This window comes from Vibrio sabulosilitoris (assembly GCF_055391395.1).
The window spans coordinates 1607347-1665017 of sequence record NZ_AP029599.1; the positions used below are offsets into that span (position 1 = coordinate 1607347).

Genomic DNA, 57671 nt, shown 5'->3' on the forward strand with positions numbered 1-57671 from the left:
GGCTATGTTCACTGCAGCTAACCCCATCGGCGATGCAGGCAACAACGCCCTTGTGTACAAGCTCGTGGTGTTTGCTCGGAACATTGACCGTAAACGCATCCTGATTTTCCTTGCGACGACCGGTTAGTGAGTGCCCGCCGTAGTCAAGTTGTAGCTTGGAAAGTAAAAAAGCATTGTTCGAGTTCATCGCAATCCTTGCTCTAGTTCATGGCCTTATTAAGAGCCGTCTTTCATCGTTTGGGGATTAGGCGAGCAAACCCAGCTCAAATAGGGCTGGGTCTACTCTTGCCAAACGAGGGCGATCAGTTGGAGACATCAATCAGCGTAACGCTGCCATCTTCATTGACCTCGGCAATCTTACCGTTGGGCTCTTCCATAAACAGTAGCGCACCAAAACCGACCACCGCAGTGGCAGCGATCACGTAGAAGAAGGTTTGGTAGTCGACAAACGACAGCACTGTCAGGTAGGTTACCGCGCCCACGTTACCATACGCTCCGGTCATACCCGCAATTTGTCCGGTCATACGGCGTTTGATCAGCGGCACAGTAGCAAACACCGCACCCTCACCTGCTTGAACAAAGAATGAGCACACCATGGCGCAGACAACAGCCAGCCAAACCGGCCAATCACTGCCCACTTGGCCCATCATAAAGTAACCCACAGCTAGGCCAGCGGTTAAAAATAGCAGGGTCGATTTACGACCAAACTTATCTGAAATCCAGCCGCCGCCAGGGCGCGACATCAGGTTCATAAAGGCGTACGCCGAGGCGACCATACCGGCCAATACCGCTGACAGGCCAAAGGTTTCTGAGAAGAACAAGGGTAGCATGGAGACCACGGCGAGCTCAGAGCCAAAGGTGGCAAAGTACAGTACATTCAGCACCGCAACTTGCTTGAACTTGTATTGATGAATTTCTTCAACTGGTTTGGTAAAGATGCCCTTGTTGACCTTCCAGACTTGCGATGCCTCGATAAGGTAGAGCACCACTAGACCAACGTAGATAGAGTAAACCATGGTATCGGTAAGCATGCCGATGCCCGATGGTGACAGTTTCCATGCCAGTAGACCTAGCACGGCGTACATAGGAATTTTCATGCCAAGCAGGAAGTAAAAGTCACCTTTTGAGGTCACTTCCATTGCGGTGAGATGCTTAGGCTTGAAGTAGGTTGAGCCTTTAGGTGTATCAGAAACGTTGCGATAAAAAACAAAAGAGAACACCAAACTCATTACACCAGTCACCGCAATCGCGTAGCGCCAGCCTTCATCACCACCAAACAGCAGTGCAACGGTTGGCAGGGTGAACGCCGCTGCCGCTGAGCCAAAGTTACCCCAGCCACCATAGATGCCCTCAGCCGTACCCAGCTCGTTGTGTGGGAACCACTCCGAGACTAGGCGAATACCAATCACGAAACCAGCGCCAATAAAGCCAAGCAGGAAGCGCGCGATGGCAGCTTGCATAAAGGAGTCGGCAAACGCGAACATAAAACACGGAATCGAACAGACGGCCAGCAGTGCGGAATAGACTAAGCGCGGACCAAACCTGTCGGTGAACATGCCTATCAGTACCCGAGCTGGGATGGTCAGGGCAACGTTGAGAATGAGTAGGGTTTTGATCTCCTGAGTAGTAAGGCCAAGGGTCTCTTTGACCATTTGCAATAGCGGTGCGAAGTTAAACCAGACGACAAAAGTAATAAAAAACGCCATCCAGCTGAGGTGGAGTATCTTCATCTTACCCGTGAACGAGAAGATTGAAAATTTGCTGTTTTCCATAAAATTTTCCTCTTGAGTATTTCCGTATAAATAACTGACTTAAATAAAATTATTATGTTTGGTTATGCTTGAACTTGAACCTCTCCCTCAATTGTTCTGATTGAGTAAGTGGGTATCTGGATCTCTGGCTCCTCGAGGCAGGCGCCGGTACGCAGGTGAAAATGCTGTTTATACAGTGGCGAGGCGACATAGGGCTCACCCTCTATTGAGCCGATGATCCCGCGTGAGAGAATATTGGCCTTGCCGAGTGGGTCGAAATTGTCGATGGCATACAGGTTGCCCGAGCGCTGGCAGTGAAAAATTGCCACCTGCTTGCCGTTGACCAGCGCGCAAACACCGGTATTGGGCGTCAGGTCACTGGCTTTGCACACCGAGACCCAGGTCAGCTCTGGCTTGATGGTCATCGTGTTCATGGCGGTCTCCTTAAGAATTCACTTCAACGACATCAATGTCGCCAACGGTCTGTTGCGGGGCAGGTGCGGGCAGTTTCTGCTCACGAACCGAGATAAAATTCAGTCGCTCATCGCGTTCATCACTGTTGATAAAGTGCTGGAAGCGTTTGAGTTTCTCTGGCGACTCGAGGGTGGTCTTCCACTCACACTGGTACTTGGCGATATTGTCAGCCATCTGCTGCTCAAGCTCTTCACCCAGGCCAAGCTTGTCGTCAATCACGACTTGTTTGAGGTAATCAATGCCGCCCTCAAGGTTCTCAAGCCACACTGAGGTGCGCTGCAAGCGATCGGCGGTGCGGATATAGAACATCAACACTCGGTCGATGTATTTGATCAGGGTTTCTCGGTCTAGGTCACTAGCAAACAGGTCGGCGTGGCGGGGGCGCATGCCGCCGTTACCACACACATACAAGTTCCAGCCGTTGTCGGTGGCGATGACGCCGATGTCTTTCGATTGGGCTTCGGCGCACTCACGTGTACAGCCCGACACGGCAAATTTCAGCTTGTGCGGTGCACGTAGGCCCTTATAGCGATTCTCGATATCGATGGCAAAGCCCACACTGTCATCGACGCCATAGCGACACCAGGTACTGCCGACACACGATTTCACCGTGCGCACCGCTTTGCCGTAGGCGTGGCCGGTTTCAAAGCCAGCATCGACCAGTTTGCGCCAGATGGTCGGCAGATCATTGAGCTGAGCGCCAAACAAATCGACTCGCTGGCCACCAGTGATCTTGGTGTAAAGGTCGAACTCTTTGGCGACTTCGCCAAGCGCGATGAGTTTATCGGGTGTGATCTCTCCCCCTGCGACACGTGGCACCACCGAATAGGTGCCATCTTTTTGCATATTGCCAAGGTAGATATCATTGGTATCCTGCAACTCCATATGTTGGTTATCGAGGATATAGTCATTCCAGAAGGAGGCGAGGATTGAGCCGACAGCGGGTTTACATATCTCACAGCCCAGGCCTTTACCGTATTGGTCTAACAGTTGATCAAAGGTTTTGATTTGATTAATCCGCACGATATCGGTCAGCTCTTGGCGGGTGTAAGCAAAGTGCTCACACAGGTCGTTATTGACCTCAACGCCCAATGCAAGCAGTTCGCTGTCTAACACCTGTTTGGCAAGCGCACTACACCCACCACAACCGGTTGAGGCATTGGTGGTCTGCTTGAGGTCCGCCATACTCGCGCAGCCGCCAGCGACGGCTTGTTTGATATCGCCCTTGGTAACGTCAAAACATGAACAGATCACGGCACTATCGGGCAGGGCTTCGACGCCCATGGTCGCGCCGGTGTCATCCGCCGCATTAGGTAGGATGAGTACGGAGGGGTTACTCGGCAGCGGCATATCGTTTTGCTTGTATTGCAGCAGTGTGCCGTACGCCTCGGCATCGCCAACCAATACCGCGCCGACAATCTTGCTGCCATCGGCTGAGATGATCAGGCGCTTATACACTTGCTCAATTTCATCGTTGTAGGTGTAGGACTGTGCACCCTCGGTTTTGCCGTGCACCTCTCCAATACTTGCCACATCAACGCCAAGCAGTTTGAGCTTGGTGCTCATATCGGCGCCAGTAAACTCACTGTCGCCTTCTGGATTAAGGATCTGCTCAGCTACGACCTTCGCCATCTGATAGCCAGGGGCTACCAGACCAAAGATCCGCTGTTGCCATAGGGCGCACTCACCAATCGCGTATACATCTTCAAGGTTGGTTTGGCAGTGATTGTTGACCACGATGCCACCGCGCTCACCTAGGGTGATGTCCGTCCCTTTCGCCAGCTCGTCTTGTGGACGGATCCCGGCAGAGAAGACAATCATATCGGTTTCGATATGAGTGCCATCAGCAAAGTTCATTCGATAGCGAGCGCTCTCACCCGCGACAATCTCTTGAGTGGCTTTTTCGGTGTGTACCTGAACATCGAGCGCCTCAATCTTGCGCTTAAGCAGTGCGCCGCCGCCGTCATCAAGCTGAACCGCCATCAAGCGCGGAGCAAATTCCACCACATGGGTCTCAAGGCCAAGGTTTTTGATCGCGTTCGCTGCCTCAAGGCCAAGCAGCCCGCCACCAATCACCACACCTGAGCGACTGGTCTCACTCGATAAGGCAATTGCATCCAAGTCTTCGATAGTACGATAGACGTGACAATGGGGCTGATCATTACCAGGAATAGGGGGCACAAAGGGGTATGAGCCGGTGGCTAGGATCAATTTATCGTAGGCTTCAATCCGTCCGGACTGAGTGATCACTTGCTTGGCATCGGTATCGATTTGGCTCACCTTGTCATTAATCACAAAGCGCACGCCGTTGTCCTGATAGTAAGCTTCACTGGTCAGGGACAGGTCGTCAGCGGTTTTACCAGTAAAATAGGCGGTCAGTTGTACGCGGTCATAGGCAAGCCTTGGCTCTTCGCTAAAGGTGATGATCTCGATATCACTGCGCTTGGCGGCGATCAGGTGGTCGATAAACTTGTGTCCGACCATTCCATTGCCGACCACGACAATTTTCTGTTTACTCATGGCTTAATTCCTTAGCTCTCAGATTTTGCGATTTTTTTCTATAGACATAGTTTGATTTTCTTGGGTCAATTATTTGAATCAGGCGCTCAGCGGGATAGATTCTTGTTGGAGGGCGTTGGCATTGAGCGCTGTTAGCCACTCCATTTGCTGAGCGATGGAAACCACTTGACCTATCACAATCAGCGCGGGCGATTGGATCTGATGCTGCTCTCGAAGTTGGTCAAGTTGACTCAACTTACCAGTCACCACGCGCTGCTCGGCGGTGCAGCCTTTTTCAATCAGCGCCGCTGGAGTCGTGGGGCACAGCCCGTGTTGGGTCAATTGCTCTGTCAACCAACGCGACTTAGACAGGCCCATATAGATAACTAGGGTGTGCTCAAGGTTGGCAAGGGCATGCCAATTGAGTTTGAGGTCTTTATCAGCATGCGCCGTGATGAAGGTGCACCCTTGGGTCAGACCGCGATGAGTGAGCGGGATATTGGCATACGAGGTACACCCAGAGGCAGCAGTGATGCCCGGCACCACATCAACCTCGATATGATGCTTTGTGAGGTACAGCATCTCTTCTGCACCACGGCCAAAAACGAAGCTATCGCCCCCTTTGACACGGCATACACTCAGTCCTTGCTGGGCACAGTCGAGCAGGATTTGATTTATCTCCTCCTGACTTGCACTGTGGTGATGCTTGGCTTTACCGACATAGATATGTTGTGCACTGCTAGGAAACAGCTGACGGATCGGTTTGCTCACTAGGTTGTCATAAACAATGCAGTCGGCGTGTTGGATCGCCTTGAGGGCTTTGACGGTCAATAGGTCAGGGTCTCCGGGGCCAGCACCGACCAATACCACACTGCCTTTATTTGGGATATCTTTACTCATCATGGTCATTACCTAATTCCTTGAGTAATTAATTCTTGCTGATTGAGCTCAAGCAATCTTGGTGCCAGTATGTAACTGGAATGTTAAGTAAATACAAATAAATGCATTTAATACAATTGGTTGGGTGTGAATAATGATGTTAATTATATGGGTTGGTGAGAGGGGTGCTTGATGAAATGACTAAGAAAGTGATTCTTTGTGGTGCAATTCTAATCAATCTGGTGCAGAAGTTGGTTAAATTGGGCTTAACTGGCCAAATGCCACCTGCCACTTTAGGGTTAGTTTGATTTTAAGTTGTTGAATATGCTCAATTAAAAATAGACAAGTGTTGTGGGGTTGTATTTGGTTTAAATATTGCTTGTATCCATACAAAATAAATATGTCTATATATGCAAGGTGGTACGCGTGACACAAAAAGAACCAGGATGGGTCAAGACAACTTGTGCGTATTGTGGGGTTGGCTGTGGCGTTGAAGCCCGCCCAACACTCTCTGGACAATTGGAGGTCAGGGGGGATAAATCTCACCCTGCCAACTACGGCAAGCTTTGCACCAAAGGGGCAGCACTGGGTGAGACGGTTATCCAAGATGGACGCTTGCTAACGCCAACTCTCACCAGTCAATCACCCCTCAATAGTAAAAATAGCAGACAATCAGTGTCTTGGCCTGAGGCGACCAGTCTGGTTGCCGAGCAATTTACTAAGGCGATAGCTCAGTACGGTCCTGAGTCAGTGGCCTTTTATGTCTCGGGTCAGCTATTGACTGAAGACTATTACGTGGCGAATAAGCTCCTCAAAGGCTTTATCGGCAGCGCGAATATCGACAGTAACTCTCGATTGTGTATGGCCTCATCTGTGGTTGGGCACAAGCGCGCCTTTGGCTCTGACACCGTACCCGGTTGCTATGAGGATTTGGAGCTGGCTGATCTGGTCGTGCTGGTGGGCTCGAACCTGGCGTGGTGTCATCCTGTGCTGTATCAGCGCCTTCGCGCGGCAAAACAAGCCAACTCAAAGCTTAAGATAGTGGTGATTGACCCGCGAAGAACTGCTACCTGTGAGCTGGCGGATGTTCACTTGCCGATCAACTCAGGCAGCGATGTGGCGTTGTTTAATGGATTGCTGGCCTATCTTTATCAGCACGATTACCTCGACAATGAGTTTCTGCGCCAACACACACAGCAGGCCGAAGCGGCGCTTGAGACCGCTTTAGATGAAGATAAGGTGGATCAGGTTACGGGTATCACTCCCGAGCAGCTTGAAGCCTTTTACCAACTGTTTGCCACTCACGATAAAGTGGTGACGGTGTACTCGCAAGGCGTCAATCAATCCACCAGCGGGGTGGATAAGGTAAACAGTATTATTAACTGCCACCTAGCGACTGGCCGGATCGGTCAGCCGGGGAGTGGGCCATTTTCGGTCACCGGTCAGCCCAATGCTATGGGCGGGCGTGAGGTCGGCGCGCTAGCAACTATGCTGTGTGGCCACCTTGAGTTTGATCAACCCGAGCACTTGGCCATGCTCAGTGACTATTGGGCCACCGATAACCTTGCCACTCGCCCAGGCCTTAAAGCCGTGGATATGTTTGATGCGATGACAGAGGGTAAAATCAAAGCGGTTTGGATCATGGCGACCAATCCGGCAGTGAGCTTGCCAGACTCGGACAAAGTGCGCGCAGCGCTCAAGGCTTGCCCCTTTGTGGTGGTCTCGGATTGCATTGAGGAGACAGAGACCACTGAGTTTGCTGATCTACTGCTGCCGGTACAAGGCTGGAGTGAGAAGTCGGGCACGGTGACGAACTCGGAACGCCGCATCTCGCGTCAGCGGCGCATACTGCCAAGCCCTGGCGAGGCCAAGCCTGATTGGTGGGTCATCAGCCAAGTCGGGCAAAAGCTCGGTTTTGAGCAGGCGTTTGATTATCTCCACGAGGGGGAGATCTTTGCAGAATACGCCAAGCTTACCACGCTCGGAAACCAACACTTTGAGCGTGATTTGTCACTGATTGGTTTAACCACGCTTGATGATCAGGGATACAGTGCGTTGACGCCCCAGCAGTGGCCGGTCAAAGCGTGGCAATCTGAGCCTGTTCAGCAAAGAATGTTCAGCGATGGTCGCTTTTATACCCCAAGCGGCAAAGCTCACTTGATCCCTGTGCGTTACCGCGCTCCTGTCAGCGTGGTTGATGACGAGTATCCGCTGCTGCTTAATACCGGCCGAACGCGTGACCAATGGCATACCATGACGCGCACCGGCCTGTCAGCCCAATTAGGGTCGTTTGATCCCGAGCCTTATGTTGCGATTCACCCCCAAACGGCGCGCGATTATCAGCTCAAAGCCGAAGGACTTGTGAGAGTGACCAGCCGCTACGGCAGCTGCCTTGCGCGGGCCAGGCTCACCACAGACCAAAATCTTGGCGAGATTTATGTGCCTATCCACTGGAATGGGGCAACGGCCAGCCAAGCAAAGCCGTGTAACTTGATTGCGCCGCATCACGATAGCCTGTCTGGTCAGCCTGAGTTTAAGCATACACCAGTGAGGGTGACTGGCTGCGTCTCACGTTGTCAGGCCTTGCTGTTATCACGACACACCGTAGCGCTGGATAAAGAGCACTATTGGGCAAGACAAAAGGTCGAGCGAGGCTATGCGTATCACATAGACTGCGCCGAGAACATTGAGGTGCTTGAGGGCTGGCTTAGTCAGGTGAAGCAGGGTGATGGTAAGGAGATCCGTTTCGACATGACGGCCGATGACGGGATGATTCGCTACGCGTTCATTCAAGCGGAGGAGATTCAGCAGCTCTTGGTTATCCAGCGTAAGCTGACTGCCTCGCAGCGCGAGCGCTACATCACTCTATTTAATAGTGTCTTTGATGCCACGGGTGAGCGGCAGTTCATGACCGAGGACTCTGCTTTAGACAATGGCGACCCTGCGCCGGATAAATAGTCGCCAAGCTCTCATTCCGTGATTTTCAAGTTGTAAAAAGAAGTGCATCACTGGGCGGTTGGCTGCTATGATGGGTGCCAGATAGTCGGGGGGCCAGAGTTTTAGTTTGGCTGAGATCGAAATTCGAGACCCGTAGAACCTGATTCAGTTAACACTGACGTAGGGAACTATTCGTACTTTGCCAACCTGCCAGCGATCTATTCTGGCTTGTTATCGAGCTCCGTTACTCAGGCGGTGCTGGTGTGCCAAGGTTCGTTTCCTGCGGTCAGTAATCACCTACGCCGTATTAGGAGTAACGATGGCACATTCTCAAGTGACACCCAAGCAAACCACACCTATTGTCCTTACCATTGCAGGCTCAGATAGCGGCGGCGGTGCCGGCATTCAAGCGGATATTAAAGCCATCTCGGCGACGGGCAGTTTTGCCTGCACGGCGATCACGGCGATCACTTCGCAAAACACCCAAGGCGTATCCGCCATTCTGCCTATTTCACTTGAGCATGTTGAGAGTCAGCTCGACGCCGTGTTTAGCGATCTGCATGTCGTGGCGGTGAAAATCGGTATGCTCGCCGACTCCAGTATCATCGAAACTGTGGCCCGAAAGCTTGAGCAGTATAAACCTCAATTCCTAGTTGTTGATCCTGTGATGGTGGCGACCAGTGGCGATCTACTGCTTGAGCAGTCAGCGATTAGCACGCTCAAACAAAAGCTCATTCCTATGGCGGATATTATCACGCCAAACTTGCCAGAGGGCGCGGCACTAACGGGTAAGCCAGTCCCTGAATCTGAAGATGACATGAATGCGATGATCACCGACTTGCGCGCACTTGGCGCAAAAGCGGTGCTGCTAAAGGGCGGTCACCTAGAGCAAGACGAGAACAGTAATGATCTACTGATCACCGCGGACAGCCATGAGTTGATTAGTGCCAAGCGCAGTGCAACCCAAAACACCCACGGCACTGGCTGTACCCTCTCTTCTGCCATTGCATCGTACTTGGCGCAGGGTAATAACCTTCGTAAGGCAGTAGGGCTGGGTAAGCAGTATATCTCTGAGGCGATTGCTCATGCCGATGAGCTCACTATCGGTCAGGGACACGGACCTGTGCACCACTTCTATCAAGGACATGCCGATGTGCGCTAATGCGCTTGGTATTGAGCTGAAAAACGCCGGTCTACGATATCGAGATAGCAGCAGTGCAACGCTTGCGCAGCTCGACATTGCCTTTCCTGCCGGTCAGTGGAGTGTGGTGCTAGGGCGCAGTGGCAGCGGCAAGACTACCATCTTGCGCTATCTTGCGGGCCTGCTTGATGACAAGGTTGATTGGCAAGGTGAGTTGCTCACCAGTGATACCCAATCACTCGACGGGCGTATTGCCTATATGGCCCAGCAAGACCTATTGCTGCCGTGGCTGAGTGTTATCGATAATGTGTGTTTGAGTCAGCGCTTTAGCCCGCCAATGAGCGGTAACCATGACCAAGAGCAAGCATTGTCACTGCTAGAAGCGGTGGGGTTGGCTGATTACGCCAACAGTATGCCTAACCAACTGTCTGGCGGGATGCGCCAGCGTGTGGCGTTGGCGAGAACACTGATGCAAGACCGACCTGTGGTGTTGATGGATGAGCCGTTCTCTGCACTCGATGCGGTCACTCGGCATAAACTGCAAACCTTGGCGGCGATGCTGCTAAAAGGTAAGACGGTGGTGTTGATCACCCACGATCCCCAAGAAGCGGTGCGCCTAGCCGAGCAACTGTACGTGCTTCAGGGCACACCCGCCAACGCTCAATCACTTGAGGTACCAACCAGCGCTATTCCACGCGACCTAGATGCGCAGTGCGCGGCGCTGCAACAGGCGATTTTAAATCAATTGGAGCGTGATTATGAGTGATATGTCCCAATACGACACGATTTCGCGTCATGTTGAACGCAGCGAATCCCGCAGTCACCCGATTTTTCGTCTGCTGGTAAGTACCGCAGTGATACTGGGGCTATGGCAAGCTTTAGTAGTGATATTTGAGCTGCCAAGCTTTATTCTGCCCGCGCCGATGCAGGTACTGAGTAAACTCATCGAGCGTTACGATGTGCTGCTGATGCACTCGTGGGTGACAGGGCAGGAGATTATACTGGGTCTATTGCTTGGTTTAACCATGGGCTTGCTATTTGCCCTGCAGATGCTGCTGTTTGAGCCAGTTAAGCGCTGGCTGTTGCCAGTCTTAATCGCTAGCCAAGCGGTACCAGTGTTTGCGATTGCACCCATCTTAATGCTGTGGCTTGGCTATGGGATCGCTTCTAAGGTCGTGATGGCCGCGATCATCATCTTCTTTCCGGTGACTACCTGCTGCTACGACGGGCTGCGTAATACCCCAACCGGTTACCTCGATTTGGCCAAAACCATGGATGCCTCGAAATGGCAGTTACTGCGTCATATCCAACTTCCCGCCGCGCTGCCAACACTCGCCTCTGGTGTGCGAGTCGCGGTAGTGATCGCGCCGATTGGTGCGGTCGTCGGCGAGTGGGTGGGCTCAAGCGCAGGCCTTGGTTATCTGATGCTGCAAGCCAACGCTCGCATGATCATTGATGAAATGTTTGCCGCGCTGTTTATCCTCGCGCTGCTCTCGATCAGTCTTTATTTCTTAACCGATAAACTCCTCAAAAAACTTATTCCCTGGGAAAACCAGTAAAGGATTCGACCTCAAAGGATACGCATAATGACTACGAAGAAACTACTTAGCGCGACGGCTCTGCTCACGACACTTTTATCGAGTGGCGCTATGGCAGCAGAGAAAAAACTGACACTGATGCTGGACTGGTTTGTAAACCCCAATCACGGACCTATCGTCATTGCTCAAGAGCGCGGCTACTTTAAACAGCAGGGACTAGAGATTGAGATTCAAGAGCCAGCAGATCCAAGCACACCAGCAAAACTAGTGGCAGCAGGCCGCGTCGATCTAGCGGTGTCTTATCAGCCGAGCTTGACGATTGATGTCGCCGCTGGCCTGCCACTAGTTCGTGCTGCGACATTGATAGCTACGCCGCTGAATACCCTTACCGTGCTAGATAATGGCAAACACGATACGATTGGCGATCTCAAGGGCAAAAAGATTGGTATCGCGATTGCCGGTAATGAGGATGCCACGATTGGTAAAATGCTCGCGCAAAGTGGGGTCAAATTCTCTGAAGTCGAGATCATCAATGTCGGTTGGGCGCTATCTTCTTCTCTCGCTTCAGGCAAAGTGGATGCCATCTGGGGCGGCCTGCGTAACTTTGAGATGAATCAGCTTGAGCTTGAAGGCTTTAAAGCCAAGGCCTTTTTCCCAGAAGAGCACGGCGTTCCAACCTACGATGAGCTAATTTTTGTGGCTAATGCCAAGCGCTATGACGCTGAGACCATCAAGGCTTTTGCCAAGGCGCTCGAGCAAGCCACCACCTATATCGTTAATCACCCAGAGGCCTCTTGGAATGAGTTTGTTGCTTACTCACCAGATACGCTAGATAACGAACTTAACCTGCGTGCTTGGAATGATACGCTAACCCGTTTTGCTCTGCGCCCGGCGGCAGTCGACCCACAGCGTTATAGCGACTACGCCGCGTTTCTGTATCAGCGTGGCATCATCAAGTCACAGCCAACCGCCGCCGATCTTCTTCCAAGCGTTAACTAGGTAAACAGCCCATGAAATATCAAGATTTAATCGATGCCTGCGAACAAGATTGGCACGCGTATATTGAGCACAGTTTTGTTCGCCAGTTGGCAAAAGGGACCTTAGCGCAGTCGTGTTTTCTTCACTATCTCAAGCAAGATTTTCTGTTTCTAAAGCAGTACGCTCGCGCTTATGCCCTCGCGATGTACAAGGCACGCACGCTAGCGGATATGCGCAGAGCGCTACCAAGCGTACAAGCCCTAGTAGATACTGAAATCACTCATCACGTGACCTATTGCGCTCAGTGGGGATTGAGTGAGTCAGATCTAGAAAATGAGCCAGAGGACTTTGGCACAGTGGCGTATACCCGCTATGTGCTCGATACTGGAATGGCTGGGGATCTAGTAGACCTCTACGCGGCGCTTGCGCCATGCTCAATTGGTTATGCGGTAATCGGTAAGATGCTCACGGATGACCCGGAGACGGTAATAGAGGGCAATCCGTACGCGAGTTGGATAACCCTGTATGGCAGTGATGAGTTTCAATCGGGCGTGGCGCATGGGGCCGAGTATTTTGATCAATTGCTGGCTGATATTGACATCGAGAGCCAGCGGGGAAAAAACCTGATCGAGATTTTTAAGACCGCGACCCGCATGGAGGTGGCATTTTGGCAGCAAGGGCTAAATATTCAATCGGCATAGGAGAGACATAATGCAGACGGAGCAGATAGTACAGACACTTTATGCTGTGCGTGAACAAAAACCCTTAGTCGTTAACATTACTAACTATGTGGTGATGAATAACACCGCTAATGCCTTGTTGGCAATTGGAGCATCGCCAATCATGGCCCACTCTCAGCAAGAGATGGCGGAAATGATGTCGTTTGCGGGGGCACTGGTGATTAATATTGGTACCCTCGACAGCGTTTGGACACCGCGTATGTTGTTTGCCGTTGAGCTAGCTAATGGCCACGATAAGGTAGTGGTGCTTGACCCTGTTGGCTGCGGTGCCAGTCAACTGCGCACTGAGACCTCGCGCCAAATCGCGCGCATGGCGAATCGATTGATCATTCGTGGCAATGCCTCGGAGATCATCGCCTTAGCCGGTGAGAAGGCAAAGAGTAAGGGGGTCGACGCGCTTGACAGCAGCGATGCTGCGCTAGAAGCCGGACAAGCACTTGCTGACGAATATGATGCGAGTGTGGTCATTTCAGGTGCGGTCGATTACGTGATCACTAAAGAGCAGGTCGTTAAGCTTGGTAATGGTGATGCGATGATGCCTTATGTTACCGGTATGGGCTGCACACTTACGGCTTTGACCGGGGCTTTTGCCGCAGTAGGTGACGAAACCGGTTTAGCCGCGGCCGCAGTGCTTGGGCTTGCCGGTGAAATCGCGGCACAAAAATCGCGCGGACCGGGCAGCCTACAAGTTAATCTGCTCGATGAGTTGTATGCACTAGATGAGGTAACACTCAAAAGTCAGCTTAAACTTCTCTAATTGGACCGGTAGCCGTATTCCCGAGCGGCTACCGCGAAATTAAACAATGAATCTTTATACCCTCTATTTGGTCACCGATGACCAGCAAGACTTAACCACGCTTAAGCAGGTGGTAAAACAAGCGGTCGCCGGTGGCGTTACCATGGTCCAAGTGCGCGAAAAGCATGGCGATGTCAGAGCATTTATTGCCAGAGCCCAAGCGGTGAAAGAGATCCTTGTCGGAACTGGGGTGCCATTAATTATCAATGATCGCGTTGATGTGGCTTTGGCAGTCGATGCCGATGGTGTGCACCTCGGTCAGTCGGATATGCCAGCCGGTTTGGCAAGACAATTGATCGGCGAAGATAAGCTCCTAGGCCTTTCAATTGAAGACGACGTGCAACTCGCTCAGGCCGACTCACTGCCGATTGATTACATCGGCTTGAGCGCAATCTACGCCACCCCCACCAAAACCAACACCAAGCACCACTGGGGTATTGATGGCCTCTCGCGTGCACTTAAATCCACCAAGCTCCCAATCGTTGCCATCGGCGGCATCAACCACGACACCATCCCAGAGCTTGCCAAAACCGGTGTTCACGGGCTAGCTCTTGTTTCGGCGATTTGTCACGCGACCGATCCCAAGTTGGCCAGTGAGGAGTTGTTGGGTTTGATCGAACGGAGTCGCTAGCCAGAGGCGAGAATCGAGAGGCGAGAAGCGAGGGAGTTCGGTGCGCGAGGTTAAGTTATGTGCTACTCAAACTAAATTAACTTGCTATTGAGCCATTTGGTGTAGGTCTTAACGAGTTGCCCCAACAAAGAGGCGAATTGATACAAGAGTAATTACCACGATCGCCTCTCGCCTCTCGCAGCGCAGCGGTCTCGCCTCCCGCCTCTTCCACTAGGAACATTTCTGGTAGCTCGAACTTGCCTTGGTAAACCTCTGGCTTTGGCTCGTACATGCGGATTTGGAGCATGAAGCCGTCTTTTGGTGCTGGTAGCCAGTTAGCCAGGCGTTTTTCATCGCTTGGCTTTTCGCTTGCGATGTAGACCGTTAGTGAACCGTCTTGGTTGTAGATCAGGTGGTCACTTAGCGAGCCAACCTTGAAACGGTCGATTTCATTCTCAACCATAAAGCGGTCTTGTGCGTCGTACATCGTCACGGTCCAGAAACCACCAAGCTCTTCGTTGATCGCCATATCCGCTGGGAAGGTGATCTCATAAGCGTGCTCGCCGGTCAGCATCTCGCCTTGGCTGTCAACGTAACGCTTTGGATACATAGCGCGCTCGGGTGAGTTAAGGCCGATAGAGTTCATGTTAACCGCAGCGCGAAGTAGGTAGTCTGTGCCGTAGCGACCTGCGTCGTATTCCCAGTTCCAGCCATTGACTGGCACGCCTGTGTGGACAGCAGCATCACGAACAATCGCAAAACCATCTGCAAAAGCTTGGTTTAGTGCCGCTTTACGTACGTCGCTTAGCGATTCAGTACCGCCGTTGTTGATACCGATGAACTTGAAGCTATCAACGAGCTCACGATCAGACTCAAGTGGGTTTTCTGCCAACACTTTATCGAGTGTGTCAAACCATTTCAGACCTTGTGGGAAGTTCACGGTTGGTGCCCCTTCAGAGACTAGTGGCTCAGGTTGAGGCTGGCTCTCTGGGTACTGATCGAGTGGTGTAAGGCGGAACTGTTTTTGTAGCTCACGTGCGATCGCTTGATCTTCAATATTAGTCACGCCCAAGCGGCCTGCCATCCAGATGTAACGGGTATCTGAGTAGAAGACTGGTACGCCTTGTGGCAGTTCACCATCGAAGCCTTTTTTAGCCAAGATGAAGTCGCCTCCATCGTTACCGACTGTCGCGTTACTCAAGTCCACAACAGATTCGGTGTACATATCAACAATCTGTGCCATCCAGTAGCGGTTTTCTACCTCAGGTACGGTTAGCACCATAGGTTGCGCCTCTAAATCGCCCCACATTTGTAGGTACAGGGTATCGTTGTTTGGCGTGGTGTATGAACGGTCGCGGTAATCCCACAGACGAGTGATTGGGCCAAGTTGGTTCAATGGTGCTTGGCCATTGTCAGTCGGCGCTGCCACGTCGGTTTGCAGGTTAAGTGCCACTTCCATCATCACCGGTGCCCAACCATATACAGTCGCTTGGACGCCCAGTGAGTAGGCATAGTTATACTCTACCTGTTCACGTGGGGTGTACTCGGTCTCGGTTTGAGCTTGTGAGTCATGGATTGAGAGTGCGCCGATAGCAATGACACCTGCAAGCAATGCAGTTGTGCCTGCGTGCTTGAATATCTTGTTCATCATAGTTCCACCTTATTTCTCGGGTAAGATTCGATGGACCTATTTCACGGTAAAAGCATCGAAGGAACAATGAGGTGTCTTTATTCAAGCCATAAGCAAGCCTTATGACTGGTTTGTTAGGGCAGGCTTAGTGTGGTTTTCAAGCGTTCTCGAAGTAATTTGTGTTCCGCGTCATGCTCAAGTCGTCGGTGATAAAGCATATGTATTGGCACCGACTGAAAGTCCATCGGCATTGGATAGATACCCAACCCCAACTTTGGTGCCCACTTTTCTGCAAAAGAGCGGAAGACAATGCCAAGGTAGTCCGAGTCAGAAACCAGCATTGCCATGGAGGCTTGATTGTAGACTTCTCGTGATAGTTTGCGTTTTTTCAGTGGCTTAGAGGCCAAAAGCTCGACAAACTGATGACCGCCTCGAGTGGCTTTATAGTAGGCGTGGCGCTCACGGTAGAAGTCTTCCTCAGTGAGAACCCCGTTGCTAATGCGAGGGTGACCACGGCGACAAATAAGGGTGACTTCCTCATGACGAATTTGCTCGATAATGAAGGCTTTGTCTTGAGTGGTGATAATGTCGATGGCGAGATCGATCTGCTGCGATCGGATTTTTTCCAGTAACTGGCCCTGCTCAAACGGCGGCACTTTAATGTCGATATTGTCCTCATCGCTGAGCAGGTCACTCACACCCTCAAGGCAGTAGATATTATAGGTATGCTCCTCGGCAAGGGCGCTATCAATAATCTGCATGCCATGTTGAAGCTTCTCTGCAAGTTCAATGGCTTTTCCTGTTGGGGCGATGCTACGACCGTCTTTAACAAACAGCGTAGTGCCAATGCTAGCCTCTAGGCGACGAATCGACATCGACACGGCTGGTTGGCTGACATCAAGAATATCAGCAGCGCGAGTAAACGAGTTTTGTTGATACACGGTCACAAAGGTGCGAACCAGGTTCATATCCAAGAGATCACCCTCCAAAAGGAATACATAACTGACTCTTATCAGTTTAGGACGAATTTGCTTGCTGCAAGGACATAACACCAAAGAAAAAGCGCGCACCAATCACGGTACGCGCTTTGTCCCATAGGTTGCAGTTCTCACTTTACCAGGAGAGGCTTGAAAGTGATGAGATGAAAAGTAAGCCAAGGACTATCGGACTCTGTAAGCGTATGCTGCTTGACGCTAAAACGGATTGAAAAACAAGAAGCTTATTGGTTCACACAAAGTAGTGATAGGCGGTTAGCTAAATAAACAATGGAGCCAAATTGGGGTAATGATCGGACTCTTGCTTACCTCGACATGCAGATTTTTATCTGTGTCCAACAGATAAATCACCGCAAATCACTCGTCTACTCGCGTAGTAAACGTTTTCACAAGCTCATGCTTCTGAAGCGCAGAATAGTGGATTTCAGCATGACGTATCGCACCACAAGTGCGAAACGCCAAACAAAATAAAATAATGCACTAGTAAATGTAACTAGCCGTTTCGGTTGGAGGTGTTTTAAATCGTGCTGCACTTTGGGTGCAAAATGGAATTTTTCTCTATGTTAGTGTGCCGACATCTAATTCAATACACCTACATAATAGAGTTATTAGCATGAATAAATTAATGACCTCTGCTGCAGCATTAACGCTACTGGCATTTAATACTGTTGCCAGTGAAACAGAAGAAGTTCAAGACATGTCAGATCCTCTGGCAGTATTTACTCAGGTTGGTGCAGGTTACACCGACAAGGGTTTAAATATTAAGATTGGTCAGACGTTTGACACCGGTGATGTGAATACGGGCGGTATGTACGTATTTGAATTAAAAGGTGCAATAGGCGACTCACTGGGTTACCGTGATGAAGCCACAGATAGCGTAGATAGCCTGCGTTTTCGTCGTTTTGGCGTAGACTTTAGCAACGGTCGTGGTAGTCAAATCGACTTCAACTACAGCTTTGCGAGCGACTCGGGTACAGCGTCTTACAGCTTTATTCAAGCACTTCCTGCAATGGGACCATTCCAACTGTTCCCTCTTGGTGGTGCGGGTGTCGCTTTTGCTAACGATGTAGAAGTCGGTTACCAAATACCAGGTACATTTGCGGTAGTGGGTACCTACGGTAAGCTGACCATTAACGATAAAATCTGGCTGAACTACAACCCAATGTGGATGACCACTCTATCTGGTTCAGACGCATTTAAAGATGGCGGTATGGAAGGTGACTCAGCTGTGCTGATACACGAGTTTGCAGCTTCGTACCAGTTTAACCCACGCTTTAACGTGCGTTACTTCGCCAACTGGTCTGAAAACACAGACCTAAAAGATGGTGAGCACCGCATCGAATTTAACTACCAACTGTAGTCGATATCACAAACATATTGATTGGGGCTATTGTAGCCCCTTTTTTTTTCTAGTAACGTGGGCATAGCCGTTCCACCTATTATCCAGCGATATATTGTGAGGAGAGTGGAGCTGTTTTTAGAGAATTTACTAGAACAAATAGATGTACACAGTATGAAAAAGGATTTTTTACTCGTCACAGCAGCACTTATCAGTGGTACTGCGACGGCGGGTGGTTTGCTTCATCACGAGGTTGCCACCTTTGATAGCGTATCGACTGCTGGTGTCGGCAATGCCACCAATCGTCATGATGCCAGTGCGATCATTACTAGCCCGGCAGGACTAACGGGTATAGAAGATGCCAGTTGGTCTTTTGGTGTGCAGTGGATGGATGTTGGCAATCGTCAGCAGGGAACATTGAACAATACGGACTTTGTGCTCAAAGGCTCCAATTCGACCGTGTTACCAAGTATTGCTTATGCCAAGCGGATCACGGATGACTTGGTTATTGGTTTGTCTTTTCACGCCGAAGGAGGCCTCGATCTTGACTATAGTAGTCAGACCTCAGGCTCTCGCTTTATCTCCAATCAATCACAAAATGCAGTCAATGTTCACCTCGGTGCGGGTTACGAACTAAGCGAGGCGTTGTCGATTGGTGGTGCTCTAATTGTGCAGCATGTGATGACGTCACTAAAAGTGGATACCGATGTATCTAGCGACTCAGTGATTAAAGCGGAAGGGTATGAGGGGAATACGGCAGCGAGTTTTATGTTGTCAGCCTTTTATGACTTAGCCCCTAATACCTATATCAGTGCAAACTACAAGCACCAAGTCTCTCATAACAACAACAGCATAACCATCAAAGGATCGGTTGATGGTACGCCGGGTCAACTCCCACCTGAGGACATAAGTATAACTTGGCCGAGCCAGTTAAATTTCGGTGTTGCGCACCAACTATCAGAGAACCTAACACTCAAGGGATTGGTAGGAGCAGAGTTTTGGTCGAACTACAGTGACCGTTATAATACCAAGGATGTCTACACACTAGGAGGGGCACTTGGCTATCAACTCAATCGATGGCAACTCCAAGTTGGTGCCCGATATGATACTGAGTTACTCGACGAGAAAGAAATGCATCCTGAATTGGTCATCGGTAAGAATTGGTCGTTGGGCGCGGGTGCAGAGAGAGTGCGTCGCAATGGTCATCGTATAGGTCTGGCTTATCAATATCGTGATTTTGGCACCCATGATGTCAGTTATACACTCGATGACAGATTTGCTTTCACAGGTAAGGTGAAAAATAATAACCTGCATGTCGTGAGTTTAAGTTACACCTACTAGCCCCCCTGCACAGACTAGCCACTATTCGAATAAGCCCAAGCATTTCGCTTGGGCTTATTTATAACTGTAAGTTATATCTGACATAATTAGCAGCGATGTATGCTTGGTGGTGGATTCGCTAAGATTGGCGCTCATTTAACACAATTAGGACAGTTACTCGTGCCTATCCATCAGATATTGCAATATAAGTATGGAGTAGACGATGAACTGGCTCGCCTTATCGTGGCACGCAGTAAAATGAGTGTACTAAGCAAAGGAAGCTTTCTTTATTATCAGGATGAGCGAGCCAATGTTATCGCCTTTCCTTTAGACGGCATACTGGGTTTTCATTCGATGAGTGAAGAGGGAACCGGTGTGTATTTTAATGTGATCACCCCGGGAGTTATTCTTAATGATCAGCAGATGATCTTGGGTGGTCCGATACCAACGGAAGTCAAAGCCGCGACGGATTGTAAAATCCTGTTGATGTCCTTTGACAATGCGCGACAATTAATGGCCAAGAGTACCAGTTTTGCTCAATTGATCAGTCATTCTCTCGCGACTAAGCAGCGTCTGTTTAATCAACTTTTTCTGCTCAGGATGGAAAAAAGTGCCCCTTTGAAGGTTGCTCGCGTTTTGCAGCTACTGAGTGAGTTGATTTATGACGGGGTGGTGCCACTCAATATCCAGTCATTAGCCGCGATGATGGGGATATCGCGCAACACGGTTGGACGTGAGATCAAGCGTATGATTAATCAGGGCGAGTTACACAAACTCCCGGAAGGGTTTGCTTTGCCTCCAGTTGAGACAGGTGTTGCTTAGCTCTTGATGATTAGCTCGCAAGGGCGCAGCTCTCAAAAGATAAAAAAAGCCTCCGCAGCTGCGGAGGCTTTTCTAGTCCGGGACTCAATAAAACGATTACTTCGCTTCTTGGTCAGCCTGGATTGCCGTTAGAGCGATTGTGTAGACGATATCGTCAACAAGTGCGCCACGAGATAGATCGTTTACAGGCTTGCGCATACCTTGCAGCATTGGACCGATAGAAACTAGGTCTGCTGAACGCTGTACCGCTTTGTAAGTCGTGTTACCCGTGTTTAGGTCTGGGAATACGAATACCGTCGCTTTACCTGCTACTGGAGAGTTAGGTGCTTTAGAAGCTGCTACGTTCTCCATGATTGCCGCGTCGTACTGTAGAGGACCGTCGATCACGAGATCAGGACGCTTCTCTTGAGCAAGCTTGGTGGCTTCACGTACTTTATCAACGTCTGCACCCTTACCAGATTCACCAGTAGAGTAAGAGATCATTGCAACGCGTGGGTCGATACCGAATGCCGCAGCAGAATCTGCAGATTGGATAGCAATCTCAGCAAGCTGCTCAGCGGTTGGATCTGGGTTGATCGCACAGTCACCGTAAACCAATACTTGGTCAGGCAGTAGCATGAAGAACACAGAAGATACGATAGACGCATCAGGTGCAGTCTTGATGATCTGGAACGGAGGAACGATAGTGTTTGCCGTGGTGTGAACCGCGCCAGATACTAGGCCGTCAACTTCGTCGTTCTCAAGCATCATAGTGCCCAGGAATACGGAGTCTTGCAGCTTCTCACGAGCAACTACTTCAGTCATGCCTTTCTTCGCACGTAGTTCAACCAGACGAGCAACGTAGTTCTCACGAACCGCGTCAGCATCGATGATTTGAACGCCAGCGCCAAGCTCAACACCTTGCTGCGCAGCAACGCGTTTGATCTCTTCTGGGTTACCTAGAAGCACACACTCTGCGATACCGCGCTCAGCACAGATAGCCGCGGCTTTAACCGTACGTGGCTCATCACCCTCAGGAAGAACGATACGCTTGCCAGCACGACGGGCGAATTCAGTTAGCTGGTAACGGAACGCTGGTGGGCTTAGGCGACGAGACTTCTGAGTGCCTTCGGTCATTGACTCGATCCAGTTGCCGTCGATGTGACCTGCAACGTGATCTTTGATTAGCTCGATGCGCTCTTTGTCGTCTGCAGGGACTTCAAGGCTGAAGCTCTGTAGGTTCAAAGAGGTCTGCCAAGTGTTACCTTGTGCAGTGAAGATAGGTAGACCTGAGTCGAATGCAGGCTTACATAGTGCTTCGATTTCTGCTGGGATTTCGTAGCCGCCAGTCATCAGTACCGCACCGATTTCAACGCCGTTCATTGCTGCAAGTGATGCTGCAACCAGTACGTCTGGACGGTCAGCTGAGGTCACTAGTAGTGAGCCTGGCTTGAAGTGCTCGATCATGTGTGGCAGAGAGCGTGCACAGAATGTGATGCTCTTGATACGACGAGTGTTGATATCACCTTCGTTGATTACTTCAGCGTTTAGGTGCTTCGCCATATCAGTTGCGCGAGTCGCGATTAGATCGATGCTCCATGGCACACAACCTAGAACACGGATTGGGCTAGTATTGAAGATTTCCATCATCTTCATTTCGTTGTACTTACCGCCTTCGCCTTCTGCATCGTCAAAGATTTCAGATAGGTCAGGGCGAGTACGGCCAGCGTCATCAACAGGTGCGTTTAGCTTGTTGATGATCACGCCCGAGATACTCTTGTTCTTAGTACCGCCGAAGTTAGAACATGCTACTTCGATACGCTCTTTAAGTTGAGTCGGGTTGTCGTTACCTGGAGTTGCAACTAGCACGATTTCAGCGCCAAGTGTTGCCGCAATTTCCGCGTTCACTTGGTTAGCAAATGGGTGCTTACGCGTTGGTACTAGACCTTCGATAAGTGTTACGTCAGCATCTTTGTTGATCTGGTTGTAACGCTCAACAATAGTTTCTAGTAGCTCATCCATGTTGTCGTTACCGATCAGACTCTCAGTAGCTGACATTGGCAATGGCTCACCAACTTTCACGTCGTTGTTTGCGCCAACAACAGTCGAAGTAAGATCCGGCTGATCACCACCGTTGCGAGGTTGAGCGATTGGCTTGTAGAAAGAAACTTTAACGCCTTTGCGCTCCATTGCACGAAGCACACCCATGCTAACGCCAGTCAGGCCAATGCCTGCGCTAGTTGGGATAAGCATAATAGTACGGGACATTTAAGTGGGACCTCTAACTATATATTTGTGAGAGAACTCGCCAACTCAAACCGGGGTATGGATGGTCTCTGCGAGCCCAGAAAAAAAACTGGCCGACCTTAAAAGGTCAGCCAGCTTAGAGTAGATTAAAGACCTGCTAGACGCGCAGTATCTTCAGCAATCACTAGCTCTTCGTTGGTTGAAACAACCATTGCAGGGATACGGCTGTCTGCAGTGGTGATCACGCCTTCGCCGCCGAAGCGAGCTTTCAGGTTAGCTTCACCGTCAACTTCGATACCGAAGATACCTAGGCGGTTAAGCACTAGTTCACGGATTGGCGCGCCGTTCTCACCGATACCGCCAGTGAATACGATAGCGTCTAGACGACCGTCTAGAGTTGCAGTGTAACCAGCTACGTACTTAGCTAGGCGACGAGTCATTACGTCCATAGCGCGCGTTGCTGCTTCTTCTTTACCGAAGTTATCTTCGATGTAACGACAGTCAGGTGTAACTTCAGTCAGACCCATTAGGCCAGACTCTTTAGTCAGCATGTTGTTGATTTGCTCAACAGAGTAACCTAGCGCGTCGTGTAGGTGGAAGATGATCGCAGGGTCGATGTCACCAGAACGCGTACCCATTACTAGACCTTCAAGAGGAGTTAGACCCATAGAAGTATCTACAGACTGACCGTTCTTGATTGCACATACAGAAGCACCGTTACCTAGGTGACAGTTGATGATGTTTAGCTCTTCAACTGGCTTGCCTAGACGCTCAGCAACTTCGCGAGCGATGAATAGGTGAGAAGTACCGTGCATACCGTAGCGACGGATACCGTGCTCTTTGTATAGGTTGTATGGAAGTGCGTATAGGTACGCTTCTTCAGGCATAGTCTGGTGGAACGCTGTATCGAATACTGCAGAGTTCTTCAGAGCTGGGAACGCTTTTTGAGCCGCTTTGATACCAACGATTGCCGCTGGGTTGTGAAGAGGTGCTAGAGTAGCACAGTCTTCGATACCCTTAAGTACTGCATCATCGATAAGAACAGACTGAGTGAATTTCTCGCCGCCGTGTACAACACGGTGACCGATTGCAGCAAGTTGATCTGCAAGTTCTGGCTTAGAAGCAAGAATAGTTTCAACGATAAAAGATAGCGCTTCTTCGTGAGCTGCGCCGTCACCTAGCTGTGCTTCGTGCTTGCCGTCAAGTTTCCACTTGATGCGAGCTTCTGGAAGGTGAAGACACTCTGCAAGACCGGTTAGGTGCTCGTCGCCGTTGTCAGCATCGACAATTGCAAACTTAAGAGAAGAACTACCGCAGTTTAAAACTAAAACTAGCTTAGACATGGTTGACTACCTGTAAATTGACTGAAATTTATTCAGTTAGGGTGAAAATCAATTACAAGATTAGTAGACACCCTAAAAAGTGCTACTCACCTTGGTCAGAAACCTTGAATTTCCGTATATAAGGACCAACGTACTTTGTGTCGTTGGACAGCATTCCATGCAATGACTTATCAAGGTTGCCTTATGGCTAAATAAGGGCAACAATGAGAGTAAGAGTCGGCATAGAATAGCGATGTTGGCGCAATATAACAAAAAAATTTGAAAAAATATTAACTCGGGTCAATTTTTTACAGGATTTGTTGATAGATTCAATTTTTCTAGCAAAAAAGTGGTCTGAGAGCCTGGGGAGGGTGCGATGAGCAGACAAGTAGGCTTCATTCACAGTATGAAAGACGGTCAGCAGTACATGGACATTTGGCCGATGAGAAAAGAGCTTAATCCACTCTTTCCAGAGGCACGCGTGATCAAGGCAACCAAGTTCGCCATCAAAGTCATGCCCGCTGTGGCCGCCATCGCGGTATTGACGCAGATGGCTTTTGATAATGCCTCAGCGATGCCACAAGCAATAGTGGTCGCATTGTTTGCGATCAGTCTCCCCTTACAAGGCATGTGGTGGCTAGGCAACCGAGCCAACACCCCACTTCCTCCAGCACTCGCAGCTTGGTACCGGGAGTTACACCAAAAGGTTTTAGACAGCGGTTTTGCCCTAGAACCCATCAAAAATAAGCCTCGTTACAAAGAGCTCGCCTCAGTCCTTAATCGCGCCTTCCGCCAGCTTGATAAAACAGCGCTGGAGCGCTGGTTTTAGAAGCGAGAGTCGAGACCGCGTTGCTGCGAGAAGCGAGAGGGTTCTACTTCTCGCCTCTCGACTCTCGATTCTCGCCTCTTCCGTCAGGAAAATAGTGTTATCGCTTCCCTAGCATCAACATACTCGAGCCCAAACGCGTCCGCGACCTCTTTACAAGTGACTTTTCCATGGATCACGTTGAGACCGGCCAAGAAGCCACTGTCTGAGAGTAGGGCTTTTTGATAGCCGTTATTTGCAAGGTTTACGATGTAGGGTAGGGTGGCATTGTTGAGAGCAAAGGTAGAGGTTCTCGCGACAGCGCCGGGCATGTTGGCGACACAGTAGTGAACCACATCGTCGACAATATAGGTTGGTTCGGCGTGTGTGGTCGCCTTTGACGTTTCGAAACATCCACCTTGATCGATAGCGACATCGACGATTGCTGCGCCCGCTTTCATTTTGCCTAGCATAGCGCGGGTGACTAATTTGGGCGCCGCCGCACCAGGGATAAGCACGGCACCAATAACGAGGTCAGCCTGTAAAACATGCTTCTCGATCGCATCAGTGGTTGAGTAGACCAACTTGGCACGCCCTTGAAACTCCTCATCAAGGCGGCGCAGGGTATCGATGTTGCGGTCAAGGATAGTGACGTCCGCGCGTAGGCCAACCGCCATTCTCGCTGCGTTGGCACCGACAACGCCACCACCAATGATCACGACTTTTGCAGGCTCTACACCTGGGACGCCGCCAAGTAATAACCCCAAACCACCTTTTGATTTCTCTAGGGTTAATGCTCCAGCTTGGATAGACATTCGCCCGGCAACCTCTGACATTGGAGCTAATAGTGGCAAGCGACCCACATTATCTGTTACAGTCTCATAGGCAATACAGACGGCTTTGCTCTTGATAAGCTCTTCAGTTTGTGGAAAATCTGGAGCAAGGTGTAAATAGGTAAATAAAATTTGCCCCTCTTTGAGCATGGTTCGCTCGCCAGTTTGAGGTTCTTTGACCTTAACGATCATATCTGCTTTGGCATACACCTCAGCAGCAGTAGGAAGAATGGATGCGCCTACAGAGATGTAATCTTCATCTGAGAACCCAATGCCAGCACCGGCTTGGGTTTCCATATAGATTTGGTGACCGTGTGCGATCAGCTCTCGCACACTCGCGGGGATCATACCGACACGGTATTCGTGATTTTTGATTTCCTTAGGTACGCCAATGATCATCCTGACTCCTCGTAACATTATGGTGGTAATAACTGTTTTTGGGGTTAAATCATCGAATTTATTGCTAGTATAGTAGTGTGCTGGCAAATTATGATGCTGAATATTAAGAAGTTGTAGTATAAATTTTTGCAAGGAAGTAATAAGGTGGAATAAAAAATGGCAGACAATTACAAGAAGCCGTCCAAGGATCTAGACAGAATCGACCGTAACATTCTGAACGAGTTACAAAAAGATGGTCGAATTTCGAATGTAGAGCTCTCAAAGCGTGTTGGGTTGTCACCAACCCCGTGTTTGGAGCGTGTGCGTCGCTTAGAGCGACAGGGTTACATTACCGGTTATACAGCGCTGCTGAATCCGCAGTATCTCGATGCCTCACTGTTGGTGTTTGTCGAGATCACGCTTAATCGTGGTACACCAGACGTGTTTGATGAATTTAACAACGCGGTGCAGCGGTTGGATGATATCCAAGAGTGTCACCTAGTGTCTGGTGATTTTGACTACCTGTTGAAAACCCGCGTATCGGACATGAGTGCGTATCGTAAGCTGCTTGGTGACACACTGCTGCGCCTACCGGGAGTGAATGACACTCGTACCTATGTGGTCATGGAAGAAGTCAAGCAAACCAACCAACTGGTCATCAAGACCCGTTAATTCTGGCAAAAATCTCGCACTACCCTGATTTTCTCATGTTAATTCATTGGGTTTTTTAAGGCATTGTGTTTAAATCTTTCTGAGCGGCATAGGCCGCTCAGTTTGTTTATCTACCCAAATAACCTCAAGACTTGGAAATTGCCAAGGGCACCTGTACAAAAGCAAACTCGCCCGAAGGGAGTCAACATAGAGACTCATCTCCACGTCGTATGAGTCTCTATATCGACTCTGACGTCTGTATCTCGAGGTCACTTGGGTATACTGTGTCTTTCCAAAAATAAGAATCATCATGTTCATGCAGAACAAAGCAAAAACGGTCAAAACCATTATAAAAACTGGCCACAACGACCAGAACCAAAAGCTAAGCGGAATCCAGAGACTGCGTGAGGCAGGACTGATTTTGTTGATCTTAGGTTCGGTCTTTTTGGCGATCGCGCTGTTTACCTTCAATCCAGCCGACCCGTCGTGGTCCCAAACCAGTTGGGAAGCGGAAGTGCAAAATTCGGCGGGACGAATTGGTGCTTGGCTGGCTGATACGATGTTCTTTACCTTTGGCATCCTTGCTTACATCATTCCGTTTATCGTTACCATGGCTGCCTGGGTGACCTTACGATCTCGCAGAGATGATGAAGAGATTGATTTTATGATGTGGGGGACCAAGCTGATCGGCTTAGTTACCCTGATCTTAACCAGTTGTGTTCTTGCCGATATCAACTTTGATGATATCTGGAAATTCTCCTCCGGTGGCGTGATTGGCGATGTTTTGTCGAGTATCGCATTGCCACTGTTTAATGTTCTCGGTACGACCCTCGTTATGTTGTTTGTCTGGGGTGCCGGCTTTACGTTATTGACCGGTCTATCCTGGTTAACCATCGTTGAGTGGCTGGGAGAGCGTACGATTCTCGCTGGACAAACGCTACTTGGCAAAATTCGTGGTGAGCAGCGTCGCGTCTATCAGCCACAGTTGGAGCACGATCAGGCTGAGCGTGAAGTTATTGATTTAAACTCGTCACCGGAAGTCGCTTTGGTCAACGCCGAGCCTCAAGAGAGCATCGGTCATGATCCGTTGTTTGCGACCCCAAGACGGACCTCCGAGGCGCAGGAGAGCCGTCGTTACAATATTCATATGCCAGAGAGCCAAACGGCTCAACAAGCACCTTATCAAGCCCAGACACTAGCTACTCAAGCCCAGGAACCAAAGGCTCAAGCTCAAGAACTTGCTACTCGAACTCAAGAGCTTACTAACAAAGAGCAGGAGCTCAGCACGTTTGAAGAGGATCAGTTTGATATCGATGAGCATGCGCCGCGCAGCCAGCAACTGGAAGCGACGATTGCTGACCTTGAGCGTCAAGCAATGGCCGATGATGACCTCGCGGTTGAGAGTGAACCACCAGAGAGTGAACCACAACCAATGGCGGCAGCGGACAGCGATGATGATGAGATTGAGGTCTTTGATTCACCTCACAAGCGCAGTGTAGCGGCTTCTGAGAGTGTCTTGGATGTCGATCTTGAAGAAGAGATGATGCCAAGCTTTTCTGCGATTGATATTGATGATGAGTCGGAAAGTGTTATCCCGGCACTGACAGAGATCGACGACGCTATAGAAGTTGCACCACCTGAGCACAGTAGTGACTATGCCGACAGTGTAGAAGAAGTCTCTGATGAAGATGAGGACGTGGCCGCGTTTCAGTCGATGGTGAAAGAGGCGCAGCAAAACATAGCCGCGCAGCAGAACCCATTTTTGGTCCAAGCGGAGACGAACCTGCCTAAGCCGACTGAGCCGATGCCAACACTTGAGCTACTTTATCATCCTGAGAAGCGTGAGAATTTCATCGACCGCGAAGCACTTGAAGGTATTGCGCGCTTGGTGGAGTCTAAGTTGGCGGACTACAAGATCCAGGCTCGTGTGGTGGATATTTTCCCTGGCCCTGTGATCACTCGCTTCGAGCTGGATCTCGCACCGGGCGTGAAGGTGAGCCGGATCTCTGGACTGTCGATGGACTTAGCTCGTTCACTGTCTGCAATGGCGGTACGTGTGGTGGAGGTGATCCCAGGCAAGCCTTATGTGGGCCTTGAACTGCCGAATATGAGTCGCCAGACTGTCTACTTCTCTGACGTGGTTGGCAGCCAGCACTTTGTGGAAGCAAAATCACCCACCACTGTTGTGCTTGGACAAGATATCGCTGGTGAGGCGGTCATCGCCGATCTGGCAAAAATGCCCCATGTACTGGTCGCTGGTACGACTGGCTCGGGTAAATCGGTTGGGGTGAACGTGATGATCCTCAGCATGCTGTATAAAGCGACCCCTGAGGAGGTACGCTTTATTATGATTGACCCGAAAATGCTCGAGCTTTCTGTCTATGAAGGCATTCCTCATCTGCTCTCTGAAGTCGTTACTGATATGAAAGACGCCTCTAACGCTCTGCGCTGGTGTGTCGGAGAGATGGAGCGTCGCTACAAGCTTATGTCGGCATTGGGTGTGCGAAATATCAAAGGTTTCAATGACAAACTGAAGATGGCAGCTGAGGCAGGACATCCAATCCATGATCCATTGTGGCAGGCGGGCGATAGCATGGATCCAGAGCCACCACTGCTGGAGAAGCTTCCTTATATCGTTGTGATCGTCGATGAGTTTGCCGACTTGATGATGGTTGTTGGTAAGAAAGTTGAGGAGCTGATTGCAAGGCTGGCACAAAAAGCGCGCGCGGCGGGTATTCATTTGATCTTGGCAACACAGCGACCGTCGGTTGACGTGATCACTGGCCTAATCAAGGCTAACATCCCAACTCGTGTTGCCTTTACCGTTTCGACCAAGACTGACTCACGCACTATTCTTGATCAAGGTGGCGCAGAATCGCTGCTTGGAATGGGTGATATGCTCTACTTACCACCAGGCTCAAGTCATACCATCCGCGTTCACGGGGCATTTGCCTCTGATGATGATGTGCATGCGGTGGTGAATAACTGGAAGGCACGCGGTAAGCCAAACTACATTGAGGCTATTACCAGTGGTGACCAAGGCCCAGAAGGGCTGTTACCGGGCGAGCAGCCTGAGGGTGACGAAGAGGTGGACCCGCTGTTCGACCAAGTCGTGGAACACGTAGTGCAATCACGTCGCGGCTCGGTTTCCGGCGTTCAGCGCCGTTTTAAGATTGGTTACAACCGCGCAGCGCGAATCGTCGAACAGTTAGAAGCACAAGGGATTGTGAGCGCTCCAGGACACAACGGCAACCGCGAGGTTTTAGCTCCGGCACCAAATCGCGACGTGAATTAATTAGGGGCGAGGTTCGAGTACACTTCGTTTCGAGGAGCGAGTGTTATCGTGGCCGCGTGTAGCTCTTGTGATCTCACAGCGTTTTAGAGACATATGAGGCAAGGTCACGGATAAATAAAAAGCAGAGCTATCAAGCTCTGCTTTTTATTTGGAGTAAGGTTTGCATTGTGACCCTATCTTTTCTCGGGAGACGAGTAATCTACCGCGTGCGCTGTACTCCTCGCTCCCCGTAGGGCGCAGCCCGCACTCGCGCCTCGAACCTAGAGCGCGAGCGAGCCGTTAGCGAAACAGGGTTCGTTTACGGGCGAATTGTGCAACAACGATAACCGCGAGGGCGACCAAGTTGAGTGAGAAGATCACAACTAACCATTGTGGCATCGAGAGCGAAAGAAACTGCCAAACCACCTTGCTGCAATCCCCATAGGCTTCGAACATCCACGGTGCCCATTGGTTCAGGGGCGCCCAGTCTGGGAAGTTGACAAACAGATCACAGGTCTTGAAAGGGGAGGGGTTAAATTGGTAGTCGACATGCTCTAAAGAAAGTCTTAGCCCTTGGTAGGCCGAGTAGCCCCAACCAATCAGGCCTACTGAGCGTACGAGTGAGTTTTTGGGCGCAGTCGCACCGAATAACGCGGCGATGGCAATGCCAAGTAAGGCTACACGCTCGTAAATACACATCACACAGGGGGCAAGGAGCATCACGTGCTCAAAATAGAGGGCGGTGGCTTCAAGCCCGATGACAATGGCAAAAAGAAGTAGCCAAGAGGCTCGGCTATGAGAAAAGGTTTTTAGCCCGTAGAGAAAATTCACATTCATTCCTTGTAAATAAAAAGCGCTGGGCTGCTTATTATTCGCGCCTTAAAGTGCAAGCTAGCTAAGAAAAGACATTGAAAGATAAACAGATCATAAGTACTCAGAGCTTTTTAACGTGGAAAAGTTTCTAGCGCAATCAAATTTTTATCTGCTTTTGAGGTCAGTGGCTCTAACAAGACAAAAACGGTTTAATTACTGCTGTCGACATCGGTGGTGTGTGGCTTTGCCTAACATTGATAAATTTAACCATCTGGACATGGGCGTTAACGTGGAGTTCACATGCCGTTCGGGGTATTAACTTTGGCGTATTGGGGTTGTGATTAGAGTGTTAACTCTAGCTTGATCTGTGTTGAAAGAATCTTACAACTTTGTTTTCGCATCAATCTAACTAGTGGTATGATGAGTGACTAAAGTTACACAATAAATTGGATTTAAGCTGAATGGTTATTAAGGCAAAAAGCCCTGCGGGATTTGCAGAGAAGTATATTATTGAGAGCATCTGGAATGGTCGATTCCCACCGGGCTCTATCTTACCTGCTGAGCGTGAATTGTCTGAGCTTATCGGCGTAACCCGCACGACATTGCGTGAGGTGCTGCAACGCTTAGCGCGAGATGGGTGGTTGACTATTCAGCATGGTAAGCCAACTAAGGTTAATCAGTTTATGGAGACCTCAGGGCTACATATCCTTGATACTCTGATGACACTGGACGCAGACAACGCCACTTCGATTGTTGAAGATCTTCTGGCAGCACGCACGAATATCAGCCCGATTTTCATGCGCTATGCTTTCAAAGCGAATAAAGAGAACTCAGAGCGCACGATCACCAGCATTATCGAGTCATGTGAAAGCCTGCTTGCCGCTGAGAGTTGGGATAGCTTTGTCGAGTCTTCTCCCTATGGAGACAAGATCAAACAGGAAGTGAAAGATGACGGTGAACGAGATGCAGAGGTTCGCCAAGCAGCATTGATCGCGCGTACCTTTAATTTCTATGATTACATGTTGTTCCAGCGCCTTGCATTCCACTCGGGCAACCAGATTTATGGACTGATATTTAACGGCCTGCGTAAACTGTATGATCGAGTAGGCAGCTACTACTTCTCCAACCCTCAGGCGCGAGATTTGGCGTTGAATTTCTACAAACAGCTGTTAGAGCTGTGCCAGACTGGTCAGCGTGATGAGATCGCCAATGTAGTGCGTCAGTATGGTATGGAAAGTGGTCTGGTTTGGAATCAGATGAAGACGACTCTACCATCCGACTTTACCGAAGACGATGCATAACGATATCGAGTAACAGCATTAGAAAAATCCCCAAGACATTAGTGCCTTGGGGATTTTTTATGGGCGTAGATAGCTCAGTCACGCAGAGCGCGTATCATCAGGTGCATCAATCAGCTCAAACCTAAGATGCACGCTGAACTATTGATAGGTGCTAGTTTGCGATGGGCGATTCGGTACCACCTGCAGCTTGAAACCACTCAACCAGATGACGGCGCAGATCTTTTAACTCATCTGGCCCAATCAGAGCTAGGCCAAGGTCTTCGGCACGGGTAATATCGTTGTAACGCAGTGGGCGGAAACTCACTAGCATCGCACGGGCCTGCAATCCACCTAATAGATCTTTAAGTGACTCGAGTTTGTACAAGGTATCATCACCATCGTCACGCATGCCTTTGGTTTTACATTCAATAATATGCAGCTTATTGTTGACGACTGAGGCGACATCGAGCTCATTACGCACCTCACGTTCACCAAGCTGACGGTACACTTGCACGTTAAGTGAGCGGTCTTGGATAGTGGGCACGGTATCTTGGATTTGCTTAACGGTGCTGTGAACGAGTGTTTCTAGCCATTCCCCATTGGCAAAGCGGCGCGCATCCTCACTGGCAAAGGTTAACACGCCCTTTTGGTATGAGGCGATATCGGCATCCACCAAGTCATCAAGTAATATATTGAGTTCACGATAGCCCTGTTGTTTTTCAGACAGCTCGACGTCTAAGCATTGCTCCTTACGGCAGGTGGTGGCAAGGTAATTGAGAGTCGCAAGCCCTGGGCCAAGCTCAAGTGCGTTACTTGCCCATTTCTCACCCAGTTGATAGAGCTTCTGGTCAAGTTGCGGTGGCAGTTCATAGTCATTGAACTCCCCACGCGCCCCAAAGATGGTTAGGTAATCGGCAATCGTGATGTGGTCTTGCACCTGAGCGTCTTCAAGTCCGTCAGAGTATAGCCAGCAGAGGGTATCACTGTTTGGTTCAACCACAAAAATTGGCCACTGGTAGGAACGAAACACCTCATACACTGACAAAAGACGGTGGCGTAATCCGCAACTTGCATTGAGTTTGATGCTCTCACCACGCTGTTTGAGATCCTCGGCAAGCTGAGTGACAGACTGTTTAATCTGAGAAGAATTGGTCACATCAGGGATGGGGTAGAATTCAGCAGTGATGTCGCGCTTGGCCAGCACACTCGCCAAGCGTTCAAACATAGTTTGTTGTGATCGATCGCCAATAAAGACGATGTGACGACCGACACTGCGATCATCAAGTAAGGGGGTAACTAGCCTGACAGGGTCTTGGTCAATAATACCAACATGGATTGCCATTTTATGTCCTCGTTATAATGCAACGGCAAGGAGCGAGTGCAACAATTAAGCTACTTGCACTCTCAACGATATCTATACCCAAGTAACCTCAAGATGCAGTTTCAGCGAGATTTGCTTGGCCAGCCAAGCAAACTCGCCCGAAGGGAGCCAATATACAGGCTCATCTCCGCGTCAAATGACTTTGAAAGGGGGATGCCATTTCTGCAGCCATTTTCCTTGATATGAGCCTGTATATTGGCTCTGAATCCTGCATCTTGAGATCACTTGGGTATATGACATATAAAGCTTAGTTGAATAAAAAACAAGGGTGATCATCACACATGACCACCCTATAACAATGTTTTCTATCGATTGACAGCAAGTCAGCTATTTTGTGAACAATTTGAGTGAGCTTTCACCTAGAGCTTAAAGCGGTGTACCAGTTCACCTTGGGTTTCCGCCAACTGAGTCAGGCTGCTGCTGGTTTCAGTGATCTGGGACATCGCCTGATAGCTCTCATCGGCGATGGCATTAATCTCCTCGATATTCTGTGCAATGCCTGCGGTGGTCTCACTTTGCTCTCCGGCCGCTTGAGAAATGTATGAGCTCATTTGACTAATTTGCAGGATCAGTGCCTGAACCTCTTCCATTGCCCCATTGGCGTCCGAAGCTTGGGCAACAGTGCGCTCCATATCCTGCATACAGCTCTCAATCACCTTACTGGCCGTAGTCGAACTAGATTGCAGATTGCTGATCATCGATTCAATCTCGCTGGTGGACTCTGTGGTGCGCTGCGCTAGAACACGGACTTCATCTGCGACCACAGCAAAACCTCGACCTTGCTCTCCGGCACGTGCCGCCTCGATGGCGGCGTTTAGAGCCAGAAGGTTGGTCTGTTCAGCGATGTTGCGAATCACATCAAGGATTGAGCCAATCTGGCTACTCATCTTCTGCAGCTCACCGACTGCATCGACGGAGTCGTGTAGCTGAGTTTCAAGCTGATTGATGGTTGAGATATTACTGCTCATGATCTTGCGGCCTGAGCTAGAGGCGGTTTCAACCTCTTGAACCATCGTCAAGGTGCTTTGGGCACTGTTGGCAACCTCTTGTACTGAATGCGACATTTCTGTCATCGCCGTCGCGACACTCGCCGTTTGTGCACGTTGCGCATTAAGTTTGGCTTGCGCATTCTGTGAGGTGGTTTGATTCTCGCTTGCCGTATTGGTCAAGGCATCTGAGGCGCTATTCAGACGCTGGACAATGTCGTGCAGGCTATCTGCCAGGGTGTTGATATGGTTGCTGACGCGACTAAACTCGTTGCTATAGCCAATCTTGATACGATTGGTCAGATCGCCCTTGGTCAAGCTCTCAAGTGATTTGAGGATGTTGGTCAATGGAGTTCGAACACTGCTGGCGATATGATAGCCAACGCCGGTGGCCAGAATCACCACCAGTGCTAATACTAATAGGCTGCGCAGGATACTCTGATCGTAGACCTCTCCGGCGTTTTGTAGGGAGGTCTGGAGTCCATTGGACGCAGCTGTGTTGAACGAGCCTAATAGCGCCATTGCAACATCAACGTCCGCACCAAGATTGGCAATGTTGTCATACAACGCCGCGCGTGAGCGAAGGTATTGATTGTGCTGGTCAAGCACGCCACCTTTTTGGCCGATATCTTGTGAAAACGAATCTACTACAGTACCAAAGTTACGCTTTAGGCGCGGCATCTGCTCAGCGAGTCCGTTGAATGAATCGTTAAGATGGGTGATGGCTTTTTTATTAGCGTTGATCGCTTCGGTGACGAACGTAATGTCATTGCTCGCGAGCGCATCATTAGTGATCACCTGCGCATCACGCAATCTTAGAAAGTAGCTTTTGGCTAAAAATTTGACTGAAGCACTTTCTGCATCATCAACATACTCTTTCATGCCAACGCTAAGTTCGGTATGTAGACGCTGAAAACGGCGCGTCGAGTCTTGAACTGCTTGATGAGCAGCGAACATCGCAACATAGTTGTCCATCGCATTTTGCGCTTCGGCAAAGTAGCGCAACTCGATCTCTTTCAGAGCGGTGATCTGACTGGCCAGTTCAGGGTGTTGCTGGCTAATCGCACTTAACTGGGTAAATGTTTCAACAAACTCGTCCTGAGCTAACGCAAACTGCTCACGTGCCTCGGCCATGCGCTCTGGGTTGTCCGTAGTCAAGAAGTCTTTGAATGACTTATCCGCCGAAAGCAAGCGCACAGACGTGTCGTTGGACTGCGATACTAGGGGTAATGCAACGTTCGAGACTGATTGAAAATTACTGTGGAGCTGGCTCATGCCGCTGATCATCAGGTAAGTCGAAATCACAAACAAAGTAATGATCAAGGCAAAGCCGGCGTACATACGCCGTATAACTGAACCGTTCATTATAATTCTCTCCATGTACAACAAAAAAACAGCAAAAAGTGTTCAAAGAACAAAAAATAAAAATTGATAGTACCGAAGCGGCACGAAGCTTGGTTTATTTCAAGCGCTTACCTGCCATTTAGGCCTATTGGGTATTGTTTCCCGCCACTACTAAAGCAGGAATGTGAGTTGGGTACAATGCACATTGTTTGACGTACTTTACAAATATTTCAGTGACAGTGATTCAATGTGAATAAATGAGCCATCGGTCGGGTTTATGTTGTGCTTTAACAGCAGATCCCGCATACTTTGACCCGATAAATTGTTTAGATTCAAGGAGTCCGCCATGGCTGACGAAACCATTTTTAGCAAGATCATTCGCAAAGAAATCCCGTCAGATATCGTCTATCAAGATGACCTAGTTACCGCGTTTCGTGACATCACGCCACGCGCTCCTGTCCACGTTTTGATCGTACCAAACAAACTGATCCCAACCGTCAATGATATTGAGGCTGATGATGAGCTAGTGATGGGGCGACTTTTTACTGTGGCGAAGAAGATTGCCAAGGATGAAGGAATTGCCGAAGACGGTTTTCGATTGATCATGAACTGTAATTCTCATGGTGGCCAAGAGGTTTACCATATTCATATGCACTTGCTTGGCGGTCGCCCATTGGGTCCGCTTCTTATGAGCTAAACGTGCGCTAATCTGGTAGGCAAACGATTTTTGAAGAGATTGTATTTGAACCCTTTTGCGCGCAAGGCGCTGGTAGTACTGTCTAGTGTGGCTTTGGCTGCCTGTAGCAGTTTGACTCCAGAAAATTTATTCAGCCATTACTCGATTCAGAACCAGTCAGTAAGATCTGATGTTGCTCAGGGAAAGTACGCCTCGGCACAGAGCGCCCTAGAGGGACGTTCAGACTTTTCAATGCTGGGACAATTCGAGTTGGGGCGAGTTGCATTGCTTAATTCTGACATCGCGCTTAGTCAGGATGCTCTGCAGCGGGCGGATCAGGAAGTCCGGGTTTGGCAAGATAAACCGACCATCTCGATTTCTGACACGCTAGCAAGCACCGGGGCATTGGTGGTCAATGATAATATGGCCGAGTACAGCCCTCGTGACTATGAGCTTGGTTTCCTTCATCTTTATCTGGGACTGAACTATATTTATAACAATGATTTGGAGGGAGCACTGGTCGAGGTGCGTCGTGCTAATCAGGTTCAGGAAGCGGCAAAGCAGAAGCGTGAGCGAAGCTTGGCATCAGCCGAAAACGATTTGGCATCTCAGGGAATACAGCCGAACTTAGGCAGCGTTTTAGCGCGTTATCCAAATGCGGGTAAGAAACTGCAAGCCGTTCAAAATGGGTACCTATTCTACCTTTCAGCTTTACTTTATGAAACTGAGGGCGAACTCAATAGTGCCTTTGTAGACTATCGGCGCGCGTTGGCAGTGATGCCAGACAACCAAACCATCATTGATGGTGCTCAGCGCGTTGCGAGGCGTCTAGGCATGCGCCAAGACCTTGAGCTACTAGAGAAAGAGTATGGATCATCACCGACGCTTGAACCGAGCCATGCGCGGGTGATTCTCATTGAGGAGCGCGGAGTTGTAGAGGCGATGAAGGGCTGGCGTCTTGACTTACCCATCTGGGATAGTCGTAACAAAGGTGCAATATACTCAGTCGCCTTGCCGTACTACACTGGTCAAGCTCGCACGTCCTGGCCGCCTGTGATGATCAATGGTTACTCATCTTCAGCTGATCTGTTGGTAGATGTCGATGCAATGGCTCAACAGGCGCTGTCCGAGGAAATCGTCAGTATCATCGCTCGTCAGGCCGTGAGGGTGTGGGTAAAAGATCGATTACGTAAAGAAGCGTCTGGTAAGGATGACCTTGGCAACGCTCTGTTTAATATCTGGAATACGGTGACTGAGCAGCCTGATACGCGCACCTGGCAATCACTGCCTCAATACGTAGTGAGTAGTGAGCTCAACGTTGAGGCCGGTGAGCAGCGTGTTCAAGTTGATGGTGAACAGTACAATTTTAGTGTCCAAGAAGGCCGAACCGTATTGGTTTGGGTTTCGCGTCATTCACAGCAGCCAGTAATCTGGCACAAACAGTTGGGTAATTTGTAATGAAAAAAATGATTGTTGCGTGTTTGCTGGTGATACTCACTGGCTGTAGCACACCGACAGCAGGCTTGCGGATTGACAGTAAGCAACAGAACGTGATCTTTGGTGATAATGTGTTAGGTCAACGCCTGCAGGTCAATGATATTATCGTGACTGAGGTCGATGATCGGGTGCGAGGTGTCGTTACACTCGAGAGCTTTTATAAAGGTGATCAACATATTCAGTACCGCTTCTATTGGTATGATGATCAGGGTTTAGAGGTAAACACCAAGCTTGGCCCATGGAAAAAAATGGTGGTCCGAGGGGACGAGATAGTGACGATTTCTGAGGTGTCGGTCAACCCGAACGGACGTGAGTTCCGTGTACAGATCCGACAAGCCGATAAATAATCACTGAGCAACCTTGGCTTAGTAAGCAATGAATTAGGAAAAAACGATGAAAAAAAGTGTAATAGCCCTGCTTGGCTTAGCTGTGATTTTGGGTGGCTGTTCAAACAAAGTCAGCTACGGTGATGCACAAGCAGTTGAGACGACGACGATAGATTTCGGCTCAACAGACCTTCAGACGATTGTAGGTGAGATGGTCGACAGCATGTTGCTCTCGGGCTCAGTCGCATCAATTACTCGTGATGAGCGCCCAATCGTCTTTGTAGAGCGAATCAAGAACAAAACACCTGAACACATAGATACAGAGTCAATCACCGACAGCATCAGTACCAAGATGCTGAACTCTGGCAAATTCCGCTTCGTCGATATGGACAGAGTTGAGTCGGTCCGTGATCAGTTGAACTTCCAAAATAACGATGAGCTGGTTAATCAGAGTACCGCTATCCAGTTTGGTAAAATGGTCGGTGCACAATATATGATGTATGGTAACCTATCAAGCATCAACAAGAGTGCAGGCAACGATAAAGACGTGTACTACAAAATGACGATGCGTCTAATGGACCTAGAAACAGGCTTAATTGAATGGGCGGATGAAACAGAAATCCGCAAACAGCAATCAAAGAGCTTCCTAGGCCTTTAAGCCAAGCAGCCATCTACAATGACCACCTCGTGTGGTCATTTTTTTATCTCAAGGCGGCCACAAGCGTTGGCGGCTACCTCGATAAACTCGCGCCCCGAAGGGCATCGCCCGTCCTCGCCCCTCGAATCTAAACAGGGGTTAGCACATCTAATTCCCCCGTGCCCCGTGAATGATGATTTGTGATAAAGAGATCACTTTTCGCTAAACTATACATACATTTTCATTCACATTTCATTCTAAAGCCCGCCAATCGTGATAGATTGAAAGCAACCAAACGCTGAATTACCAAGCGGTGAGTCCGCGTAGTTTGGTGGCTCGCCAAGAAAAACAAGGGAATGCCTTATGATTATATATTTACATGGTTTTGACTCAACAAGCCCTGGTAACCATGAGAAAGTACTTCAGTTGCAGTTTATTGACGAAGATGTCCGCTTTATTAACTACAGCACACTCCACCCCAAACATGATATGCAACACTTACTTAAAGAAGTGAGCAAGGTGATTGATCAATCGGGTGACAAACAAGCATTGATATGCGGTGTTGGATTAGGCGCTTATTGGTCAGAGCGAATTGGTTTCTTATGCGGAATCAAGCAGGTGATGTTTAACCCAAATCTACACCCAGAAGATAATATGCAAGGCCGCATCGACCGCCCTGAAGAGTACGATGATATTGCGACTAAATGCGTCGAAGATTTCCGCCTTAAGAATCAAGACCGCTGCATGGTGATATTGTCACGCGAGGATGAGGCACAAGACAACACGAAGATCGCAGCAGAGCTTGAACCCTACTACGATATCACTTGGGACGAAACCCAAACCCACAAATTCAAAAAAATCTCCCAACACCTACAAACCATAAAAGCCTTCAAACAGGCGTAACCTCAAAGAATAGTTAACGCGCTGCTACGCAGCGCCCTTTATTCGCTTCTCGCAGGACAACGTCCGATCTCGCCTCTCGCTTCTGATTTTTGGTAATTAAGTTACAAAACCGTAAAAAAAATAGTGAATCTCATCATCAATCCGCTTGCACCCTTCATCAACCCCTATATAATGAACTCAATTAACAAAAGTTGATAAATATCAATAAAAGTTGAATAAAGCATACAATAGTGCCAATGCACCGTCCAAAGATAGGACCAAGTAAAGTCAAACTAGGCGAGCGACGTCCATTCCGCTCACAGAATGCTTAGAAAGCCAATTTCACGTTGATAGAGCCAGTCTGTCGATGAAGTTTTGAAGTTAAAAAATTAAGAGGAAGTGTATTGTGACTAAGATCGTTGTTGTCGGCGGGGGAGCCGGGGGGCTTGAGCTTGCCACTAAATTAGGTCGTACACTAGGTCGTAAGGGCAGCGCTAAGGTCACCCTAGTCGACCGTAAAGCGAGTCATCTATGGAAGCCTTTGTTACATGAAGTCGCTACAGGGTCACTTGATGAAGGCGTTGATGCGCTTAGTTATCGCGCCCATGCCAAAAATCATGCTTTCGAGTTCCAAATGGGTAGTCTAGAGAGCATTGACCGCGAGCAGAAGTGTATTACCTTAAGCGAATATAAAGACGAGCATGGAGAGCTGTTAATTCCTAGCCGTAACGTCGATTATGATGTCTTGGTGCTAGCGATTGGTTCGACGTCAAATGACTTTAATACTCCTGGCGTGCGTGATAACTGTATCTTCCTTGATAGCCCAGAGCAAGCTCACCGTTTCCGCACCGAAATGAACAACGCGTTCCTTAAGTTACATGCTAACAACGGTCAAGGCTCAGTGGATATCGCCATCGTTGGCGCAGGGGCAACGGGTGTAGAGTTGTCTGCAGAATTACATAATGCTGTAAAAGAGCTACGTACTTACGGCTTTGGTGATCTTGACTCAAGTAAGCTCAATGTGAGCTTGGTGGAAGCGGGGGAGCGCATCTTGCCTGCACTGCCAGCCCGCATCTCGTCAGCGGCACACAGCGAACTGACCAAGCTTGGTGTGAATGTACGCACCGCAACTATGGTGACACAAGCCGAGACCGATGGCCTAACCACCAAAGATGGCGATAAGATCCCAGCCGATATCATGGTTTGGGCTGCCGGTATCAAGGCACCAGACTTTATCAAAGATATTGCTGGGCTCGAGACTAACCGAATCAACCAGTTAGTGGTTAAGGACACCTTACAGACTACACGTGATGACAGTATTTTTGTCATTGGTGATCTGGCTCAGTGCACCCAGGCTGACGGCTCGTTTGTGCCACCACGAGCACAAGCTGCTCACCAGATGGCAACCCAAGCATACAAGAATATCCTGGCACAGATTAATGGCCGCGAGCTCAAAGCATACACCTACCACGACCATGGCTCATTGGTGTCACTAAGCCGTTTCTCAACGGTAGGCAGCTTGATGGGTAACCTGACTAAAGGGTCAATGATGGTCGAGGGCCGCATTGCTCGTGTAGTATATATTTCTCTCTATCGTATGCATCAGATGGCGCTGCACGGCATGTTAAAAACTGGCCTGATGATGCTGGTAGGGCGTATTAACCGAGTACTGCGACCAAACTTGAAGTTGCACTAATCGAGCTTTTACATCGATAAAGTGAAACCATGTTTATCGCAGTTGATGGAGAGTCGACTTGTAGCTTGTCCGTGAAACTCGATGCTGGCCTACTAAATACACAATGCCGCCCTTTTCCCTTGCGAAAAGGGCGGCTTACTTAATCTAATTTACCGCCATACTCAGCCAAGCGATTTTCAATTAACAACCTAACGCCTGCTAGTCTTCACGATTGTGACTAGGTTACCAAAAGTATACTTCTTGAATAAGTTCAGCTGGTTACCATAATGAACCACATCATAGGAATCGATGTTTGTTTCAAGGAGCTATCGGTATGGACTTAGCAAAAAAACACGCCTTGTGGCGCAAACCCATTCACCATTTAGATGCAGAATCCAGCAGTGACCATGTCCACTGGATAGAGCTGTTTTATGACCTTGCTCATGTGGTGTCCATTTTCGTATTAGGTAACTTTTTAAGCCATCATTTGGACGTGACTGGGTTCTTGGTGTTTGCTGCACTGTTTAGCGTGATTTGGTTTGCGTGGTTTGATTTGAGTCTGTTCAACTCGTTATATGTCAGCACAGATATCCCACACCGTTATATTATGGCGATACAGATCGTCACCATTATGGTGATGTCGTCTTCGATACTGCACATAACCGGCGGGGGATGGCAGTTTTTCGCTCTGGCTTACGCCCTTAATCGTGCCCTCATTACCTTATTGTATTTTCGTGCCCGCAGCGTCGATAAGGTTGAGGCGCACTTGCCTTTGACTCTGGCAAAGAGCTTTACATTAGGTGCACTGGTGTTCTTTATCAGTGCCTTTCTCCCTACTCCCTATAATTATTTGGCATTTTCATTTGGGGTTTTAAGTCTGATCAGCCTATACGTGGCTCCCAAGATTGGCGTGATCCACAACGCTCGATTCTTGCCAAGGCTTGGGCACATGGCCGAGAGATTTGCCCTGCTGTTATTGATTGTGGCAGGAGAGGGGTTCTTTAAACTGGTGATCACGCTTGCAGATAAGGGTATCGACACCGTTGTGGGCGATGTGTTTGTTAACTATGCCTTTGGTGGGCTGTCAATTTTTGTTTTGTGTTGGATTTATTTTGATTTTGTTGGCAATGGTAAGCCAAGAAACAAGCAGCCTCGCACCTTGATCGCTTGGGTTACTTCTCACCTAGTGTTAATGCTTTGCTGTGTGATGATTGGCGTGGCCTTATCGGCTGAGGTCAAGGTGGCCTTTGCCGATCAATACCCTCTAAAGTATGCAGTGATTGGCTGCTTGGGTCTTGCAGGTTATCTGCTGTGCCTGCTTAAGATCCAGAATGTGATCGAATTGAGAACCGCTCATCGATTTGCCACCGCCAAGGTTAGATATTTTAGCGTCAGCTTGGCACTGGTCACCTTGATCGTTGTAACTTTTGTGTCCTCGGTTGTGGCGAATATCCTTTGGGGAACAGCGCTGTTCTCGCAAATCATTATTCCGGTGCGTAACGCGTTTAAAGTGTTAAGCAAAGAAGCCAAAGTAAGCGATATCAAGTCAAACTAAGTCTGACCGACACAATCAATTGGGAGGGGTTATGCAGCCCAAGGTGATTTCGGGCCAAGTCACGGCCTTTCAGCTAGCGGTATTAGTGCTGTCTATCTTTGTTGTCACTTCATTAACTATCGAGTTAATGTTTGAAGTTCCGAAAGAAGTGGTGTAGATTTTGCTCCACGTTGATAGCGTTATCTGTTTGATTTTCTTTATCGACTTTATTCAACAATACCGCGCAGCTCCCTCAAAGCGAGAGTATATGAAATGGGGCTGGCTTGATCTGATTTCATGTGTCCCACTGCTGGAAATGAATCAGTTTGCGCGTGTTATCCGAGTATTTCGTTTACTGCGTGCCATCAAGTCTGTGTCGACCATTTCTCATGCGATTAATGAAAATAAAGCCTCCACGTCACTGCATTTTATGATGGTGGTATCGATAATGATGCTGATTTTTGGTTCGATATACATTCTTTATCTAGAGCAAGGTATGCTAGGGGCTAATATCCATCAAGCGAGCGATGCTCTGTGGTGGACATTTGTCACTATCACGACGGTTGGGTACGGTGATTATTACCCAGTTACACTGGAGGGACGGTTGGTGGCGATCGTCTTAATAACCACTGGCGTTAGCATGTTTGGTAGTTTTACTGCCGTGCTTGCATCATGGATTATGGATAGCTCGGGTGAACGCAAGGCGGACAAACAGCTTGCCACAGAAATTCAAGCGCTGCGGGAAGAGCTGAAAGCACTGCGCACAGAACAAGAGTCGGGGCGCAAGCCTAATGCTTAGCCGTTAGGCTAGAGACAAGCTGGTACTTTAGCGACTTTACCCACGCTGTGATAAGCCGCGACGCGATGATGTTCCTGTATGTATCGCGGCGGTGGTGAAAGCACCTTTACCGTGTAATCACTGCCAGTGATGTCTTTGCTCGATGGACTGATCGTCACTATATCGAGGCCGGGATCCAAGCGAGTAATGATACGGCCAATCGCAAGGCCCTCGTTGATATGGAAGTCGCCCGCAATGTGCATGACTTGCTGTCTTGGGTTTTGTTTGAGGTGCAGGACAATACTTTCGGCCATGGTTTCGTCCCAGGTCAGCTGCGCGGCGTAGTGGTCTTGAGTCGTCTTGACAGGTCCATGATGCATCGATGCCATAAACAGGCTCTTGTATGGGTTGTCACTCAGATCAAGGCGTTGAGCTACCCAGCCTCGTTCAGTGTCGTTTAATGTCTCAAGATACTCAGGCCCCAATCGTCCTACACAACGCACGATGTGATTGGGCGCGTTAGCGGCTATCACTGGTTGTTGATTGTTTTTTGCAAGCTCAACCAGGGCGCGGTAGTCCCGAGTGTAGTCAGGCCAAGCATCGCCTTGGTCAATCAAAAATTGCTCACCCACTTCACCTTGCAGGTAGGCGTTTACAACAGTCTGCTTGTCTCGAGTGAACTGCTCCATTGATAACGAAACCCGCTGGTTGTTTTCCACTAACTGTTGATAAAGGTCAGCTTGAAATCGGTGGATACCGGCATGGCCATGCCACTCTCCTACGAGTATCACGTCGGCTTGGAGAATTTCCTCAGGTAGATTGTGCACCGATATAGGGGTATTACTCGCGTCAACCATCTGGTAGTCAAAGTGGTGACTAACCGATTGGCTAGAGATACCTGCAGGTGATTGCGAAGAGGGGATACAGCCGGCAACGAGTAGCGCAACGCTGACGGTGTAGCAGCGACGAAGTGCGATGTGAAGTATTTCGGGTTGTTGCATGCTGCCTCCAATGGACCTGATCGTCTAAAGTCTAAGAGAGGCAGCGTTGGTAATCAAACCTATAAACCCAGTCATCTACCTTGTTGTTGTAAAGAAGGCTGGGGATTGAGAGCTACCTTTTTCGGTACACTCTCAGCATAAAATCTGCCTCACAGATGAAGTCTTCTTTATCGACAAGCGACCGCAACAGTTCAGGACTGGCTTTCCAGGCAAATGGCGTCATCTGCAACAAGTCATACGCGTCGCTACCAGAAAGGTGCATCGGATAGCTGAGCTTTTCTTCCATCTCAAGCTCGAAGCCATCGATCTCCTCTGCAGTCTCATCGTGTAGGCGAACATCCGAATAGATTAGCTCACGCAACTGGTACAGGTGACGCGCTGCTGGCGTAACTGTGACAATGATCCCTTGCTCTTTAGTGGTACGAACCAACTCTTGATGGTTACAAGGGGCATAGATGCGCACGATGGCATCAAGCGCGTTATCAGCGAAAGGTAGGCGCTGGCTTGAAGCCACACAGAAATTGACGCCGTGGTAACGTTTGGCAGCTTGTCTGATCATGATTTTAGAAATATCCAGACCATGCACGTCAGATTGAGTCACTTTAGCGATATGCTCGGTGTAATACCCCTCGCCACAACCAATATCAAGGATCACTGGTTTACTGATATGGCTTTTAGTTTGGCAAAGTGTCGCGACTCGTTCGCGCAGCGGCGCGTAGTAATCAAGGTCGAGAAAACGACGTCGTGCGTTCATCATCTCTTTGTTATCACCGGGATCTTTAGAGCGTTTGTGCTGCACTGGCATCAGGTTGACATAACCTTCTTTTGCAAGGTCAAAACTGTGGTTGTTTACGCAGCGGTATGAGCGCTCAATCAGGCTCAGTGGCTCTTGGCAAAGCGGGCATTGGTAGGGCATGGCAATGGCACCAGTAACATTGATTATTCTGAAGTGGCGCAAGTCTAACAGGAATCAACAAGGGGCTAAAGTACTGCCTGCCCCTTGTTGTTATCTCCCTGATGAACAGTCGGTGTCGACAACAGATTGCCCAAAGATGGGGTTTACACCGATAGGCGGGTGACAAGTGTATGTGATTCACCAGGCTTGAGCTCGGCACCTGCATCGAGGCTGTTTGCGTGCACCGTGGACTCAACACACAGCATGGTCTCGAAGCCATTGTCTTGCATATCTGCCATGGCTTGGGCACCCTCAGACCATGGGTTCCAGACAACCGCACTGTTGTGTCCTTGATTGTCGACACAGACTGTGCGCTTGAGTTCGGGATCTTCAATCTTGATCACGGCCTCAGGCTGAGTATAAACGCGATCGACACTGCCGATAAGCTTGAGCGTGCCATCCGACGAACAAACCTGATTGTCAGCCAGGCTATCAATGTATTGATTTCCTAAGCCTTGTGTCTGGGCTTGATGGATATCGCCAATATTGAGATAGCTGTGCAGTGCACCAGAAAAACGCCACGGAGTATCATCAATATTCATAACCTTGAACGTCACCGTGAGCTGCTTGCCCACTTCGATCAGCAGCCGAGCATCGAATAGGTGTGGCCAGATGTCGTGTGTCGCCTCACTGGCGAACAACGCGAGTTCGATCATCACGCCATGCTCATTTTCGCGATGTTCGATCAACTCCCAATCGCTATTGCGGGCAAAGCCGTGCGCTGGGGCATGAATGCGGCCAAACCAGGGCCAGCAAATAGGGATCCCACCACGAATAGCCGTTTGGCCATCGAACTTTGCTTGCTCGCTCATCCAGATCAGGTCTTGACCGGCTTGTGGAGTATAAGAAAGTACGTGCCCACCAAAAAGTGAGATGGCCGCGCTGGCGTGCGGGTGGTCGACACGAATGACCTTAATTTGGTCGAGCTGGGCGATTGAGACGCAGTCAGACAATGCGCTGACGGTAGGGAGGGTAGAGTAGTCCATGAGTCGTTTCCTTTGACAGCATGATTTGGCCAAAGCCAAATCGCAAATAGCAAAAAGGCGACCCGAGAGTCGCCTTTTTAATAATCATGTCTCAAAGACAAGTCGTAGCTAAACGCTGCTCTAATTACTTAGAGATGTGAGCGATTAGGTCTAGAACTTTGTTTGAGTAACCGATTTCGTTGTCGTACCAAGATACAACTTTAACGAACTTGTCGTTAAGTGCGATACCAGCTTTAGCATCGAATACTGAAGTGCAAACTTCACCGATGAAGTCTTGAGAAACAACTTGGTCTTCAGTGTAACCAAGAACGCCAGCCATTTCGCCTTCAGAAGCTTCTTTCATAGCTGCACAGATTGCTTCGTAAGTTGCACCGTTCTTAAGGTTAACTGTTAGGTCAACTACAGAAACGTTAGCAGTTGGTACGCGGAAAGCCATACCAGTTAGAAGACCGTTTACTTCTGGAAGTACAACGCCTACAGCTTTAGCAGCACCAGTTGAAGATGGGATGATGTTCTGAGAAGCACCACGGCCACCGCGCCAGTCTTTAGCAGAAGGACCGTCTACAGTTTTTTGAGTCGCAGTAGTTGCGTGAACTGTAGTCATAAGACCAGATTCGATACCGAACTTGTCGTTAAGAACTTTAGCGATAGGCGCTAGACAGTTAGTAGTACAAGAAGCGTTAGAAACGATGTCTTGGCCTGCGTAAGTGTCGAAGTTTACGCCGTTAACGAACATTGGAGTTGCGTCTTTTGAAGGACCAGTAAGAACAACTTTCTTAGCACCAGCAGTGATGTGCTGACGTGCAGTTTCGTCAGTTAGGAAGATACCAGTTGCTTCAGCTACTACGTCAACACCGATTTCGTCCCACTTAAGGTCCGCTGGGTTACGCTCAGCAGTAACACGTACAGTCTTACCGTTAACGATTAGGTTGCCGTCTTTAACTTCTACAGTACCGTTGAAACGACCGTGAGTTGAGTCGTACTTCAGCATGTATGCCATGTAATCTACGTCGATTAGGTCGTTGATACCTACTACTTCGATGTCAGCGCGCTCTACAGATGCACGGAATACGAAACGACCGATACGGCCAAAACCGTTAATACCTACTTTGATAGTCATTTTTAGTTGCTCCACAACTTTATATTTCTTGATGAAAGATAACTGGTAGTAAAATTACAAAACCAATTGAAATTCTGCAACAGATAATCGGCGCTAAGTTGCGTCATGTCAAAAATTTTTCTTCTTTTCTTGCACAATTTAACCTAAATGGTCGATTTTTATCCGTGCCACGGGTTCATTTCACCAAGCGTTTGCTTAAAATATTGCAGTGGCAGTTCGCCAGCTGGGCTTAGTAGTACCCTCATTATGGGGTCTAGTATGTGCTACAAGGCAGCTGTTTCGCAAGTGCGCAATGAAAAAGTTGAGTCAGTGATCCCAAGGCCGTAGGTCTGGTAAATAATAATACAAAAGAGCATGGAAAATCGTAATGAAAAAGATCGAGAAGTCAGACGAGCAGTGGCATGAGCAGCTAACGGATGAAGAATTTCGAGTTTGTCGCCGGCAGGGGACGGAGGCGCCATTCTCTGGGGTGCTGCTGCATAACAGGGAGTCAGGCGTTTATCATTGTACTTGTTGTAGTGCCGCCTTGTTTGCATCAAAAAGCAAATTTGATTCCGGGTGTGGTTGGCCAAGTTTCGACGCGCCAATTGAGCCCGACGCTATCCGATACTTGAGTGATCATAGTCATGGAATGCGGCGAATAGAGATACGATGCGCGCGTTGTGACAGCCATTTGGGCCATGTTTTTCCAGATGGGCCTCCCACGACAGGTGAACGTTATTGTGTAAATTCGGTTTCGTTAGTTTTTTCCAAAACTGAAAGCTAATTGAAACTAAAGTTGCATATAAGCGAGCTCAGACAGACCAGACGGCTGCTCATAATTGATGCTCAGGCTTTGCGTCTTGGCGTGGATTTGAGGTAGAAGAGCGTGAGAGTTAGTCAGCGATACTGCGACTACGGTATCGCTGCGAGCTAATCTCAGCCACAATGCTCACACTCTGCTGGTCGAGCTGTCGCTTCTGCAGTGGCGTGACATTTTGATAGATAAAATCTAACTCGCGCTCGGATGCAATCGCTGCACCGAAGTGCTTTGCCACCATCGACCATAAATAGGCGAGTTCAATCTGGCTAGTACGGTAATAGAGAGTGCTCAGGGTGGTAAAGATATCGCGGTTTACGGGTGCCTCGAAAGAGAGTTCAATGGCGCGATGCAACATTTGCTCAGCTTTGGCCGGGTCTCGAGTAGTGTAGAAAGTGGCCAGTGCATACTGCAACTCGGCGGTGTCGAGCTCGGGCTCGCCTTCAAGGCGCAGAAACTGACGTCGCGCCGATTCTTCACCGAGATAGATCCATGCAAAGTACAGTGCGTGGGCTGACTGTGTTTCCTTGATATTGGCAATGAGACGCTGTTGCTCTTGACGCATTGACATCATGGTTTCAAATCGAGCGGTCTTGCGATCGCGCCTGTCGATTGGCTCAATCTGCGCGGCAAGCTCGAGGCAACTTCGAAAATCGCTCACCAGTTCGTACTCACGGATGTGTTGGATATCGGTGCGAGGGTTGGGTGTGTCGGCACGATAAGCAAGCAGTCTATAGCGTGGCGCATGACATTGACTGTCATCTATGTTGAGTTGCTGGCACTTAAGCTCTGGATGGTCTCGACACAGCTGCTCTGTTTCAGTTAACTGCTCAAAGCAGCCAGAAAGCAGGGCGGTGCAGGCAATAACAATGCTTGGTTTTAACAACTGAATTTTCATGCGCGTGATCAAATCCACTGATTATCTGTATTTATATTGACTACGTTAATCAGCGAGTTATTGTTTCGCTACTAACCCTGGCTTTTTGTTTTTCAAGCATGTCGCCCTGTGGCTAGATGCGGGTAAAAAGGATTATCAACATGGATGTCAATCAACTTCTTGAAGCGATCACCCCACAAGTCTATCAACGCTTAACCTATGCCGTTGAGACCGGTCGTTGGCCCGAAGGGCAGCCATTGACGGCTGAGCAACGAGATAAGTGCATGCAGGCGGTGATGCTCTATCAATCCAAGCACAATTTAGACGCGCAACACATGACCATTGCGGCGGGGGGCGAGTTGCACCTCAAAAGCAAAGTCGAGCTTAAGCATCAATTTACTCGATCAGAGCAAGAGATCGCCAGATTCGAGATATCCAGTGCAGACAAAGCTGCCAAGGACTAGCTTTTTACTCCAGCGATAGTAAGAAAAAGGTAGCCACATTGGCTACCTTTTTTTGCAAATTTTTAGTGTCTCTGCCACAAATCTTAGCTGTTGCACATGGCTTTATACTGGCTATAAACTCATTTCACCGCGCAGAATTAATTGCATCTGCTGCTTAACCTCATCGTAGCTCAAGTCTTGGCTGAGTAAAAAGTGAAGTTTGGCCAGTGCTGCTTCTGGTGTCATATCATAACCGCTGATCACACCAGCATCGGCTAGGGCACACCCAGTTGCGTAGCCGCCCATATTAACTTTACCTGCTAGGCATTGGGTCAAATTGACGACGATGACACCACGCTCAGAGGCTTCTTTCAGGTGACCGAGCAGCTCTGGGTTTTGTGGCGCATTACCGACACCAAAGGTAAGCAAGATCATTGCATTGACGGGTTGCCTCAAGGTATTGCGGATAACCTCGTGTGATATTCCAGGGTACATGGTGATCACACCGATCGGCTGCGGGGTGATATTATGAACGATAAAATCACCCTGAGGTTTTTGCGCTACCTCGACACCATTGCTGACTTTAATGCTGATCCCCGCCTCAAGCAGTGCAGGCAAGTTTGGTGAGGTAAAGGCATTGAAGCCGTCTGCGTGTGACTTAGTACTGCGGTTGCCACGCATTAGCTGGTTGTTGAAAAACAGCGTGACTTCGTTGATTGGGTAGTTGGCAGCAATATGCAGGGCGTTAAGCAGGTTGGCCTGACCATCCGAGCGCAGCTCAGCAAGCGGGATCTGTGAGCCAGTAACAATCACCGGTTTGCCAAGGTTTTCCAGCATGAACGACAGGGCCGAAGCGGTATAGGCCATGGTGTCTGTGCCATGGAGAATGACAAAGCCATCATAGTTGTCGTAGTTATCACGAATATCATCGGCGATCTGCTGCCAGTCTTTTGGCGACATATCTGAGGAGTCAATCAGTGGGTCATATTCGTGAATGGTGTATTCAGGCATCTCAGGGCGATGGAACTCAGGCATGCTTGCCAGTTGTTGCTCCATAAAGCCCGCAACGGGGATATAGCCTTGTTCGGACTTTTGCATGCCGATGGTGCCACCAGTGTAGGCGATGTAGATGTGCTTTCTTGTCATAAGGCTGCTTTAGTTTTGAGAGAGAAAAAAGGACGCTAATTATATAACTCGCGTCCTATTAGTCTAGGTCAAACTCCGCTATGCCTCCTTTGAGCTGCAAAGGAGGGCTTGGAGAGGTTAAAGCAGGTTACAATTCAGACACAGCGCATAGTGCCCTTTAGGGTCATTCATGCTGTTGAGCAGACTCACGTCGCTTGCTACCTGCTCAGTGATTGGACTCAGTGCGTCAGGCAGTTGGACACCGAGGCTGTCTAACACACCAAGCGAGACTTGGTTAAACATTTCTTGCAAAAACTCTTGTAGCGGCGGCAGTGGTTTACGTACCCAATCGATGTTGTAGTCGTCGAGCTCAGCCAATTGAGCCGCGCTGGCAATGGCATCGTCAAAATCACCCATTTGATCGACCAGGCCAAGATTCATTGCATCATAGCCTGTCCACACACGACCTTCGGCAATGTTTTCCATTTCGCTTGAGTCTATTCCGCGTCCTTCACTGACGAGATCAGTAAAGCGATTGTAGGTGTGCTCGACACCCAGCTGAATAGCTTGTGACGCGCCATCACTAAGCCCGGTAGTGATACCCACACCTGAAAATGGTGAGGTGCCAACACCATCGGTGCTGATGCCAAGATTATTCAGACCATCCTCGAAGGTAGTGATCACGCTAAACACCCCAATCGAGCCGGTTAATGTCGTCGGCTGGGCGAGAATCTTATCGGCATTCATACCCACCCAATAGCCACCAGAGGCAGCTAAGCTGGACATTGAGACCACTACAGGCTTACCGGCTTCGCGCAGAGCGAGGATCTCATTCCGGATCACCTCTGAGGCAAATGCGCTGCCTCCAGGACTGTCAACCCGAAGCACCACCGCTTTGACGGATTCCGTGTTTCTGGCTTGGCGTAGCAAGGCAGCGGTTGTGTCACCACCAACACGATTACGTTGTTGGCGACCATCCATAATCGCACCGCTGACTACCACTACGGCGATATCGTTCGCAGCGCTAGAGAAGGTATCAAACAAGGTAGTTTGATACTCGTAGTAGCTGATCGCGTTATAACTGTCACTGCCTTTGGCACCAAACACGTCTGCCATCTGCTGTCGAATTTGCTGACGGGTGGCTAGTTCATCAACCAGCCCCATATTGAGCGCCAGCGTTGCCATGTCACCATTCACTTCGCGCATCATTTCTAACAGCTGTTCCATTGATGGTGTCAGGCTTTGTGGCTCAATGTCGCGATTGGTCGCAACGTCTTCAACGTAGGCGCCCCACATTTGGCTTAGCCAACGACCTGCAGACTCTTTGGCTTCATCAGACATATCGTCGCGGATAAAAGGCTCAATCGCAGACTTGTAAGTACCAACGCGGAATACATGAGTATTGACGTCAAGTTTCTCCAGCAGTTCTTTGTAGTACAGATTGTAAGCGCTGTACCCTTTGAGCATCACCCCGCCATCCGGCGCGAGAAATACCTTATCGGCGTAACTAGCTAGATAGTATTGGCTTTGATTATAGATGCTGCCAACCGCGTAGATCGGCTTACCTGAGGCGCTAAACTCAGCCAAAGCCTTGGCGATGTAGCGGAGTTTGGTTAAGTTGGTTTCCGGCATTTCTTGCAGCGCTAAGACGATGCCAGTGATCTGGTTATCTTCTTGAGCGTGACGAATGGTATCAACGATATCAAAAAGAACGTTTTCTCTTGGCATGTCTGCGCCAAAAAACGACCCAGTGATCGAATCCATCGGATTGATGTAAGAGCGACTCTCTACAATCGGGCCGGACAGGTTCATGACCAAAGCAGACGGCTGCTCGACGGTCGGCGTCGCAGTGACCTGGTCTGCTTGTTGAAAGGTAAAAAAGACGACAGCAATCACCGCGAGGAAGAACAGGTTTAAAATCGCCACCCGAATAAAGGTGATGGTCTTCCACAAGCCTCTGAGTATTTTGCCGATGAACTTGAACAAAGTTTTCATTGTTTCTCCACAGTTAGGTTCGCATCCTGTGAGTACAGGGAGAGCAGCCCTAATCCTACGTTAACCTATGCTTTCTAACAACTTTAGTCCAAAAATGAACCTTGATGCATGTTGCATAGTTGTGAGTGGATATTTGATATTCAGATCTTCACCGCCTATTCTGGTCAGACCACAATAATAAATTTACCCATCCAGTATCCGTACGATCGGGTGAGCATCATTACTACGTTATGAGTGAGGCAAGTATGTATCCCAATCTACTCCAGCCATTAGACCTTGGTTTTACTCAATTACGTAATCGAGTCTTGATGGGCTCAATGCATACCGGGCTTGAAGAGCATAAGCAGGGGCTAGACAAGCTGGCTGCCTTTTACGAAGAGCGGGTAAAGGGGGGAGTAGGCTTGATTGTAACCGGAGGCTTTTCGCCCAATCTGCGTGGGCGCCTGCATCCGTTGAGCGCGGAATTTAGCAAACCAAAACACGCCGCGGCACATAAGGTCATCACAGAGGCGGTGCACCGACACCAAGGCAAAATTGCTCTGCAGCTACTCCATGCTGGGCGCTATGCTATGCACCCCTTTGCTCAAAGTGCTTCAGCAATAAAAGCGCCAATCGCCCGTTTTGCCCCAAGTGAGATGAGTCCACGGCAAATCCGCGCCACAATCGATGATTTTGCCAATAGCGCAGCACTTGCCAAGTTGGCCGATTATGACGGCGTAGAAATTATGGGCTCAGAGGGCTATTTGATTAATCAGTTTTTGTGTAAGCGGACCAACATGCGTTATGACGAGTGGGGTGGCAGTTATCAAAAACGCATGCGCTTGCCATTGGAAATTGTCAAAGCGATTCGACAAGCCGTTGGTGAGGAGTTCATTATTATCTTTCGCTTGTCGATGCTCGACTTAGTCGAGCAAGGCAGCACGTTTGATGACGTTATTGAATTAGCGCAAGAGTTAGAAAAAGTCGGTGTCACCATTTTGAATACCGGGATTGGTTGGCACGAGGCACGGATACCAACGATTGCCACCCAAGTGCCACGCGGAGCGTTTACCTGGGTGACGGAGAAGGTAAAACCCTATGTCTCGATACCCATTGTCACCTGTAATCGGATCAATACACCGGATGAAGCGGAGCGGATCCTAGCCTCAGGTCAGGCGGATATGGTGTCAATGGCTAGGCCCTTCTTGGCTGACCCTTATTTCGTTGCGAAAGCAGAGCAGAATCAAAGCCATCTGATCAACACCTGCATTGGTTGTAATCAAGCCTGTTTGGATAATGTGTTTGTCGGCAAGGCGGCCAGTTGTTTGGTCAATCCACTGGCCTGCCGCGAGTCTGAGCTTAAGGTAGAGCCGGTTACTGAGAGAAAAACCATTGCTGTAGTGGGAGCGGGCCCGGCGGGTCTTGCTTGCGCTACGATTTTGGCCGAGCGGGGACATGTCGTCGATCTAATCGAGCACAGTGACCGGATCGGAGGGCAATTTCGCCTAGCGATGCAGATCCCCGGTAAAGAGGAGTTTCGCGAGACAATCCGATACTTTGCCAATCGTATTGAGCAGACCGGTGTTAATCTGCTCCTTGATACTGAAGCGGATTTTGAACAGCTCAAAAAATATGACGAGGTCGTGTTTGCCACGGGCGTTAAACCACGCAAGATTGCTTTTAATGGCCTAGAGGGCTCGGATAAAGTGGTTGATTACCAAACTCTGATTCGAGAGAAAACCTACAAGGGCGATAAGATCGCCATCATTGGCGCGGGAGGGATAGGCGTGGATGTTGCCAGTATGCTGACCGAGCCGCCAAGCCAGAACCTCGATGATTGGCTGCAGGAGTGGGGGATTGACCGTCAGATGGAGCAGCCGGGGGGGATCTATCCGTTTCCCGAGCCGATCTCAGATAAAACGGTTTGGCTGCTGCAACGACGCAAGGGCAGAGTGGGTAAGGGACCAGGTAAAACTACTGGCTGGATACATCGGCGAACACTTGAGCTGCGCGGTGTCAACCTTATCGGTGGGGTCAGCTACGAAAAGCTCGATCAACACGGACTGCATATCATGCTAGGTGGAGAGCAGAAGTTACTGGATGCGGACATGGTGGTGGTGTGTGCTGGCCAAGAATCGGTGCGGCCCTTCGAGGCTCGGTGGCAAGAGCTAAGCGAACGCGTACATGTCATCGGTGGTGCTGATGTCGCTGGCGAGCTTGATGCTGTTCGGGCGATTAAGCAGGGGGTCGAGTTGGCGATTAAGCTCTAGCCACGGTGGACATCCCTGTTGTTTGCTTGTTGTGACACGACTTCAAGCGCTCCCCCAGAGTGTTACGTTTGCTGTCGATGATTCAGGGGTCAACGTCACCTTCAACACCCTCATGGGACAGATCGCCAGAGAGCTCAGCCTGTATCTCAGCCAAGCTCTCTTGCTCGGCGGCCACTATTGCCCCCGTTGCGGCGTCGACTTCAATTTCATAGGCCGTATCATTGAGGCGAATAAACATATCCCATTGTGTGTCGGGCTGATCAAAACGGATGCCTAATACCTCGACGCCCACCTCAGCAAGGGCAGCGGTAATCGCTTCCTGCTCGCTGATAAGATCAGGCTCCTGACTGGCGAGAGCTGGAAGAGTGCCAACACTCAATACGCTCCCAAGCAAAACCAAAACGTGTCTCATTTTATCTCCCAAACACTGGTGAAAGTCTTGATAGTCTAGACGATCAAGGCAGTAACGCGAGGTTCCTCGATTCATCCAGTCTATTTTCATTAGTTTTGACTAATGAGGGTCGATTGTTCATAAAAACGAAAAACTGATTTATTAAATCGCCCCATTATAAACAGCGGCTGATGAGTTTAAGCTTTGGCGGTCGAATGTTGCACCAAGCTGAGGAGCCAAACATGCATTATGAAGGTAAAATTTATCGTCCTTGGATGGAAGCCGAGAGTGTTTTAATTCAAACGACTCTGGGCTGTAGTAACAACCAGTGTACGTTCTGTACCATGTTTGACGATAAGCGGTTTAAGGTGCGTGATCTGGACGATATCTTTAAAGATATTGCCGAGGCCCGGATGATCTACCCGAAAGTCGAGTCGATCTTTTTGATCGATGGTAACGTGATGGCAATGCGCACCGATAAGCTGATTGCGATCCTTGATCAGATCAAAGTGACCTTTCCAGAGCTAAAACACTTAGCCTTGTACTCTGGCTTTAATGATTTCCGCCGCAAGAGCGTTACCGAGTTAAAAGAGATCCGTTCAGCCGGTCTAACCACAGCATACTCGGGCCTCGAGTCAGGCGATCCGATCGTGCTTGAGCGAATTAAAAAAGGGATGACCCGTGAGCATGCGATCAAAGGTATGGAGATGGCGCGCGAGGCGGATATCCAGGTGCTGGCATCGTTTATCTTCGGCCTCGGTGGTCGTGAGCGTTCTAAAGAGCATGCGGTTAATACCACTAGCTTGCTTAATATTATTCGCCCTGATGCGATTGCACCAATGGCGCTAGCTGTGCAACCGGGTAGCCAACTCGAGCGTGAGGTGGAAAACGGCGAGTTTATTCTGCCAACGCCGCTGCAAATCTTGGAAGAAGAAAAGTACCTGCTAGAAAACATGGAGGACTTTCCGTGTTTCTATTGGGGCGATCACGGCAATAATATCGCCAGCATGCGTGGCGTGTGGCCAGAGGCCAGAGAGCCGTTTCTGGCCAACATCAACAAGCACATCCAACACAATCCGATGGCGAAGAAGAATGTGATTGAGACGTATGCTTGGTAGGTGATGCGCGCGATCCGAATTAATTCACATTATTGACATAGTAGGAGCTGGCGATAGTCAGCCCCTTTTTCGTTTCTTGGCTAAATACCCTATCAATCATCAGGAATTCCCGCACAGACATATGGCCTACATCAACGGAATTGCTCACAGAGCAACCGTTTGCGTGCTGGTTGGATACTTTTGAACCTTAATTTTAGTGTGGGCTTAAAATCACTATGTTCAATGGCGGTCATAAACTGTAGAATCTGCACAATTTATTTTTGGCACACGCAGTATGAGGCTTCCGATGACTACTCCAACCCAGTTCGAACTCTATGATATTCTCAAGACCTACGAGGATAACTACCAAAACGGTCCTTTCTTTAATGGTGAGATGCCAGCTCGTCCTGCGATCAAGCAAACACAAAAGGTGTTCGATTTTGAGGTGAACTCACGCCTTGGCGTACCCGCCGGTCCACTGCTAAACAGCCACTGGTGTGATGTTTACGCGCAGCTTGGCTTTGATATCCCAGTATATAAAACTGTGCGAAGTGTCGAGCGCGCCTGTCACCCAGCGCCAAACTGTGTCTTCCTAGATACTGACAAGCAGTTTAACAACCTTGAGATCAACTCAGAAATCCACCCAGGTGCTCGTCCTTCTCTGGATGAGAAAATTACCATCACCAACTCTTTTGGTGTGCCATCACTAGCGCCATCGGTTTGGATGAAGGACATTGAAGAGGGCAACCGCAAAATGGGTCAAGGCCAGCTAATGGTGGTATCGGTGAACGGTACGCCAGGTCTGGCTGAGCGTGACTTGGTTGAAGATTACGGCTACGTGTCTGCAATGGCAAAAGAAGCGGGCGCAAAAGTTATCGAGGTTAAC

The 57671-nt window shown here is 49.3% G+C and carries 49 protein-coding genes, 1 pseudogene and 1 riboswitch (2 of these 51 only partly in view); of the genes and pseudogenes, 29 read left to right on the forward strand and 21 right to left on the reverse strand.

Features of this window, described 5'->3' with window-relative positions; genetic code table 11:
* From ACZ5R2_RS07680 to cobA, 5 genes are all read right to left on the reverse strand, one after another.
* Window positions 1-187, reverse strand: the start of a protein-coding gene (locus ACZ5R2_RS07680) for a protein kinase domain-containing protein (RefSeq protein WP_464901706.1). 1559 nt of this gene lie to the left of the window's left edge; only the first 187 of its 1746 coding nucleotides appear in the window; it begins with the start codon at window positions 185-187; the stop codon falls past the left edge of the window.
* 115 nt (window positions 188-302) lie between these two features.
* A complete protein-coding gene (locus ACZ5R2_RS07685; protein ID WP_464901707.1) occupies window positions 303-1772 on the reverse strand; it encodes a NarK family nitrate/nitrite MFS transporter in 1470 nt (489 codons plus the stop codon).
* Window positions 1773-1834: 62 nt separating this feature from the next.
* The gene (gene nirD, locus ACZ5R2_RS07690) at window positions 1835-2176 is read right to left on the reverse strand and encodes a nitrite reductase small subunit NirD (RefSeq protein ID WP_464902335.1); all 342 of its coding nucleotides are present in this window, start codon (window positions 2174-2176) and stop codon (window positions 1835-1837) included.
* A gap of 19 nt (window positions 2177-2195) precedes the next feature.
* Window positions 2196-4745, reverse strand: a complete 2550-nt coding sequence (gene nirB / locus ACZ5R2_RS07695) for a nitrite reductase large subunit NirB (protein ID WP_464901708.1) — start codon at window positions 4743-4745, stop codon at window positions 2196-2198.
* Window positions 4746-4823: 78 nt separating this feature from the next.
* Complete coding sequence (gene cobA / locus ACZ5R2_RS07700) at window positions 4824-5627, reverse strand: uroporphyrinogen-III C-methyltransferase (RefSeq protein ID WP_464902336.1); 804 nt, start codon at window positions 5625-5627, stop codon at window positions 4824-4826.
* Between the two features lie 402 nt (window positions 5628-6029).
* On the opposite strand from cobA, the gene ACZ5R2_RS07705 reads away from it, so the two are divergent.
* From ACZ5R2_RS07705 to thiE, 8 genes and pseudogenes are all read left to right on the forward strand, one after another.
* Window positions 6030-8561 carry a molybdopterin oxidoreductase family protein gene (locus ACZ5R2_RS07705; RefSeq protein ID WP_464901709.1) on the forward strand — a complete coding sequence of 844 codons (2532 nt, stop codon included), beginning with the start codon at window positions 6030-6032 and terminating at the stop codon, window positions 8559-8561.
* 76 nt (window positions 8562-8637) lie between these two features.
* A riboswitch (TPP riboswitch) is annotated at window positions 8638-8744 on the forward strand.
* 115 nt (window positions 8745-8859) lie between these two features.
* The gene (thiD, locus tag ACZ5R2_RS07710; RefSeq protein WP_464901710.1) at window positions 8860-9702 is read left to right on the forward strand and encodes a bifunctional hydroxymethylpyrimidine kinase/phosphomethylpyrimidine kinase; all 843 of its coding nucleotides are present in this window, start codon (window positions 8860-8862) and stop codon (window positions 9700-9702) included.
* Window positions 9692-10447, forward strand: a complete 756-nt coding sequence (locus ACZ5R2_RS07715) for an ABC transporter ATP-binding protein (protein ID WP_464901711.1) — start codon at window positions 9692-9694, stop codon at window positions 10445-10447. The genes thiD and ACZ5R2_RS07715 overlap by 11 nt, the downstream gene beginning before the upstream one ends.
* Window positions 10448-10505: 58 nt before the next feature.
* Window positions 10506-11240, forward strand: a pseudogene (locus tag ACZ5R2_RS07720) (ABC transporter permease); the annotation flags it as partial.
* 27 nt (window positions 11241-11267) lie between these two features.
* Window positions 11268-12218 carry an ABC transporter substrate-binding protein gene (locus ACZ5R2_RS07725; protein WP_464901712.1) on the forward strand — a complete coding sequence of 317 codons (951 nt, stop codon included), beginning with the start codon at window positions 11268-11270 and terminating at the stop codon, window positions 12216-12218.
* A gap of 11 nt (window positions 12219-12229) precedes the next feature.
* Window positions 12230-12898, forward strand: coding sequence for a thiaminase II (gene tenA / locus ACZ5R2_RS07730; protein ID WP_464901713.1), 669 nt, complete (start codon window positions 12230-12232; stop codon window positions 12896-12898).
* Between the two features lie 10 nt (window positions 12899-12908).
* Entirely contained in the window at window positions 12909-13694 is a 786-nt protein-coding gene (gene thiM, locus ACZ5R2_RS07735; RefSeq protein WP_464901714.1) for a hydroxyethylthiazole kinase, read from the forward strand.
* Between the two features lie 46 nt (window positions 13695-13740).
* Window positions 13741-14364 (forward strand): thiamine phosphate synthase, encoded by a 624-nt coding sequence (gene thiE, locus ACZ5R2_RS07740; RefSeq protein WP_464901715.1) that lies wholly within the window; start codon window positions 13741-13743, stop codon window positions 14362-14364.
* A 76-nt stretch (window positions 14365-14440) separates the two neighbouring features.
* Here thiE and ACZ5R2_RS07745 read toward each other — a convergent pair whose 3' ends face one another.
* Both ACZ5R2_RS07745 and ACZ5R2_RS07750 read right to left on the reverse strand, forming a co-directional pair.
* Window positions 14441-15994 (reverse strand): DUF1254 domain-containing protein, encoded by a 1554-nt coding sequence (locus tag ACZ5R2_RS07745; RefSeq protein ID WP_464901716.1) that lies wholly within the window; start codon window positions 15992-15994, stop codon window positions 14441-14443.
* Window positions 15995-16107: 113 nt separating this feature from the next.
* Window positions 16108-16941, reverse strand: a complete 834-nt coding sequence (locus tag ACZ5R2_RS07750) for a LysR family transcriptional regulator (protein ID WP_464901717.1) — start codon at window positions 16939-16941, stop codon at window positions 16108-16110.
* Window positions 16942-17581: 640 nt separating this feature from the next.
* Between ACZ5R2_RS07750 and ACZ5R2_RS07755 the strand changes: the two genes are divergently transcribed.
* The 3 genes from ACZ5R2_RS07755 to ACZ5R2_RS07765 all read left to right on the forward strand — a co-directional run bounded on the left by ACZ5R2_RS07755 (window position 17582) and on the right by ACZ5R2_RS07765 (window position 20449).
* The gene (locus ACZ5R2_RS07755; protein WP_464901718.1) at window positions 17582-18328 is read left to right on the forward strand and encodes a hypothetical protein; all 747 of its coding nucleotides are present in this window, start codon (window positions 17582-17584) and stop codon (window positions 18326-18328) included.
* Window positions 18329-18481: 153 nt separating this feature from the next.
* Window positions 18482-19648, forward strand: a complete 1167-nt coding sequence (locus tag ACZ5R2_RS07760) for an OmpP1/FadL family transporter (RefSeq protein ID WP_464901719.1) — start codon at window positions 18482-18484, stop codon at window positions 19646-19648.
* A 99-nt stretch (window positions 19649-19747) separates the two neighbouring features.
* On the forward strand, window positions 19748-20449 hold the full coding sequence (locus ACZ5R2_RS07765) for a Crp/Fnr family transcriptional regulator (RefSeq protein WP_464901720.1): 702 nt from the start codon (window positions 19748-19750) through the stop codon (window positions 20447-20449).
* Between the two features lie 96 nt (window positions 20450-20545).
* Here ACZ5R2_RS07765 and pta read toward each other — a convergent pair whose 3' ends face one another.
* Both pta and ACZ5R2_RS07775 read right to left on the reverse strand, forming a co-directional pair.
* The gene (gene pta, locus ACZ5R2_RS07770) at window positions 20546-22696 is read right to left on the reverse strand and encodes a phosphate acetyltransferase (protein WP_464901721.1); all 2151 of its coding nucleotides are present in this window, start codon (window positions 22694-22696) and stop codon (window positions 20546-20548) included.
* A 125-nt stretch (window positions 22697-22821) separates the two neighbouring features.
* Window positions 22822-24018 (reverse strand): acetate kinase, encoded by a 1197-nt coding sequence (locus ACZ5R2_RS07775; RefSeq protein ID WP_464901722.1) that lies wholly within the window; start codon window positions 24016-24018, stop codon window positions 22822-22824.
* A gap of 355 nt (window positions 24019-24373) precedes the next feature.
* Here ACZ5R2_RS07775 and yfbV point away from each other — a divergent pair, with 355 nt between their 5' ends.
* Window positions 24374-24826 carry a terminus macrodomain insulation protein YfbV gene (yfbV, locus tag ACZ5R2_RS07780; protein ID WP_464901723.1) on the forward strand — a complete coding sequence of 151 codons (453 nt, stop codon included), beginning with the start codon at window positions 24374-24376 and terminating at the stop codon, window positions 24824-24826.
* An 83-nt stretch (window positions 24827-24909) separates the two neighbouring features.
* Here yfbV and ald read toward each other — a convergent pair whose 3' ends face one another.
* A complete protein-coding gene (gene ald / locus ACZ5R2_RS07785) occupies window positions 24910-26034 on the reverse strand; it encodes an alanine dehydrogenase (protein ID WP_464901724.1) in 1125 nt (374 codons plus the stop codon).
* A gap of 156 nt (window positions 26035-26190) precedes the next feature.
* Between ald and lrp the strand changes: the two genes are divergently transcribed.
* Together lrp and ACZ5R2_RS07795 are read left to right on the forward strand one after the other, a co-directional pair.
* A complete protein-coding gene (gene lrp / locus ACZ5R2_RS07790; RefSeq protein ID WP_438459953.1) occupies window positions 26191-26685 on the forward strand; it encodes a leucine-responsive transcriptional regulator Lrp in 495 nt (164 codons plus the stop codon).
* A gap of 289 nt (window positions 26686-26974) precedes the next feature.
* On the forward strand, window positions 26975-29959 hold the full coding sequence (locus ACZ5R2_RS07795; RefSeq protein WP_464901725.1) for a DNA translocase FtsK: 2985 nt from the start codon (window positions 26975-26977) through the stop codon (window positions 29957-29959).
* A 279-nt stretch (window positions 29960-30238) separates the two neighbouring features.
* On the opposite strand, the gene dsbB is transcribed toward ACZ5R2_RS07795, so the two are convergent.
* On the reverse strand, window positions 30239-30775 hold the full coding sequence (gene dsbB, locus ACZ5R2_RS07800; protein WP_464901726.1) for a disulfide bond formation protein DsbB: 537 nt from the start codon (window positions 30773-30775) through the stop codon (window positions 30239-30241).
* A gap of 437 nt (window positions 30776-31212) precedes the next feature.
* Between dsbB and fadR the strand changes: the two genes are divergently transcribed.
* On the forward strand, window positions 31213-32052 hold the full coding sequence (gene fadR, locus ACZ5R2_RS07805; RefSeq protein ID WP_464901727.1) for a fatty acid metabolism transcriptional regulator FadR: 840 nt from the start codon (window positions 31213-31215) through the stop codon (window positions 32050-32052).
* 151 nt (window positions 32053-32203) lie between these two features.
* Here fadR and ACZ5R2_RS07810 read toward each other — a convergent pair whose 3' ends face one another.
* Window positions 32204-33373: a DUF1887 family protein gene (locus tag ACZ5R2_RS07810; RefSeq protein ID WP_464901728.1), complete on the reverse strand. Its 1170-nt coding sequence runs from the start codon at window positions 33371-33373 to the stop codon at window positions 32204-32206.
* Between the two features lie 398 nt (window positions 33374-33771).
* Window positions 33772-35778 carry a methyl-accepting chemotaxis protein gene (locus ACZ5R2_RS07815; RefSeq protein ID WP_464901729.1) on the reverse strand — a complete coding sequence of 669 codons (2007 nt, stop codon included), beginning with the start codon at window positions 35776-35778 and terminating at the stop codon, window positions 33772-33774.
* A 310-nt stretch (window positions 35779-36088) separates the two neighbouring features.
* Here ACZ5R2_RS07815 and hinT point away from each other — a divergent pair, with 310 nt between their 5' ends.
* The 9 genes from hinT (at window position 36089) to ACZ5R2_RS07860 (ending at window position 43768) form a co-directional block, all read left to right on the forward strand.
* Window positions 36089-36439 carry a purine nucleoside phosphoramidase gene (gene hinT, locus ACZ5R2_RS07820; RefSeq protein ID WP_464901730.1) on the forward strand — a complete coding sequence of 117 codons (351 nt, stop codon included), beginning with the start codon at window positions 36089-36091 and terminating at the stop codon, window positions 36437-36439.
* 45 nt (window positions 36440-36484) lie between these two features.
* Complete coding sequence (locus tag ACZ5R2_RS07825) at window positions 36485-37876, forward strand: COG3014 family protein (RefSeq protein WP_464901731.1); 1392 nt, start codon at window positions 36485-36487, stop codon at window positions 37874-37876.
* Window positions 37876-38262, forward strand: a complete 387-nt coding sequence (locus tag ACZ5R2_RS07830; protein WP_464901732.1) for a YcfL family putative periplasmic lipoprotein — start codon at window positions 37876-37878, stop codon at window positions 38260-38262. Before ACZ5R2_RS07825 ends, ACZ5R2_RS07830 begins: the two co-directional genes overlap by 1 nt.
* A 46-nt stretch (window positions 38263-38308) precedes the next feature.
* Window positions 38309-38899: a penicillin-binding protein activator LpoB gene (lpoB, locus tag ACZ5R2_RS07835; protein ID WP_464901733.1), complete on the forward strand. Its 591-nt coding sequence runs from the start codon at window positions 38309-38311 to the stop codon at window positions 38897-38899.
* Window positions 38900-39241: 342 nt separating this feature from the next.
* Window positions 39242-39781: an alpha/beta hydrolase YcfP gene (gene ycfP, locus ACZ5R2_RS07840; protein WP_464901734.1), complete on the forward strand. Its 540-nt coding sequence runs from the start codon at window positions 39242-39244 to the stop codon at window positions 39779-39781.
* A gap of 385 nt (window positions 39782-40166) precedes the next feature.
* Complete coding sequence (locus ACZ5R2_RS07845) at window positions 40167-41456, forward strand: NAD(P)/FAD-dependent oxidoreductase (RefSeq protein WP_464901735.1); 1290 nt, start codon at window positions 40167-40169, stop codon at window positions 41454-41456.
* A gap of 313 nt (window positions 41457-41769) precedes the next feature.
* Window positions 41770-42990, forward strand: coding sequence for a low temperature requirement protein A (locus ACZ5R2_RS07850; RefSeq protein WP_464901736.1), 1221 nt, complete (start codon window positions 41770-41772; stop codon window positions 42988-42990).
* 31 nt (window positions 42991-43021) lie between these two features.
* Window positions 43022-43147 carry a hypothetical protein gene (locus ACZ5R2_RS07855; protein ID WP_464901737.1) on the forward strand — a complete coding sequence of 42 codons (126 nt, stop codon included), beginning with the start codon at window positions 43022-43024 and terminating at the stop codon, window positions 43145-43147.
* A gap of 3 nt (window positions 43148-43150) precedes the next feature.
* A complete protein-coding gene (locus ACZ5R2_RS07860) occupies window positions 43151-43768 on the forward strand; it encodes a potassium channel family protein (RefSeq protein WP_464901738.1) in 618 nt (205 codons plus the stop codon).
* Between the two features lie 8 nt (window positions 43769-43776).
* Here the strand turns inward: ACZ5R2_RS07860 and ACZ5R2_RS07865 are convergent, their stop codons facing one another.
* From ACZ5R2_RS07865 to gap, 4 genes are all read right to left on the reverse strand, one after another.
* A complete protein-coding gene (locus ACZ5R2_RS07865) occupies window positions 43777-44748 on the reverse strand; it encodes a ChaN family lipoprotein (RefSeq protein ID WP_464901739.1) in 972 nt (323 codons plus the stop codon).
* Between the two features lie 112 nt (window positions 44749-44860).
* Entirely contained in the window at window positions 44861-45664 is an 804-nt protein-coding gene (gene rlmA, locus ACZ5R2_RS07870) for a 23S rRNA (guanine(745)-N(1))-methyltransferase (protein WP_464901740.1), read from the reverse strand.
* 143 nt (window positions 45665-45807) lie between these two features.
* Window positions 45808-46689, reverse strand: a complete 882-nt coding sequence (locus tag ACZ5R2_RS07875; RefSeq protein WP_464901741.1) for a D-hexose-6-phosphate mutarotase — start codon at window positions 46687-46689, stop codon at window positions 45808-45810.
* 124 nt (window positions 46690-46813) lie between these two features.
* Window positions 46814-47809, reverse strand: coding sequence for a type I glyceraldehyde-3-phosphate dehydrogenase (gap, locus tag ACZ5R2_RS07880; protein WP_464901742.1), 996 nt, complete (start codon window positions 47807-47809; stop codon window positions 46814-46816).
* A gap of 367 nt (window positions 47810-48176) precedes the next feature.
* Between gap and msrB the strand changes: the two genes are divergently transcribed.
* Window positions 48177-48575, forward strand: coding sequence for a peptide-methionine (R)-S-oxide reductase MsrB (gene msrB, locus ACZ5R2_RS07885; RefSeq protein ID WP_464901743.1), 399 nt, complete (start codon window positions 48177-48179; stop codon window positions 48573-48575).
* A gap of 109 nt (window positions 48576-48684) precedes the next feature.
* Here the strand turns inward: msrB and ACZ5R2_RS07890 are convergent, their stop codons facing one another.
* Entirely contained in the window at window positions 48685-49506 is an 822-nt protein-coding gene (locus ACZ5R2_RS07890) for a DUF2989 domain-containing protein (RefSeq protein WP_464901744.1), read from the reverse strand.
* 140 nt (window positions 49507-49646) lie between these two features.
* Between ACZ5R2_RS07890 and ACZ5R2_RS07895 the strand changes: the two genes are divergently transcribed.
* Complete coding sequence (locus ACZ5R2_RS07895) at window positions 49647-49949, forward strand: YeaC family protein (protein WP_464901745.1); 303 nt, start codon at window positions 49647-49649, stop codon at window positions 49947-49949.
* Window positions 49950-50060: 111 nt separating this feature from the next.
* Here ACZ5R2_RS07895 and ansA read toward each other — a convergent pair whose 3' ends face one another.
* Complete coding sequence (gene ansA / locus ACZ5R2_RS07900; RefSeq protein WP_464901746.1) at window positions 50061-51074, reverse strand: asparaginase; 1014 nt, start codon at window positions 51072-51074, stop codon at window positions 50061-50063.
* A 117-nt stretch (window positions 51075-51191) separates the two neighbouring features.
* Complete coding sequence (sppA, locus tag ACZ5R2_RS07905; protein ID WP_464901747.1) at window positions 51192-53048, reverse strand: signal peptide peptidase SppA; 1857 nt, start codon at window positions 53046-53048, stop codon at window positions 51192-51194.
* Window positions 53049-53293: 245 nt separating this feature from the next.
* Between sppA and ACZ5R2_RS07910 the strand changes: the two genes are divergently transcribed.
* Window positions 53294-55297, forward strand: a complete 2004-nt coding sequence (locus ACZ5R2_RS07910; RefSeq protein WP_464901748.1) for a 2,4-dienoyl-CoA reductase FMN-binding domain-containing protein — start codon at window positions 53294-53296, stop codon at window positions 55295-55297.
* 82 nt (window positions 55298-55379) lie between these two features.
* Here ACZ5R2_RS07910 and ACZ5R2_RS07915 read toward each other — a convergent pair whose 3' ends face one another.
* Window positions 55380-55709 carry a PepSY domain-containing protein gene (locus ACZ5R2_RS07915; protein ID WP_464919434.1) on the reverse strand — a complete coding sequence of 110 codons (330 nt, stop codon included), beginning with the start codon at window positions 55707-55709 and terminating at the stop codon, window positions 55380-55382.
* Between the two features lie 221 nt (window positions 55710-55930).
* Between ACZ5R2_RS07915 and ACZ5R2_RS07920 the strand changes: the two genes are divergently transcribed.
* A complete protein-coding gene (locus ACZ5R2_RS07920) occupies window positions 55931-56806 on the forward strand; it encodes a radical SAM protein (protein ID WP_464901750.1) in 876 nt (291 codons plus the stop codon).
* A gap of 286 nt (window positions 56807-57092) precedes the next feature.
* Window positions 57093-57671, forward strand: partial view of a beta/alpha barrel domain-containing protein gene (locus ACZ5R2_RS07925; RefSeq protein WP_464901752.1) — the 5' portion only. It continues 495 nt past the right edge of the window; the window shows 579 of its 1074 coding nt (coding positions 1-579); it begins with the start codon at window positions 57093-57095; its stop codon lies beyond the right edge, outside the window.

What these genes read in the sequence shown, in the direction of transcription:
- ACZ5R2_RS07855 (WP_464901737.1), top strand. Translation starts at nt 43,022, where the DNA reads ATGCAGCCCAAGGTGATTTCGGGCCAAGTCACGGCCTTTCAGCTAGCG.
- ansA (WP_464901746.1), bottom strand. Translation starts at nt 51,074, where the DNA reads ATGACAAGAAAGCACATCTACATCGCCTACACTGGTGGCACCATCGGC.
- ACZ5R2_RS07910 (WP_464901748.1), top strand. Translation starts at nt 53,294, where the DNA reads ATGTATCCCAATCTACTCCAGCCATTAGACCTTGGTTTTACTCAATTA.
- yfbV (WP_464901723.1), top strand. Translation starts at nt 24,374, where the DNA reads ATGAGCAGACAAGTAGGCTTCATTCACAGTATGAAAGACGGTCAGCAG.
- sppA (WP_464901747.1), bottom strand. Translation starts at nt 53,048, where the DNA reads ATGAAAACTTTGTTCAAGTTCATCGGCAAAATACTCAGAGGCTTGTGG.
- ACZ5R2_RS07775 (WP_464901722.1), bottom strand. Translation starts at nt 24,018, where the DNA reads ATGTCTAAGCTAGTTTTAGTTTTAAACTGCGGTAGTTCTTCTCTTAAG.
- ACZ5R2_RS07745 (WP_464901716.1), bottom strand. Translation starts at nt 15,994, where the DNA reads ATGATGAACAAGATATTCAAGCACGCAGGCACAACTGCATTGCTTGCA.
- cobA (WP_464902336.1), bottom strand. Translation starts at nt 5,627, where the DNA reads ATGATGAGTAAAGATATCCCAAATAAAGGCAGTGTGGTATTGGTCGGT.
- thiD (WP_464901710.1), top strand. Translation starts at nt 8,860, where the DNA reads ATGGCACATTCTCAAGTGACACCCAAGCAAACCACACCTATTGTCCTT.
- ACZ5R2_RS07915 (WP_464919434.1), bottom strand. Translation starts at nt 55,709, where the DNA reads ATGAGACACGTTTTGGTTTTGCTTGGGAGCGTATTGAGTGTTGGCACT.
- ACZ5R2_RS07725 (WP_464901712.1), top strand. Translation starts at nt 11,268, where the DNA reads ATGACTACGAAGAAACTACTTAGCGCGACGGCTCTGCTCACGACACTT.
- ACZ5R2_RS07755 (WP_464901718.1), top strand. Translation starts at nt 17,582, where the DNA reads ATGAATAAATTAATGACCTCTGCTGCAGCATTAACGCTACTGGCATTT.
- thiE (WP_464901715.1), top strand. Translation starts at nt 13,741, where the DNA reads ATGAATCTTTATACCCTCTATTTGGTCACCGATGACCAGCAAGACTTA.
- ACZ5R2_RS07890 (WP_464901744.1), bottom strand. Translation starts at nt 49,506, where the DNA reads ATGAAAATTCAGTTGTTAAAACCAAGCATTGTTATTGCCTGCACCGCC.
- nirB (WP_464901708.1), bottom strand. Translation starts at nt 4,745, where the DNA reads ATGAGTAAACAGAAAATTGTCGTGGTCGGCAATGGAATGGTCGGACAC.
- tenA (WP_464901713.1), top strand. Translation starts at nt 12,230, where the DNA reads ATGAAATATCAAGATTTAATCGATGCCTGCGAACAAGATTGGCACGCG.
- dsbB (WP_464901726.1), bottom strand. Translation starts at nt 30,775, where the DNA reads ATGAATGTGAATTTTCTCTACGGGCTAAAAACCTTTTCTCATAGCCGA.
- nirD (WP_464902335.1), bottom strand. Translation starts at nt 2,176, where the DNA reads ATGACCATCAAGCCAGAGCTGACCTGGGTCTCGGTGTGCAAAGCCAGT.
- ACZ5R2_RS07810 (WP_464901728.1), bottom strand. Translation starts at nt 33,373, where the DNA reads ATGGCAATCCATGTTGGTATTATTGACCAAGACCCTGTCAGGCTAGTT.
- ACZ5R2_RS07920 (WP_464901750.1), top strand. Translation starts at nt 55,931, where the DNA reads ATGCATTATGAAGGTAAAATTTATCGTCCTTGGATGGAAGCCGAGAGT.
- lpoB (WP_464901733.1), top strand. Translation starts at nt 38,309, where the DNA reads ATGAAAAAAAGTGTAATAGCCCTGCTTGGCTTAGCTGTGATTTTGGGT.
- ACZ5R2_RS07895 (WP_464901745.1), top strand. Translation starts at nt 49,647, where the DNA reads ATGGATGTCAATCAACTTCTTGAAGCGATCACCCCACAAGTCTATCAA.
- ACZ5R2_RS07765 (WP_464901720.1), top strand. Translation starts at nt 19,748, where the DNA reads ATGCTTGGTGGTGGATTCGCTAAGATTGGCGCTCATTTAACACAATTA.
- hinT (WP_464901730.1), top strand. Translation starts at nt 36,089, where the DNA reads ATGGCTGACGAAACCATTTTTAGCAAGATCATTCGCAAAGAAATCCCG.
- ACZ5R2_RS07865 (WP_464901739.1), bottom strand. Translation starts at nt 44,748, where the DNA reads ATGCAACAACCCGAAATACTTCACATCGCACTTCGTCGCTGCTACACC.
- gap (WP_464901742.1), bottom strand. Translation starts at nt 47,809, where the DNA reads ATGACTATCAAAGTAGGTATTAACGGTTTTGGCCGTATCGGTCGTTTC.
- ACZ5R2_RS07760 (WP_464901719.1), top strand. Translation starts at nt 18,482, where the DNA reads ATGAAAAAGGATTTTTTACTCGTCACAGCAGCACTTATCAGTGGTACT.
- msrB (WP_464901743.1), top strand. Translation starts at nt 48,177, where the DNA reads ATGAAAAAGATCGAGAAGTCAGACGAGCAGTGGCATGAGCAGCTAACG.
- ACZ5R2_RS07815 (WP_464901729.1), bottom strand. Translation starts at nt 35,778, where the DNA reads ATGGAGAGAATTATAATGAACGGTTCAGTTATACGGCGTATGTACGCC.
- ACZ5R2_RS07750 (WP_464901717.1), bottom strand. Translation starts at nt 16,941, where the DNA reads ATGAACCTGGTTCGCACCTTTGTGACCGTGTATCAACAAAACTCGTTT.
- ACZ5R2_RS07850 (WP_464901736.1), top strand. Translation starts at nt 41,770, where the DNA reads ATGGACTTAGCAAAAAAACACGCCTTGTGGCGCAAACCCATTCACCAT.
- ycfP (WP_464901734.1), top strand. Translation starts at nt 39,242, where the DNA reads ATGATTATATATTTACATGGTTTTGACTCAACAAGCCCTGGTAACCAT.
- pta (WP_464901721.1), bottom strand. Translation starts at nt 22,696, where the DNA reads ATGTCCCGTACTATTATGCTTATCCCAACTAGCGCAGGCATTGGCCTG.
- ACZ5R2_RS07715 (WP_464901711.1), top strand. Translation starts at nt 9,692, where the DNA reads ATGTGCGCTAATGCGCTTGGTATTGAGCTGAAAAACGCCGGTCTACGA.
- ACZ5R2_RS07875 (WP_464901741.1), bottom strand. Translation starts at nt 46,689, where the DNA reads ATGGACTACTCTACCCTCCCTACCGTCAGCGCATTGTCTGACTGCGTC.
- ACZ5R2_RS07795 (WP_464901725.1), top strand. Translation starts at nt 26,975, where the DNA reads ATGTTCATGCAGAACAAAGCAAAAACGGTCAAAACCATTATAAAAACT.
- ACZ5R2_RS07830 (WP_464901732.1), top strand. Translation starts at nt 37,876, where the DNA reads ATGAAAAAAATGATTGTTGCGTGTTTGCTGGTGATACTCACTGGCTGT.
- lrp (WP_438459953.1), top strand. Translation starts at nt 26,191, where the DNA reads ATGGCAGACAATTACAAGAAGCCGTCCAAGGATCTAGACAGAATCGAC.
- ACZ5R2_RS07685 (WP_464901707.1), bottom strand. Translation starts at nt 1,772, where the DNA reads ATGGAAAACAGCAAATTTTCAATCTTCTCGTTCACGGGTAAGATGAAG.
- ald (WP_464901724.1), bottom strand. Translation starts at nt 26,034, where the DNA reads ATGATCATTGGCGTACCTAAGGAAATCAAAAATCACGAATACCGTGTC.
- thiM (WP_464901714.1), top strand. Translation starts at nt 12,909, where the DNA reads ATGCAGACGGAGCAGATAGTACAGACACTTTATGCTGTGCGTGAACAA.
- fadR (WP_464901727.1), top strand. Translation starts at nt 31,213, where the DNA reads ATGGTTATTAAGGCAAAAAGCCCTGCGGGATTTGCAGAGAAGTATATT.
- rlmA (WP_464901740.1), bottom strand. Translation starts at nt 45,664, where the DNA reads ATGCCCTACCAATGCCCGCTTTGCCAAGAGCCACTGAGCCTGATTGAG.